At 40.5% G+C, this 51,162-nt stretch carries 43 protein-coding genes, 1 tRNA gene and 1 pseudogene (1 of these 45 cut by a window edge); 21 read left to right on the top strand and 24 right to left on the bottom strand.

Going from position 1 to position 51,162, the window contains the following annotated elements; translation table 11 throughout:
- Positions 1–359 precede the first annotated feature (359 nt).
- From L6C30_RS06540 to L6C30_RS06530, 3 genes are all read left to right on the top strand, one after another.
- Entirely contained in the window at positions 360–1,004 is a 645-nt protein-coding gene (locus L6C30_RS06540; RefSeq protein ID WP_026438050.1) for an RluA family pseudouridine synthase, read from the top strand.
- Between the two features lie 146 nt (positions 1,005–1,150).
- Entirely contained in the window at positions 1,151–3,988 is a 2,838-nt protein-coding gene (gene rapA, locus L6C30_RS06535; RefSeq protein ID WP_236162630.1) for an RNA polymerase-associated protein RapA, read from the top strand.
- A 410-nt stretch (positions 3,989–4,398) separates the two neighbouring features.
- Complete coding sequence (locus L6C30_RS06530; protein WP_236162631.1) at positions 4,399–5,208, top strand: alpha/beta fold hydrolase; 810 nt, start codon at positions 4,399–4,401, stop codon at positions 5,206–5,208.
- A 77-nt stretch (positions 5,209–5,285) separates the two neighbouring features.
- Here the strand turns inward: L6C30_RS06530 and fabR are convergent, their stop codons facing one another.
- Positions 5,286–5,966 carry an HTH-type transcriptional repressor FabR gene (gene fabR / locus L6C30_RS06525; RefSeq protein WP_236162632.1) on the bottom strand — a complete coding sequence of 227 codons (681 nt, stop codon included), beginning with the start codon at positions 5,964–5,966 and terminating at the stop codon, positions 5,286–5,288.
- A gap of 154 nt (positions 5,967–6,120) precedes the next feature.
- On the opposite strand from fabR, the gene L6C30_RS06520 reads away from it, so the two are divergent.
- Both L6C30_RS06520 and L6C30_RS06515 read left to right on the top strand, forming a co-directional pair.
- Positions 6,121–7,191 carry a ferredoxin reductase gene (locus tag L6C30_RS06520; protein WP_236162633.1) on the top strand — a complete coding sequence of 357 codons (1,071 nt, stop codon included), beginning with the start codon at positions 6,121–6,123 and terminating at the stop codon, positions 7,189–7,191.
- Positions 7,192–7,204: 13 nt separating this feature from the next.
- Entirely contained in the window at positions 7,205–8,299 is a 1,095-nt protein-coding gene (locus tag L6C30_RS06515) for an acyl-CoA desaturase (RefSeq protein ID WP_019836700.1), read from the top strand.
- A gap of 122 nt (positions 8,300–8,421) precedes the next feature.
- Here the strand turns inward: L6C30_RS06515 and L6C30_RS06510 are convergent, their stop codons facing one another.
- Both L6C30_RS06510 and L6C30_RS06505 read right to left on the bottom strand, forming a co-directional pair.
- Positions 8,422–9,069 (bottom strand): HAD family hydrolase, encoded by a 648-nt coding sequence (locus L6C30_RS06510; RefSeq protein WP_019836701.1) that lies wholly within the window; start codon positions 9,067–9,069, stop codon positions 8,422–8,424.
- Positions 9,036–10,241 (bottom strand): DUF1615 family protein, encoded by a 1,206-nt coding sequence (locus L6C30_RS06505; RefSeq protein WP_019836702.1) that lies wholly within the window; start codon positions 10,239–10,241, stop codon positions 9,036–9,038. Before L6C30_RS06505 ends, L6C30_RS06510 begins: the two co-directional genes overlap by 34 nt.
- An 83-nt stretch (positions 10,242–10,324) precedes the next feature.
- Between L6C30_RS06505 and dusB the strand changes: the two genes are divergently transcribed.
- Positions 10,325–11,350 (top strand): tRNA dihydrouridine synthase DusB, encoded by a 1,026-nt coding sequence (dusB, locus tag L6C30_RS06500; RefSeq protein ID WP_019836703.1) that lies wholly within the window; start codon positions 10,325–10,327, stop codon positions 11,348–11,350.
- Positions 11,351–11,434: 84 nt separating this feature from the next.
- Here the strand turns inward: dusB and L6C30_RS06495 are convergent, their stop codons facing one another.
- Complete coding sequence (locus L6C30_RS06495) at positions 11,435–12,481, bottom strand: nitronate monooxygenase family protein (RefSeq protein WP_236162634.1); 1,047 nt, start codon at positions 12,479–12,481, stop codon at positions 11,435–11,437.
- Between the two features lie 159 nt (positions 12,482–12,640).
- On the opposite strand from L6C30_RS06495, the gene L6C30_RS06490 reads away from it, so the two are divergent.
- Entirely contained in the window at positions 12,641–13,156 is a 516-nt protein-coding gene (locus L6C30_RS06490) for a hypothetical protein (RefSeq protein ID WP_026438052.1), read from the top strand.
- 90 nt (positions 13,157–13,246) lie between these two features.
- Here the strand turns inward: L6C30_RS06490 and L6C30_RS06485 are convergent, their stop codons facing one another.
- A complete protein-coding gene (locus L6C30_RS06485; protein ID WP_019836706.1) occupies positions 13,247–13,591 on the bottom strand; it encodes a hypothetical protein in 345 nt (114 codons plus the stop codon).
- 249 nt (positions 13,592–13,840) lie between these two features.
- Positions 13,841–14,191 (bottom strand): annotated as a pseudogene (locus L6C30_RS06480) (transposase); the annotation flags it as partial.
- A gap of 143 nt (positions 14,192–14,334) precedes the next feature.
- Here L6C30_RS06480 and L6C30_RS06475 point away from each other — a divergent pair.
- On the top strand, positions 14,335–14,556 hold the full coding sequence (locus tag L6C30_RS06475; RefSeq protein ID WP_236162635.1) for a DUF1653 domain-containing protein: 222 nt from the start codon (positions 14,335–14,337) through the stop codon (positions 14,554–14,556).
- A 90-nt stretch (positions 14,557–14,646) separates the two neighbouring features.
- Here the strand turns inward: L6C30_RS06475 and L6C30_RS06470 are convergent, their stop codons facing one another.
- Both L6C30_RS06470 and ahpC read right to left on the bottom strand, forming a co-directional pair.
- Positions 14,647–14,853, bottom strand: coding sequence for a hypothetical protein (locus L6C30_RS06470; protein WP_004973053.1), 207 nt, complete (start codon positions 14,851–14,853; stop codon positions 14,647–14,649).
- A gap of 294 nt (positions 14,854–15,147) precedes the next feature.
- Entirely contained in the window at positions 15,148–15,711 is a 564-nt protein-coding gene (gene ahpC, locus L6C30_RS06465; protein WP_019838019.1) for an alkyl hydroperoxide reductase subunit C, read from the bottom strand.
- A gap of 376 nt (positions 15,712–16,087) precedes the next feature.
- Here ahpC and L6C30_RS06460 point away from each other — a divergent pair, with 376 nt between their 5' ends.
- The 12 genes from L6C30_RS06460 (at position 16,088) to L6C30_RS06405 (ending at position 29,218) form a co-directional block, all read left to right on the top strand.
- Entirely contained in the window at positions 16,088–20,047 is a 3,960-nt protein-coding gene (locus L6C30_RS06460; RefSeq protein WP_236162636.1) for a DUF3418 domain-containing protein, read from the top strand.
- Positions 20,048–20,077: 30 nt separating this feature from the next.
- Positions 20,078–21,190 carry a beta-ketoacyl-ACP synthase III gene (locus L6C30_RS06455; protein ID WP_070152098.1) on the top strand — a complete coding sequence of 371 codons (1,113 nt, stop codon included), beginning with the start codon at positions 20,078–20,080 and terminating at the stop codon, positions 21,188–21,190.
- Between the two features lie 209 nt (positions 21,191–21,399).
- Positions 21,400–22,821, top strand: coding sequence for a cysteine--tRNA ligase (gene cysS / locus L6C30_RS06450; RefSeq protein WP_236162637.1), 1,422 nt, complete (start codon positions 21,400–21,402; stop codon positions 22,819–22,821).
- A gap of 65 nt (positions 22,822–22,886) precedes the next feature.
- Positions 22,887–22,962, top strand: a tRNA-Gly gene (locus L6C30_RS06445).
- A gap of 419 nt (positions 22,963–23,381) precedes the next feature.
- Complete coding sequence (locus tag L6C30_RS06440) at positions 23,382–24,359, top strand: KpsF/GutQ family sugar-phosphate isomerase (RefSeq protein ID WP_236162638.1); 978 nt, start codon at positions 23,382–23,384, stop codon at positions 24,357–24,359.
- A gap of 3 nt (positions 24,360–24,362) precedes the next feature.
- A complete protein-coding gene (locus tag L6C30_RS06435) occupies positions 24,363–24,902 on the top strand; it encodes an HAD family hydrolase (protein WP_019838015.1) in 540 nt (179 codons plus the stop codon).
- A gap of 40 nt (positions 24,903–24,942) precedes the next feature.
- A complete protein-coding gene (gene lptC, locus L6C30_RS06430; protein WP_070152092.1) occupies positions 24,943–25,485 on the top strand; it encodes an LPS export ABC transporter periplasmic protein LptC in 543 nt (180 codons plus the stop codon).
- On the top strand, positions 25,475–26,041 hold the full coding sequence (lptA, locus tag L6C30_RS06425; RefSeq protein WP_236162639.1) for a lipopolysaccharide transport periplasmic protein LptA: 567 nt from the start codon (positions 25,475–25,477) through the stop codon (positions 26,039–26,041). The genes lptC and lptA overlap by 11 nt, the downstream gene beginning before the upstream one ends.
- An 8-nt stretch (positions 26,042–26,049) precedes the next feature.
- Positions 26,050–26,808, top strand: coding sequence for an LPS export ABC transporter ATP-binding protein (gene lptB, locus L6C30_RS06420; RefSeq protein WP_236162660.1), 759 nt, complete (start codon positions 26,050–26,052; stop codon positions 26,806–26,808).
- A 222-nt stretch (positions 26,809–27,030) separates the two neighbouring features.
- Positions 27,031–27,630 carry a YigZ family protein gene (locus tag L6C30_RS06415; protein WP_070152083.1) on the top strand — a complete coding sequence of 200 codons (600 nt, stop codon included), beginning with the start codon at positions 27,031–27,033 and terminating at the stop codon, positions 27,628–27,630.
- The gene (locus tag L6C30_RS06410) at positions 27,623–28,249 is read left to right on the top strand and encodes an acyltransferase (protein WP_236162640.1); all 627 of its coding nucleotides are present in this window, start codon (positions 27,623–27,625) and stop codon (positions 28,247–28,249) included. The genes L6C30_RS06415 and L6C30_RS06410 overlap by 8 nt, the downstream gene beginning before the upstream one ends.
- 126 nt (positions 28,250–28,375) lie before the next feature.
- Positions 28,376–29,218, top strand: coding sequence for a universal stress protein (locus L6C30_RS06405; RefSeq protein WP_236162641.1), 843 nt, complete (start codon positions 28,376–28,378; stop codon positions 29,216–29,218).
- Positions 29,219–29,393: 175 nt separating this feature from the next.
- Here L6C30_RS06405 and L6C30_RS06400 read toward each other — a convergent pair whose 3' ends face one another.
- The 4 genes from L6C30_RS06400 to mutS all read right to left on the bottom strand — a co-directional run bounded on the left by L6C30_RS06400 (position 29,394) and on the right by mutS (position 34,261).
- A complete protein-coding gene (locus tag L6C30_RS06400; RefSeq protein WP_236162642.1) occupies positions 29,394–30,059 on the bottom strand; it encodes an O-methyltransferase in 666 nt (221 codons plus the stop codon).
- A gap of 163 nt (positions 30,060–30,222) precedes the next feature.
- Positions 30,223–30,942, bottom strand: coding sequence for a D-Ala-D-Ala carboxypeptidase family metallohydrolase (locus L6C30_RS06395; RefSeq protein WP_236162643.1), 720 nt, complete (start codon positions 30,940–30,942; stop codon positions 30,223–30,225).
- A 142-nt stretch (positions 30,943–31,084) separates the two neighbouring features.
- On the bottom strand, positions 31,085–31,408 hold the full coding sequence (gene fdxA, locus L6C30_RS06390) for a ferredoxin FdxA (protein ID WP_070152070.1): 324 nt from the start codon (positions 31,406–31,408) through the stop codon (positions 31,085–31,087).
- A gap of 213 nt (positions 31,409–31,621) precedes the next feature.
- Positions 31,622–34,261: a DNA mismatch repair protein MutS gene (gene mutS / locus L6C30_RS06385; protein WP_230245100.1), complete on the bottom strand. Its 2,640-nt coding sequence runs from the start codon at positions 34,259–34,261 to the stop codon at positions 31,622–31,624.
- Positions 34,262–34,973: 712 nt separating this feature from the next.
- Here mutS and L6C30_RS06380 point away from each other — a divergent pair.
- Entirely contained in the window at positions 34,974–35,153 is a 180-nt protein-coding gene (locus L6C30_RS06380) for a hypothetical protein (RefSeq protein ID WP_019838006.1), read from the top strand.
- A gap of 280 nt (positions 35,154–35,433) precedes the next feature.
- On the opposite strand, the gene L6C30_RS06375 is transcribed toward L6C30_RS06380, so the two are convergent.
- From L6C30_RS06375 to L6C30_RS06320, 12 genes are all read right to left on the bottom strand, one after another.
- Positions 35,434–37,428 carry a triacylglycerol lipase gene (locus tag L6C30_RS06375; RefSeq protein ID WP_236162644.1) on the bottom strand — a complete coding sequence of 665 codons (1,995 nt, stop codon included), beginning with the start codon at positions 37,426–37,428 and terminating at the stop codon, positions 35,434–35,436.
- A gap of 128 nt (positions 37,429–37,556) precedes the next feature.
- Positions 37,557–38,459, bottom strand: coding sequence for an ABUW_2363 family tetratricopeptide repeat lipoprotein (locus L6C30_RS06370; protein WP_070152063.1), 903 nt, complete (start codon positions 38,457–38,459; stop codon positions 37,557–37,559).
- 141 nt (positions 38,460–38,600) lie between these two features.
- Positions 38,601–39,410, bottom strand: a complete 810-nt coding sequence (cysE, locus tag L6C30_RS06365; RefSeq protein ID WP_019838001.1) for a serine O-acetyltransferase — start codon at positions 39,408–39,410, stop codon at positions 38,601–38,603.
- On the bottom strand, positions 39,403–40,251 hold the full coding sequence (locus L6C30_RS06360; RefSeq protein ID WP_070152059.1) for an RNA methyltransferase: 849 nt from the start codon (positions 40,249–40,251) through the stop codon (positions 39,403–39,405). Before L6C30_RS06360 ends, cysE begins: the two co-directional genes overlap by 8 nt.
- Before the next feature lie 28 nt (positions 40,252–40,279).
- Entirely contained in the window at positions 40,280–43,843 is a 3,564-nt protein-coding gene (gene dnaE / locus L6C30_RS06355) for a DNA polymerase III subunit alpha (RefSeq protein ID WP_236162645.1), read from the bottom strand.
- Positions 43,844–44,087: 244 nt separating this feature from the next.
- A complete protein-coding gene (locus L6C30_RS06350; protein WP_230245096.1) occupies positions 44,088–44,783 on the bottom strand; it encodes a methionine ABC transporter permease in 696 nt (231 codons plus the stop codon).
- Positions 44,780–45,805: a methionine ABC transporter ATP-binding protein gene (locus L6C30_RS06345; RefSeq protein ID WP_230245095.1), complete on the bottom strand. Its 1,026-nt coding sequence runs from the start codon at positions 45,803–45,805 to the stop codon at positions 44,780–44,782. Before L6C30_RS06345 ends, L6C30_RS06350 begins: the two co-directional genes overlap by 4 nt.
- Positions 45,806–45,879: 74 nt before the next feature.
- Complete coding sequence (locus tag L6C30_RS06340; protein WP_230245094.1) at positions 45,880–46,752, bottom strand: MetQ/NlpA family ABC transporter substrate-binding protein; 873 nt, start codon at positions 46,750–46,752, stop codon at positions 45,880–45,882.
- A gap of 507 nt (positions 46,753–47,259) precedes the next feature.
- Positions 47,260–48,543 carry a phosphoribosylamine--glycine ligase gene (purD, locus tag L6C30_RS06335; RefSeq protein WP_236162646.1) on the bottom strand — a complete coding sequence of 428 codons (1,284 nt, stop codon included), beginning with the start codon at positions 48,541–48,543 and terminating at the stop codon, positions 47,260–47,262.
- 168 nt (positions 48,544–48,711) lie between these two features.
- The gene (gene purH, locus L6C30_RS06330; protein ID WP_019837994.1) at positions 48,712–50,286 is read right to left on the bottom strand and encodes a bifunctional phosphoribosylaminoimidazolecarboxamide formyltransferase/IMP cyclohydrolase; all 1,575 of its coding nucleotides are present in this window, start codon (positions 50,284–50,286) and stop codon (positions 48,712–48,714) included.
- 92 nt (positions 50,287–50,378) lie between these two features.
- Positions 50,379–50,648 carry a DNA-binding transcriptional regulator Fis gene (gene fis, locus L6C30_RS06325; RefSeq protein WP_001086304.1) on the bottom strand — a complete coding sequence of 90 codons (270 nt, stop codon included), beginning with the start codon at positions 50,646–50,648 and terminating at the stop codon, positions 50,379–50,381.
- A gap of 390 nt (positions 50,649–51,038) precedes the next feature.
- Positions 51,039–51,162, bottom strand: the 3' end of a protein-coding gene (locus L6C30_RS06320; RefSeq protein ID WP_230245092.1) for a DUF3426 domain-containing protein. Its footprint extends 731 nt past the window's final position; the window shows 124 of its 855 coding nt (coding positions 732–855); its start codon lies off the right edge, out of view — the gene reads right to left on this strand; its stop codon occupies positions 51,039–51,041.

Genomic DNA, 51,162 nt, shown 5'->3' with positions numbered 1-51,162 from the left:
TGCTGAAAAGGTTGCCGACACATAAAGTGACTCAGATTGAAGAATTGCTACCACACCGCTGGAAACCTGAACCGAATTAAAAAATAGGCATGGGGTTCAGCGGACGCTTACTATTTTTCTATCTAAATTTAAAAAATATATTAAAAACAGTGTTTTAAAAAATATTTATGCAGCAAAGCCTCTTGCATGCTATAAAACCCACATTTCTAAAAGCAGACTGATTTAAAATTCAGCGTATTACTTGTTTCAGCAAAGCAAATCGGGAAATTCATCTGGTATTCGCAAATTTTGCATTGTAATTCTGTGTCAGGCTTTTTATTATTGCCGCCTTATTTTCACGATCAAGCCTGGAATTGAAATTGAGTAATTTTCTAAGCGAACACCTGATTCATCGTGACGATGAGTTTATGGTAATCCATAAACCCGCTGGCATACTCACTGTTCCAGGTAAAACAGCAGATTTGCAAGATTGTGTAATCAGTCGTCTGGTTAAAATTGAACCACGCACTTTGCTGATTCATCGTTTAGATCGTGATACTTCGGGTATTTTAGTATTCGCACTCACGAAATGGGCACAAAAGCAAATTTCGCGTCAGTTTCAAGAACGCCAAACCGATAAAACCTATCAGGCATTGGTGGCAGGGCAACTGCAAGGTGAAGGCACTGTAGATGTGCCAGTGGTCTACGATCCTGCACATCCTCCATTACACATTGCCGATGCAACCCATAACAAACCTGCGTTAACGCATTGGCGCGCATTGGAACAGTTTGAATTGCAGGGGCAAATCGTGACTCGTGTGCAACTGACGCCGATTACTGGTCGTTCGCATCAACTGCGAGTACACATGCAATATTTAGGTCATCCAATTATTGGTGATACTTTGTATGCCACGCCCGAACAGCAACAACTCATGCCTCGTTTGTGTTTACATGCAGCAGAATTAAGTTTTCTGCATCCACAAACTGAGCAACGTGTACAGTTTACTTGCCCAGTCCCATTTTAAGCGAAAAAGATTACGCAAAGCCTGTGCTTTAGGCTCTCTTTTTAGTGCGCTTTATGTCAAAATATATTGCTATACGCCCTGAATTTTTGCTCAAATACTCAGCTGGTTTTGCGCAAAAATTTATACGCCCTAACTTCTAAATAAAGGTGGAAAAATTGCAGCAGTTTGCTATTGGTCAACGTTGGTTATCAGACACAGAAACGGAATTAGGACTTGGTGTTCTGATTGATGTAGATGAGCGATCGGTCAGCATTTTATTCCCTAAAAGTGATGAAACCCGTGTCTATGCACGCAATAACGCACCTTTATCGCGTATCATTTTTAATGTAAATGATGAAGTTCAAGACCAAGAAGGCAATGTGTGGACGGTTGAATCGGTCGAAGACCGTCATGGCGTATTGCGTTATAACGTAGTGCGTCGTTTGCAAGATGGCAGTGAAGAAAAGAAATCACTGAATGAAACCCGTATTGGTGCAAGTATCCAACTTTCAAAACCATTAGACCGCTTGCTTGCTAGCCAAATTGACTATAAAGAATGGTACGACTTGCGTATTGAAGCCTTGTTGATGCAAGCCAATATGCAAAGTAGCCCACTGCGCGGCTTGGTGGGTTCGCGTGTAGGTTTGATTCCACATCAACTTTATATTGCACATGAAGTCGGTAAGCGTTTTGCGCCACGTGTCTTATTGGCAGATGAAGTTGGTTTAGGTAAAACCATTGAAGCAGGTTTGATCATCCATCAGCAACTCAAAACAGGACGTGCGGAACGTATCCTGATTTTGGTACCTGATTCGCTGCAATATCAGTGGATGATTGAAATGCGTCGCCGTTTCAATCTGCAATTCTCTTTGTTTGATTTAACCCGTACGGCATCTATTAAAGAACACGATCCTGACCTGAATCCATTCTTGACCGAACAATGCATCATTGCTTCAGTCGATTTAATGATTGACCACGATGACTTACGCGAACAAGCCCTAGAAGCAGGTTTTGATTTGCTGGTGGTCGATGAAGCGCATCACTTAATGTGGAGCGAAGAAGAAGGTGGTAATGACCGTTATGATCTGGTCGAAGAATTAGCCGAACAAACCGCAGGGGTGTTATTGCTTACAGCAACGCCTGAGCAACTGGGTGTAGAAAGCCATTTTGCGCGTTTACGTTTACTCGATCCGCAGCGTTTTAGTTCACTAGACCGTTTCTTGGATGAAGAAGCGCAATATCAACATACGGCAAAAATTGCCGAAGTCTTAATGTCAGATGCCGCATTGGAAGAAAGCCATTTGGTTGCACTGGAAGGCTTGTTGGGACATCGCATTGAAGATAACCCAGAGCAGCGTTTCCGTGCCATCCACGAATTATTAGACCGTCATGGTACAGGGCGTATTTTGTTCCGTAATACCCGTGAAGCAATTCAAGGTTTCCCAGGTCGTGATTGTCAGCCTGCGCCGTTACCTGCGCCAGAAAACTGGTCTAAAGATGGTAAATTACGTGAACAAATGTGGCCAGAAGAAGCACAGCTCGATGGCAGTTGGATGGAAACTGACCCGCGTGTAATGTGGCTCATGGAGCGTTTACGTAGTGATTTAAAACACAAAAAAGTGCTTTTAATTGCGCGTAGCGGTCCTGTGGTAGAGGCTCTTGAAAATGCGCTCCGCCTACATGCAGGCATTCGTACCGCCATGTTCCATGAGGGCATGAGCTTGTTAGAACGTGATCAAGCGGCAGCATATTTCGCAGAAGATTCTTATGGTGCACAAATTTTATTGTGTTCGGAAATTGGTTCCGAAGGGCGTAACTTCCAGTTTGCATCAGACCTGATTTTGTTTGACTTACCTGCCAATCCCGACGTGTTAGAACAACGTATCGGTCGTTTAGACCGTATTGGTCAAGAAAACCGTATTCAAATTCATGTGCCGTATTTGGTGGGGACTGCGCAAGAGCGTATGTTCCGTTGGTATAACGAAGCACTCAATATTTTTAGCAATATTTCACCCACTGCACAAACCTTGCAGGAAAATTTTATTGTCGATTTAAAACACTGCTTACTTGCAGACTTAGGACAACAGTTTGACGATTTACTGGAAGCAGTCAGTGTGCAGCGTGAAGCTTTGGAAGCAGAACTTCAAGCGGGTCGAGATCGTTTGTTGGAATACAACTCTTGCCGTCCTGTGGTGGCGCAGGAAATTGTACAAGCTTTAGAAGATTACGATGACAATACTACGTTGCCTATGTTTATGAAGCGCTTTATGGCATCGACCAATATTGACTTCGATGAACAAAGCAATGGCACGGTGATTATTAAACCAACTGATCAAATGCAAGTGCAAGGTTTGACCTTAGACGAAGAAGGCATGACCGCGACTTTCTATCGGGATCAGGCACAAATTCGTGAAGATGCACAGTATTTGACCCTAGAACATCCATTCACAGAAAGCGTGATGGAAATGATCAATACACAAGGTTTTGGTAGCACCAACGTTGCGGTATTAAAATCTGCCGCTTTGCCACAAGGTTCAGTGTTACTGGAAGTTTGGTTTAAGGTGGATGTCATTGCACCGAAAGCGCTGAACTTACCGTCGAGCTTACCGCAGCAACTGATTCGTGTCTTGCTGAGCGAAAAAGGTCAAGATTTATCGCAAAAAATAGCACCCGAAATTTTAAAACCATATTTACATCATTTAGATGGTAACAGTTGCCGCCAAGTGGTGAAAGCACGTCGTGATGTGATTGAAACACGTTATAAACAGGCTTTGGAATTGGCTAAAACAGCATTGCCAGAACTTATACTACAAGCCAAAGACACGTATAATAAAAAATGGCAATATGAGATTGACCGTTTAAGCTATTTGAAACAATTTAACCCAAGTATTCGTGAAGATGAAATTACACGTTTACAGAAATTGCAAAAAGAAGGTGTGGCATTATTAGATGGTGCATCGGTCACGCCTGAAGCGATTCAGGTGATGGTGGTGGTAAAGCCATAAAAAGTGCATTCAATACAGGTGTCTAGTCGGTGTATTTGTATTGAGTCAGTTTTAATCAATCACTTTTTTTTAATATTTGGCATCTTCTAAATTGCATGGTTTAAGTTGGGTATTGCGCCTCATTTTTACGGAGCAATTTAGGGGTGCTTTTTTAATATCGCAATAAAAATTTTGTGCGAGATTTTTCACATAACAGACTTAAACAAATTAGTAATCAGTGCTTATGTGTCATTAAAATGACTCATAATTTATCTTTTTCAGCATTCTGGTCATTTGCAAAACTTAGTGGTATGCGTAGTTTAAGGGCTGTTGATCTTTTATTTATGATTGATGTGCCAAGTGTTGAATTTGTAAGCGCGTACGCATAGATCAAGTCACAGACCCGATATTCTTTTTTAAGCGTATTTTAAATGACTAAAGCTGCAATTCATTTTACCCATGCCAATGGTATTCCTTCTGCCAGTTATCAAAAGTTTTTTCAATGTTTTGAAGCAGATTATCATTTAAAGTCAATTCCACTGATTGGTATGCAAGCAGAATTTCCTGTGACCTATAAGTGGACCTATTTGATTCATCAAGTGATTCAGGACATTGAGCAGCAGTTTCCAAAGCAACAAGTGATTGGTTTAGGGCATTCTTTTGGTTCATTATTAACCCTGATGTGTGCCTATCAGCGTCCAGATTTATTTTCTCAATTGATTATTATGGATCCACCTTTTGTGATTGGATCGAAGTCGGCATTATTTGAAATTTTACAAAAATTTAAACTGAAATATGTAGATCAACTCACACCTGCCGCCGTGACCATGAAGCGTCGAGATCATTGGGCTAGCCATGCAGAAGCCTATCAAGCTTTGCGGCATAACCGTTTATTTAAAAATTTTGATGCACAATGTTTTGAAGATTATTTTGCTAGTGGCATACAAGTCGACGCACAAAGAGGTGGTGTGACATTAACAATTCCAAAACGGATAGAAGCTGAAATATTTAGAACCGTACCTGCATGGTGGTGGCACACACCACGCAAAGCCCCAGATGTACCTGTGCATTTAATTACAGCAAGGCACAGCCCATTTTATTTGCAAGGTTTACCGCAAGGCATGCAAAAAACTTATGGAATTGAGTTTAGTGTGCTCGAGGGAGGACACATGTTTCCTTTGGAAAATCCAGAAACCACAGCAACATATGTGCAGAAATTAATTCAAAAACAAAACGCTTAACAGCAAAGTCTAGCAATTAAATGCTTAAACGCGCGTGACCTGATTCAGGAAAATCGTCCGATTTATCCTGTGTTATGTTAACGAATTTTGGCATCATCCAAATGACGTGCACCTTCTAAAATCATACGAATCATAATCATGGTTTGTTCGGCAGTTTCTTTACGTGCTGCAGTGGGCATGTCTATGACTTTAGCGCCCATATTAAATACGAGTTGTGTAATGGCTTTAGCTGCAATGTCGGGATGTGCCAATTTACTGTTATTAAAACGTTCCAAACGAATTAAATCATCCTGTAATTCTTGCTGAAAATAATTCAACTGGCGCTCAACAGCAAGTTTATAAGAGGTTGAACCTGTATAACCTTCACGTAATAGCAGACTTAAATTGCCCTCATCGGTATCTAGTTGTTCAATAAATACCTCAACCGAACTGCGAATAATGCTGTTTTGTTTTGTTGCTTTTAAACGTGCTTCATGCAGAATTTGACGCAACACCACACCTGCACGATCAATCAGTTCAATCGCAAGTTCATCGATATCTTTAAAATGACGATAAAAACTGTTTGGTGCGATGCCTGCTTCACGTGCAACTTCACGCAAACTTAAAGATGCGATACTTTTTTGTGGGCCAATTAAATTTAATGCTGCCTGAAATAACTCTTGTTTTGTAATTGTGGCTTTACGCCCAACCGTACGCACGACAAGAGGCTCGCGAACCGTTTCTGATTCTGGAAAAGTCACATCATGCTTTGTTTTCATGGCAGGCTGAGTCATATTTTCAATAATTTATAAGCTTAGAGGCATTATAGCGGTTGCGCCAGTACTTGTGAAACGATTAGAAACAATACAGATGTATATACAAATATATATACATGTGTATAATAACTAAAATTTCATCGTGTGGTGCTGAATCATGCAGCTAACTGAAAAAAGAAAATCACCCTTATCCAGTATTGCAAACGCAGTACTAGATCCTTATGCAGCAAACTTCTGGTTGCAAAAAATTAATCCATTATGGTCGGTGAATCAATCACTTGGCAAAATTGTGAAAAAAGATACTGCCGCACAAGGTGTGGTGAGTTTAACTTTGCAATTCAATAATAAATTCCAAGTTGGTGCAGCAGGGCAGCATCATCCTGTTTATGTGACCATTCGAGGCGTGCGTTATGAGCGAACCTATAGTTTGACTCAGCTTGATACACAACACGTTTTGTTGACAGTGAAAAAAGTTGATCAGGGCAAAGTCAGCACTTGGTTGGTTGAGCAAGCTAAAGTTGGCGATATTTTGGAGTTAGGTACGCCTTATGGTGATATGCAATTGCCTGTACAAGTTCAGCCTTTAATTCTATTGGCAGCGGGTAGTGGTATCACACCGATGTATAGTTTGCTACAGGATATGGCGAAATCTGGTCGTCTTGGGAGCACTCCAGTAATTTTAATGTATTGGGTAAAAACCTTTACAGACGCAGCATTTAAAGCACAATTTGAAGCTTGGGCACAGCAATATCCAAACTTTAAATTTCAAGTGTTTTATACCCAAGAGCCGAGTGTGGCACACAGCCGTTTAAATAACGAACATCTTCAGCGCCTGACAGAGATTGAAAAAAGTGCTGTATTTGCTTGTGGTCCATCGGGTTTTACCACCCAAGTTGAACAAATATTTACACAGGCGGCTTTACTTAAAACAGAAGCCTTTAGCATGAGCCCAGTTTTGGGAGATGATGTTGGCTTGGTACAAGTGACTTTAACCAAGTCTAAAAAGATAGTGACCATTCCAAAAGGTAAATCTATTTTAGAAAGCTTAGAGCAGCAAAATATTAAACCACAATACGGCTGCCGCATGGGTATTTGCCATAAATGCGTATGCAACAAGGCCGAAGGTGCAACTAAAAACTTGGTTGATGGGGTTCAAAATAGCGAACCGAATAACCAATTGAAAATATGCGTCAATTCAGCACAAACCGATTTAATTATTGATTTATAAATGAGTTACGATTATGAATATGCCAGTAAAAATAGAATATTTTCACAATCCTAAAAACCGTGAACTCACACAATTTGAATTAGATGAGCTTGCACGTGAATTAGACGCAATCAAACAAGAAGTTTTGGATGATATTGGCGAAAAAGATGCCAAATACATCCGCCGTATTTATTCAACGATTCGTTATAGCTCAATCGCAGGTCGTACATTATTGTTCGCAGGTTGGTTCCCGCCAGCATGGGTGTTGGGTACAGGTTTGTTAGGTTTTGCCAAAATCATGGAAAACATGGAATTGGGGCATAACGTCATGCACGGTCAATATGACTGGATGAATGATCCTAAATTTAACGGTGCAAGCTATGAGTGGGATACAGTAGGGACGTCGGACAACTGGCGTCAAACCCATAATTTTAAGCACCATACTTATACCAATATTAAAGGTATGGATGATGATATTGGTTATGGTTTAGTACGTTTGTTCCCCGAACAGCGTTGGAGATCGGGCTATTTATTGCAACCTTTATACAGTATTCCGTTCTGCTTATTGTTCCAATGGGGTGTCGCAATTCAGAATTTAGAAATCGGTAAAATTTTGAATGGTCGCAAAAGCAAAGCCCAAGCTAAAAAAGAATGGCAACCTATGCAGAAGAAAATCGGAAAACAATTGTTTAAAGATTATGTGTTTTTTCCATTAATAGCAGGTCCTGCGGCTTTACCTGTGTTTACAGGTAATTTGGTTGCGAATGGGATTCGTAATATTTGGACATTCAGTATAATTTTCTGCGGTCACTTTACTAAGGATGTAGAAGTATTTCCAAAGTCTGTAATGCAAAATGAAAGTCGTGGTCACTGGTATATGCGTCAAATTCGTGGTTCATCGAATTTGACAGGTTCTGAAGCATTCCACATTTTGACAGGGCATTTAAGCCACCAAATTGAACACCATTTATACCCGGATATTCCAGCACGTCGCTATCGTAAAATGGCACCTAAAGTTCAAGCGGTGTGTGAAAAATATGGCTTAAACTATAACAATGCGAGCTTAGTCAAACAGTACGGTAGTGTGCTTAAACGTATTGTGAAATATGCTTTTCCGTTTAAGAAGTAAACAGTGTTATTCTCTTTAAAGACGTCGTTATTGTGGTGAATTAATCTAATCACAAATAAATATAGAGATGTCACTTAAAAAACCTACAATTTATTGTGGGTTTTTTATTTCACTCATCAAAATCAAGCCCGTTTTTTACAAGCCACAATTTCTGGTAATGAATGATCTACACCCACCATATAAGAATAAGTCGCCAAACTCAGCATGGCTTCATCTTCATCACTATTGCCATAAGCATAAATAGCTGCATAATCTTTTAAATTGTATTGTTCTAAAATCCGTATTTTCTTTTGTTCCTGACTGCAATCAGGTGTTGAATATCGCCCTGTAAATTGCTGCTTTTCAATTGCTGTTTCAGTACAAATCAAAGCGACATTTAACTGCTGACAAATATACTGTAAATAAATATCCACACTTGCAGAAACAACCACCACTTCATCTCCATTGAATTGATGCTGCTTTAATTGTTGTAATAGTTGTGGGTTAAGATCATGTATTAAATCTACTGCGTAGCGCTGTGCAAGTGCTAATATTTCAGCTGTATTTGCATCTTTAAACATAGCATTAAACAATTTAGGGCGCATGGAATGTGCAGGATAGACTTTTAAATAGTAAGCCTGAATCCAAGGCAAGATTTTAAGTCCTTGCTTAAAAATATGCCGCTTAGATAAAGCATAGAAAATAAACCCTGTAAAACTGTCTTTGCTGCACAGGGTTCCATCAAAATCAAATAGGGCTAGATTTTTATATTTTTGGCTTTTTGCATGCATGTTTTATAACGTCCATTGACTCGCGTAGCAAACCAATTGGTGTTGTAATCTCGACTCAGTTTAGGCCCTGAAATGACCACTTGCGGCATCATGGCATAAAATGGCTCTTTGCCCGTTTGCGCTTTATAGAGTTTTGTGACCGCCAAATAAGTTGCAGTGTCTTCAAATTTCTTTTCTTTTTCTTTTTTTAGGTCTGCACGAATTTGTCGTGGGGTGACTAAAATATTATGTTTGGAAAAAACGGAAATTAATTCACGTTCAGATTCACTCTTTGCATTACGCACGCTACCATCTTTAGTGTAAAGCAGCAAATCACCATCTAAATCTAATTCTGCTTCGGTTAAATCATTCAGCATACTTTGGAATGCTGCATTGCGGCTCGAATACATGCCAGAGTTATAATCAGCAAAGCGGTATAGCGGTTGATCGTAATCGGCAGGATACATCATTAAACGATGAATCCCGTAATATAATCCGCCATATTGAGTGTATAGATCGCTGCGTAACTCTGCGATGTTACCGCTTTGGCGTTTATGCTCTTTGGCATAGCTAATATGTACTTGCATCGAGCCTAAAGTAGTAATTGGATTAAGTTTTTCGCCAATATTTTGTCCAAACAGTTTGGCAGCACCTGTTAGCGCAGACACATGATAATGTTTGGCCATATAGTCAAAAATTTCACGATACAATTCATCTAATTCACGTTCGGTTTTTACCCGACGCATTTGGCTTAAATAGTTATCTTCAGGGCTTGGGTGGTTTTTTAGTACATCCTGAAAATAGCCTGCGACCGTACCGCCAATGGCGTCGCCCAATTTATCTTTAAACTTCTCATCCAAACGGTCTTGTACTTCTTTAACTGCTTTTTCGCCCAAGCCATAAACTTGAGGGTCAGCTACAAAGTTGGACTCCTGATCAACCACGGCAATAATGGTGCACATATTTTCTTTGGTTTGTGGAATACCTAATTGCTCTGAAATATCGTAAATATCTTTTGCCCAAGAACTACGCTCACTGACCCGATTCGGAATAAGTTTACGGATTTGTTCTGCTTCAAGGGTTGGCTCATTGTCCTTAGACCACCAAGCGCTATCTCCACATGCAGCCAAGCTGAGTGATAAAACCAGCACGCTGAAGGATTTCATCAAAGAATTGAATACAGTGTCTTTCATAGATAAGGGAAACTCGTTCCAAAAGGATGAGCCCAAAGGGCAGATGCAGTATACTATGCCAATCGTTAAAGTTAAGAATATATATGTATATTGGTCCCTATCAACTGTCAAATAATTTGATCGTTGCCCCTATGGCTGGCGTCACAGATAGACCGTTTCGTTCCCTGTGCAAGTACTTTGGTGCAGGGCATGCGGTCAGTGAAATGATGACTTCTGATAAAACTTTGCGCCTGAGTAAAAAGAGTCTATATCGTGCCAATTTTGATGGGGAGCTTGCACCAATTTCCGCACAAATTGCTGGTTCAGACCCGCATGATTTAGCGGAAGCCGCACGTTATCAAGTCGCTAATGGAGCGCAAATTGTTGACATTAACATGGGATGTCCTGCTAAAAAAGTCTGCAATAAACTGGCAGGTTCAGCATTATTGCAAGATGAAGATTTGGTGGCGCGCATTTTAGATACCGTGGTTGGCGCGGTAGATGTGCCTGTCACACTCAAAACCCGTTTAGGTTTTTTGAATGGGCAAGAAAATATTTTACGAGTTGCCAAACGCGCAGAACAAGCAGGCATTGCGGCCTTAGCATTACATGGCCGTACCCGCGAAGATATGTATTTAAACACAGCGCGCTATTCACTGATTAAAGAAGTGAAAAGCATGCTCAATATTCCTGTAATTGCCAATGGTGATATTGATAGTCCTGAAAAAGCCAAATACGTCTTGGACTTTACAGGGGCAGATGCAATTATGATTGGGCGTGCAGCACAGGGACGTCCGTGGATTTTTCGGGAAATCGCACATTATTTAGCAACGGGTGAGCTGTTAGCAGCACCGAGCATTGCAGAAGTTCAAAAAGTATTACTCGGACATTTAGCTGAGCTGTATGAGTTCTATGGCGAATATTCAGGTTGTCGTATTTCACGTAAACATATTGCGTGGTACACCAAAGGTTTACATTCCAGTAACGAATTCCGTCAAAATATGTATCGAGTGGAAACCACAGCAGAACAATATAAAGTAGTAGAAGATTACTTTAATCAGTTACTTGCGCATGGTGAAATTATGAGTGATGTGCAGGTTGAAACCTTGAACTTGTTAGACACAAAGTAATCGCATACAAATATATGCTTTAGCTTGTTTGGAACTAAATAAAAACTCAACTGTGATACACAGTTGAGTTTTCTGTACGTAAACTTAGCGTGCGTGAATCATTTCCAAAACCAACTGATTAATTAAATCTGCTGCTTCTAGTTCACGAATCTGACTCACATTACTACCAGCCCAAAACGGAGCATAACCTTGCTCGCCTTGCGTAACGGCTGCTGCATGCAGCTGTTTTGCAAGATCATAGCTATATGGATAGGTGGGCACAGTTAAACGATCTGGCGTATCTATCTGTGTATGCCAATGATTAATTAAACCACGGGCAGGGCGTCCAGAAATACTGTCTGTCATTTGAGTAATGTTTTGCTGAAATAAAGCTTGTCGATAAGCGGGATTGGCGTTCGAGCTTTTACATTGTACAAAAGCTGTACCCATTTGTACTGCAGAGGCGCCCAAGTTCAGCATTGACTGTGCTTGCTGACCATTCATAATGCCACCGGCTGCAACTACTGGCGAGGTACAATGCTTACGAATCAGTTGTACTAAATCACTGGTTTTAATTGCACTATCAAAAGATTGGTTAAAAATACCTCTGTGTCCACCTGCTTCGATGCCTTGCGCAATAATAATATCAATTCCAGCTGCTTCAATCGCCTGGGCTTCGGCTAAGTTGGTTGCTGAAACCATGGTAATGATCCCTGCATCTTTTAAAGCCTGAATTTGATGTGCATGTGGAATCCCGAAGTGAAAACTGACCGCTTGCGGTTTAGTTTCTAGTACAAGATTTAAATATCCATCATGATCTTTAAAACTTGGATAAATACAATTCAGTTGCCTTGGTGCAGTTACGCCATATCGTTCAAACATTGGCTCAAAATATGCAATCCATGCTTGTGCAGCGACTTCATCTAATGGGCTTGTTTCATGGCAGAAGAAATTGGTTTGAAATGGAAAATTGGTCAACTCTTGAGTCCATAAAATTTGCTCACGTGCAGCATCGACCGTGTTTGCACCTAAACCAAGTGAGCCCAAACCACCTTGATTAGAAACCTCGGCTGCAAGTTCGGGAGTAGAAACACCAGCCATTGGAGCAAGAAAAATAGGATGCTTTATATTCAGTTGTTCTAATAAGGTCATATTATTTACTCCATGTTTTTATCTACTTTGCCCAACTCTAGATTAATTGGCAAATCATATACGTCATTTCCTTATGAAATATTAAGATGAGCAATATCATAAAATTTGCAGATGCTTTCAGGCATAATAATCTGGATGTATGAATTGATGAGTAAATTAATGAAGTCTTTCGTTTATAGTAGTTTTCTTGTAGTGTGTGGATTAATTGCGTGTAGCAATCCACAGGAAACTCAAGAAAATATTGATCCAAAGCAATATCAGGTTGAGGATGCAGCAGCATTGCAGCAACGTATAGATGCTTTAAATGCCAAATTGGCGCAAGACTTCAAACAATTTAAGCAAGTGGAAAGCATCGCATTTGCACATCAATTCCCTTTAGATGTGAAAAATTTACAAACTTTAAATCAGCATTTGGTCGCCAGTACCGCCTTAAAGCCGACTAAAATTGCCTATTGCGATATGATGAATGGTTATTTTGCTGAGTTATATCGCTTAGGACATTACAATCTAGATTTACTTAAAGATGTAAAGTTAGCGCGTGCAGAGCAGGAAAATTTGGTTGCAAATTTTGCCAATGCCGAATCTTATTATGATTTTATTTTGAATCGTTACACCAGTTACCGCCAAGTACAACAGACTATGGGTTATGGTTGTAATTTAAAAGCTGCATTGTAATTTCGGTAGGATTTGGGTGTATTGTTTAAATTGTGTTAAATAAAAAAACTCCTGAGACATCCTCAGGAGTTTTTGTTTTACACAATTAAATTATTGTTGTGCTTTTTCTTTCACGTTTGCAGCACCTTGTTCAACTGCACCTGCAGTAGCAGCAGTTGCATCTTTAGTGGCTTGTACAGTCGCATCAGCTGCATTTTCTGTCGCAGTTGCAACATTGTGTGCGGCGTTTTCAGTTGCTTGCGCTGCATTTTCTACAGCTGTTGCTGTAGCAGCAGCAGCTTCATGAGTTGCATCTTCAGCATCATGTGCAGCTTGAGCAGCAGCGTTTTCTAAGTGTTCACCCGTAGTTGCCCCTGTTTCTGGTGCTTTTTCTTTTGCACAACCTACAAGTGCTACAGTAGCAGCAAGACCTAAAGCAATAAGTAGTTTATTCATTATCATGTGTCCTTTATTTACATCCACTTAAGATGGGATAATGCGAATATAACCAAAAAAAAATCAATTGGATGCTAAAAATTGTTCAAATAATGTAATGGATTTATTAAGCAATCATTGCATTTTGAGTACTTATAGCGAGATTTGACTTTTTTGAACACAAACCTAATATGAAGATTTTATTATATTTTTTTTATTAAAATTTAAAAAAACCTTCAAAACCAGTTTCTTGAAAAATGTGGATCAACAAAGCACATTGCTAGTGTTTTGGTCGCTGATCTTAATATCAAGATGCTTTTTTCTTCTACAAAGCGTGGTGTAATCTGGCCCTGTCCAACTTAATCCGCAAAATTTAATAAGACCTTTTACAAAGCCAATGACCATAGGTAAAGACAGAAGGAATAAGGATTTATTCATTTAAGCAGTATTGGATGGCTGCATCGGAATAGGTGTGATTTCGTCCTTGTTTACCTTTTTCTGAAGCATATTATTTCCTAGCGGGATGAACCAAATGATAATATTCCCTCCGCAATGAATGAGAGCTAGGTTATATGAATACCCATGGGTTGTAGGGTAAATTTTAGGTGGAGGATTATTCATTCAAAAAAATATACTGAGGAATAAGCTTCTTAGAGATGGGTTTGTGCAACAAAACTAATTTTTAGTAAGATGTATCACGTTAAATATTAACTTTATGATGGCAAATAGATTTTAATTTAACTTTTAAATGCAATGTGGAGAATTTGATGCTTAAAAAAGGGATTTATCAACATTATAAAGGGCAGTTGTATCAAGTACTGCATGTGGCAACACACAGTGAAACTCAAGAGAAATTGGTGGTTTATCAATGCTTATATGGCGACTATTCTATTTGGGTCAGACCACTTGATATGTTCAAAGAGCATATTACTTTGGATGACGACCGTGAACAGGAACGCTTTAAATTGATTCAGGAAGTGCATTAAATATTTGAAGCCATTTACCTATTTAAAATGATCCAATCTATTTTTAGATTGGATCGTTCAATGTGGATGCTCAAAGTTTTATAAGATCAATTATTGAATGGAAATACGGTTAAAGCTTAAATCGTATGCTAAATATTTACTCACAAAAGCTGCTTTATCACTGCGTCTTAATAAGTTGTCATAAATAAATTGTGGTACAGGATGGAATAAATCCCCAGAGCCATTTTCGTAAAATATTTTTAAATAACGTGAAGATGCACTGTATGTCCAGGATGTCACGGCAAGTGTTTTACCCATAAGCAACTCCTTTATTTTTTATATTATTTTTCACAGAATAATTCTGCTTATTTTCAACATAAGTGAAGTAATTACTAAAAAGTATTACAGAATTGTAAATCTAAGATTTATTGGATTTTATGCGTGTTTTTTGAACAGAAATACAAAAGATAAATAGAAGCGTGTTGCAGAAGCTATTTTTATCTTCAGTGATATCAAAGGAGAGTGACAGATTCATGAACGTTGCTTTCATTGTGAATGCATAAAAAAACCACGCAAGGAATGCGTGGTTTTTTGAATTGTCTAATCTAAAACTTAGATTTTACCTACTAGATCGATAGATGGCGCTAAAGTTGCATCACCTTCTTTCCATTTAGCTGGGCATACTTCACCTGGGTGAGCGTGAACGTATTGAGCTGCTTTAACTTTACGAAGAAGTTCTTGAGCATCACGACCAATACCGCCAGCATTGATTTCGATGATTTGGATTTTGCCTTCTGGATCAATAACGAAAGTACCACGGTCAGCAAGACCATCAGCTTCAATTAATACTTCAAAGTTTTTAGAAAGAGTCCAAGTTGGATCGCCAACCATTACATATTGGATTTTTTTGATTTCTTCTGAAGAATCGTGCCAAGCTTTGTGCGTGAAGTGAGTGTCAGTTGAAACTGCATAGATTTCAACGCCTAATTTTTGGAATTCTGCGTAGTTGTCTGCAAGGTCACCAAGCTCGGTTGGGCAAACGAAAGTGAAGTCCGCAGGGTAGAAGAATACTACAGACCATTTGCCTTTAAGGTCAGCTTCAGTTACTTCAATGAATTGACCGTTGTGGTATGCATTTGCTTTAAATGGTTTAACTTCAGTATTAATTAAGCTCATCATTGTCTCCATGATTAAGGTTTGTATTTCGTTGGCAATAGAGTATCTAATTTTGTTTTATTGCTGAAATGGTATTTTTACATCACTAGCATCGGAAAAACAAATGAGTATGTAAAAAGTGTACCGTTTTCATCACAGTATTACTGAGCCTTGATTAGGCCTCAAAATGATGATCATTGCATGACAACCTATTTTTTCAGGTATCAATAAAGCACAGCTCAGCAATTCGTGAACATCCATCAATATGGGGGTGATATTTTGAAATTCAAGGGGGCATTGTCAACTTTTTAAATACGCATTTTAAATCGCTGTTCTTTCTCTCTATGGCATTAAAGCGTAAAATACGCTTTTGTGTTTTGGTTAGGAAGCGTATTCTGTGCAGAGTCATTTAAATGTAGACCACCTCGTTTTGGCGCGTGATCGTCATCGTTTAAATCGACTACGAAAAGGCAAAGCTGCTAATCCTAAGCAATACCTGGAATTATTCGAAAAATCCAATTTAAAAGTGTTGGAGCGTGCGCAGCGCATTCCTAATATTAAGTTAAATCAAGATTTACCCGTCACTCAATCTGCCGAGCAGTTGATTGCTGCAATTCAGCAACATCAGGTCATTATTGTAGCAGGTGAAACAGGTTCAGGAAAAACCACACAGTTACCCCAAATTGCCATGTTGGCAGGCCGTGGTTTAACGGGGTTAATTGGTCATACTCAGCCACGACGTCTTGCTGCGCGTAGTGTATCACAGCGTATTGCTGAAGAAGTTGGCGAAAAGTTGGGAGAGTCCATCAGCTTTAAAGTTCGCTTTAATGAACAGGGTTCGCAAGATTCAATCGTTCGTTTAATGACCGATGGTATTTTGTTAGCAGAGCTTGCCAATGACCGTTATTTAAATAAATACGACACCATTATTATAGATGAAGCTCATGAGCGTTCTTTAAATATTGACTTCATTATGGGGTATTTAAAGCAACTCTTGCCGCGTCGCCCTGATCTAAAAGTCATCATCACCTCTGCAACTTTAGATGTGCAGCGTTTCAGCAATTACTTTAATGGTGCCCCTATTTTTGAGGTTGAAGGTCGCAGCTATCCTGTCGAAGTGCGTTATCGTCCAATTTCAGAATTAAGCATTGGCGGGAGTGATGATGATGAATTTGATGACTTTGAAGAAAACTTGCCACGCGCAGTGGTGCAAGCGGTAGAAGAATGTTTCGCTGATGCACAGGAAAAAGGTCATCCCGAACATGCCGATATTCTTATTTTTGCTAGTACCGAACAGGAAATCCGGGAACTGCAAGAAACCTTACATAAGCACGGACCACGTCATACTGAAATTTTGCCGTTATATGCGCGTTTGGCTTTGGCGGAACAACAAAAAATCTTTAATCCTTCAGGTGGTGGACGTCGCATTATTATTGCCACTAACGTTGCTGAAACAGCACTTACTGTACCCAATATTCGCTATGTGATTGATAGCGGTTTTGCACGTATTTCACGTTATAACTACCGCTCACGGGTGCAGCGTTTACCAATTGAAGCAGTTTCTCAAGCAGCAGCGAATCAGCGTAAAGGACGTTGTGGTCGTATTGCACCAGGCGTCTGTATTCGACTGTATTCCGAAGAAGATTTTTTAAGTCGCCCAAAGTTTACTGAACCTGAAATCAAACGCACCAACTTGGCATCGGTCATTTTACAAATGCAAAGTTTGGGCTTGGGCTCGCTCGAAGATTTTGACTTTATTGAGCCGCCAGATCATCGTTTGGTCAATGATGGTCGTAAGCTGTTGATTGAACTGGGTGCGATGATCGATAAGGGCAAAGCTCCTCTTTTAGAAAGAATGAATAGCTCTGCTACGCAAGAGGGAGATTCAAACCCGAATATTTCCGCTAAATCCACTTCTAATAAAGACGAGCTTCAAGGCAGTAGTTTAACCAAAATTGGTCAGCAAATGGCAAAAATGCCGATTGATCCACGACTGGCACGCATGATTTTAGGCGGTGCGCATTTTGGGGTATTAAATGAAGTCTTGATTATTGTAGCGGCATTAGCCGTACAAGACCCGCGCGAACGTCCGGCAGACAAACAAATGCAAGCCGATCAAAAACATGCTTTGTTCCGTGAAGCAGATTCCGACTTTTTATTTTATTTAAAGTTATGGGAAACTCTACACGAAAACAGTGACGGTATGAGTGAAAACAAACGTCGTACTTTTGCCCGCCAGCATTTTTTAAGTTGGCTACGTTTACGTGAATGGAAGAAAACTCATGAACAATTGGTGGATTTGGCGCGTGGCTTAAAATTGTCTTTTAACGAAAAAAAAGCCAGTTATGAAAATCTGCATCGGGCGTTATTAACAGGTTTGCTCTCTTTTATTGCCAATAAAACCGATGAGCGCAATGTCTTTATGGCGGTGCGCCAACAAAAAGCGCGTATTTTCCCTGCATCGACTTTGCATAAAACCAATACCCCGTGGGTTATGGCATTTGAGATGGTAGAAACGTCGCAAGTGTATCTGCGCACCTTAGCAAAAATTGAACCTGAATGGATTTTATTGGCCGCACGTGATTTGCTGAAGCATCATTATTTTGAACCACATTGGTCTAAAAAAGCAGGTGTGGTGAATGCCTATGATCAGATTTCGCTGTTTGGTTTGATTATCGAGCCGAAACGTCCTGTAAATTACGAAAAGGTCGATCAGCAAGCCGCACATGAAATTTTCTTGCGCGATGCGTTAACCACAGGCAACTTGGGTATTGCGCCTCCATTTTTAAAACATAACCTGCTCAAACTAGAAGAAGTTGAACGGGTTGAAGATAAATTACGTCGGCGTGATTTGGTGGTCGATGAAGAAACCATTTATCAATTTTATGCGGCCAAAGTACCAGCAGAAGTGGCAAGCCGCCGTGCCTTTGAAGATTGGCGTGCGACAGTAGAGCCGCAAAATCCACGTTATTTATTTGTGGAAGATGATGCGCTTTGGCTAAATGATCGTCCGACCACGCAGCAATTTCCTGACTATTTGCGTAATGGTGAGCTGCGCTTGGCGGTCAGTTACCGTTTTGACCCAAGCCATGATGAAGATGGTGCAACCGTTAAAATTCCAGTGCAAGCGTTGGCACAGGTTGATGAAAATATCTGGTCGTGGGGCATTCCAGGCTGGCGTGAAAATTTAATTGAAGCCTTGCTCAAAACTTTGCCTAAAGATAAGCGCCGTCATTTGGTGCCTATTCCAGACACAGCCCGAAAATTGCGACAACGTGTTGATGCGGTAAATTTACGTGAGCATATTTTTAGCTTTTTGGCATTTCAATTACGTGCTGAGCACATCAGCGAAAAAGACTTTAGCTTTGAGCGGGTAGATGCGTATTTATTGCCGTTCATTAAAGTGCTAGATGAAAAAGGGCGGGTGATTGAACAAGGTCGTGATTTATCTGAATTAAAAGCGCGTTGCCGTACCGAAACGCATAGTCCAGTAAAACAGTTACACGGCGAATTCCAAACCTTCCCTGAACGATTTGTATTTGAAGCCTCGCAAAAAGTCACGGGCGTAGTGGTTAAGCAATATCAGGCGTTGGTACCAAGTAAAGCGTTTGCAGAACTTTCACAAAAAGATGAATCGGGTGTGGTGATTCAAACCTTTAATGATCAGAGCGAGGCGATTCGTCAGCACCGTGAAGGGGTGATTCGCTTGCTGTATGTGCAATTGGGTGATTTATCACGCCAATTGAAAAAACAAATTGATAAACCATTGGCTTTGGCGTATTCGCCTTTGGGTGATAAAGCTCAACTTGAGCAAATGTTGATTTATGCAACCTTGCAAAGCATTATTTGTGACTTACCAGTCAACTTGGAAGAGTTTCAAAAGTTGCAGCTTGAGGTAAAAAAGACTTTCCTCAGTCATGGTCAAGCCACGCTGCGTATCTTTAATGAAATTTATATTGCATGGCAAGACATCCGCCGTCAGCTTCTTATGCTTGATGAAGCAGTTTTTGCTAAAAATATGGATGATATAGAAGATCAGCTGGACTTAATGCATCTGGCAGACTTTGTGTATAGCAAGCCTGTAGAGGTGTGGAGCGAATATCCGCGCTATTTGAAAGCGTTGTTATTACGTTTAGACCGCTTACCCAACAACTTGCAAAGAGACAATGCTGCTATCGCCCAAATTGACCCTTGGATGGACAAATTGTTTAAATACAAACAAGATGCCCGACTCAAGGAATTGTACTTTATGGTAGAAGAATTACGCATTTCGCTCTTCTCTCAACCCATGAAAACCAAAATGCCAATTTCTGCAACTCGGCTGCAAAAAGTATGGGAACAGCTTGGAATCAGTTAAGATATAAGTAATTTCTAGAAGGAGTTTTACATGGGCATTCGCATTACAGGTACTGGTCTTTATCATCCAGAAGATGTTATTACCAATGAAGAATTGGTCGAAAGTTTAAATGCTTATGTGGAACAGTATAATCAGCTCAATGCTGACAAAATTGCGGCAGGTGAGCTTGAAGAACGTCGTGGCTCTAGTGCTGATTTTATTGAAAAAGCCTCTGGGGTAAAACGTCGTTATGTGTCAGAAAAAACAGGTATTCTGGATATTAACCGTTTACGTCCAAATTTACGTGAACGTGGCGATGACGAAATTTCGCTACAAGCGGAATGGGGCGTAATTGCTGCAAAACAAGCCATGCAAAATGCAGGTGTGTCTGCAGAAGATATTGATGTGGTCATTTTATCTTGCTCAAACTTGCAGCGTGCTTATCCTGCAGTGGCGATTGAAATTCAAACTGCGCTCGGTATTCAGGGTTATGCCTATGACATGAACGTAGCATGTTCTGCTGCGACTTTTGGTATTAAGCAAGCGCATGATGTGATTAAAGCAGGCGCACGTCGTGTGTTATTGGTAAATGTCGAAATTACATCAGGGCATAACGATTACCGCTCACGTGACTGCCACTTTATTTTTGGTGATGTTGCAACCGCTTCAATTTTAGAAGAGACAGATACCAAAGCAGGTTTTGAAATTTTAGATATGAACCTGTTTACCCAGTTCTCTAACAATATTCGCAATAACTTCGGTTTCTTAAACCTAAGTGAAAATGCAGATATTGACGATAAACGCTTCCATCAAGATGGTCGTAAAGTATTTAAAGAGGTTTGCCCGTTAGTCGCTAAAATGATCACTGCGCAACTGGAAAAGAATCAAATTGCGCCAACCGAGGTGAAGCGTTTCTGGTTGCACCAAGCCAATGCCAGTATGAACGAACTGATTTTGAAATTGGTGGTCGGCAAAGAAGCAGCACAACCTGGTTTGGTGCCTATTATTTTAGATGAGTTCGCCAATACCTCATCGGCAGGGGTAATTATTGCCTTACACCGTACTGCACATGAAGTCGAGAATGGTGAATATGGTGTCTTGTGTTCATTTGGCGCAGGTTATTCAGTGGGCGCGATTTTGGTCCAAAAACGTGATGCTGCATAAGTTTTGCAAAATCGCATAAGATCAGCAAACACCTAAGTAAAGGTATTAAAAGTTCCTTCTCCTTCGGGAGAAGGCTTGGATGAAGGAATGGATCATCTGCATATTCTCTTCACACAGACTCATGAATAATAAAAACATCGAAAAACTTTATGAAAAATAATGCTTAGGTTAAGATGAAGCATCTTTTAATAGACCTATTTTGAAAACCTATGCAACCATTTGTTCTATACAACTCAGAGCAACGAAAAAAAGTTGAATTTGTTCCGCGTAAAGAAGGACATATCGACATGTATGTCTGTGGTATGACGGTTTATGATTACTGTCATATAGGACATGCGCGGGTTATGGTTGCATTTGACTACATCATTCGCTTTTTACGCAGTCAAGGTTGGAATGTGAAATATGTACGCAATATTACTGACATTGACGACAAAATTATTAAACGCGCCAATGAAAATGGCGAGAGTATTCAAGCTTTAACAGATCGTTTTATTCAAGCCATGAATGAAGATGCGGCAAGCTTAGGTTGCGTTGAACCTGATGCTGCACCACGTGCTACTGAATATATTGATCAAATGCAAAATATGATTGGTAATTTGGTCAATAAAGGCACGGCCTATCCTGCAAGTAATGGCGATGTTTATTTTCAGGTCGAAAAATTTGACAAATATGGTCGTCTTTCAGGCCGCAAGCTAGAAGACATGCAGGCAGGCGCGTCTGAGCGGGTTGATGTTGAAGTCGATAAAAAGCATCCATTTGACTTTGTTTTGTGGAAACATGCCAAAGAAAATGAACCATCGTGGGCTTCGCCGTGGGGCAATGGACGTCCAGGTTGGCACATTGAATGCTCTGCCATGTCTACTTGCTGCTTGGGCAATCATTTTGATATTCATGGTGGTGGTTCAGACTTGATGTTTCCGCACCATGAAAATGAAATTGCTCAGTCTGAAGCATCGACAGGTGAACAATATGTAAATTATTGGATGCACGTTGGCTTTATTAATGTCGATGGCGAAAAAATGTCAAAGTCATTGGGTAACTTCTTCACCATTCGTGATGTGATGGAAAAGTTCCATCCTGAAGTGATCCGTTACTTTATCGTTTCTTCGCATTATCGTAGCCCTGTAAACTTCTCAGATGTGGCACTCAAAGAAGCTAAAACTGCTTTATCACGTTTCTATCACTCATTTAAGGCTTATCAACAAGCGTATGGTACGCAAACGGTTGAGCAGTTAGATGAGGCATTGGTTGCGCGTTTTAATACTGCAATGCGTGATGACTTTAATACCGCCGAAGCAATTGCAGTGCTGTTTGAAGTCAATAGAGAGCTAAACCGTGCGGTAAAAGAGCAGCAGGCAGATCAGGCAGCAGTGTATTACTCGACCTTGCGTCATTTGACCAATATTTTAGGTTTGGTACAGCATGATGTCGATGAATTCTTGAAGTCTGATATTGGTCAGGATGCTTTGGGTCTATCTGAACAAGCCATTGCAGACCTGATTCAGCAACGTCAGGATGCGAAAAAAGCCAAAGACTTCGCACGTGCCGATGAAATTCGTCAATCTTTGCTCGATCAAGGTGTAGTCTTGGAAGATACTCGTCAAGGTACGGTGTGGCGTCGTGCTGATTAATTGAGCGTTTGGAGGTATAGAGAGTTGACAGTTGTATGAAATTCTCTATAATTCACTTCCATATTGCGGGAATAGCTCAGTTGGTAGAGCACAACCTTGCCAAGGTTGGGGTCGCGAGTTCGAGTCTCGTTTCCCGCTCCAAAATTTTTTAAAAACGCTTATCAAAAGATAAGCGTTTTTTTATGCCTGTTAGTTATAGCTAACTTGCAGCCAGCTTTATAAATGGGTTTGATCTATAAATTTTGGAGTGTTCGTATCGAAATATACTTGTGAAGTGACTCTATCTACACCTTTGAATGAATAAAAATAAATCACCTAAGCTTAAAACTTGGTTGGTTTTCGCTTGAAACAAGTGTCAAAAAGCGAGTTAGCTAAAACAGCATACAATTGAACAAGTATTTACGAATTATCCCGAATAAGCTAAAACAAAAAACACACGCAGAATCAAAGTGTAGAATTGCATAGATATGCTAAAATTGCGAAAATTAAATGTACTTCAATAAATCGCCTTATTGAGGTATAGAAAACACTCAATTTAAGTTGGACGTTGAATGCCAAACATGTCAAATACCATTGATTTCCAATCTGTTGCCTTAGACACTTTAAGAATAGAAGAACTAGCATTACAAGTCTTGGCCACGCAAATTGATCAGCGTTTTAGCCGTGCCTGCGAAATTATGTTGCATTGTAAAGGGCGTGTTGTGGTCACAGGTATGGGCAAATCAGGTCATATTGGTCGTAAAATGGCTGCGACTTTTGCCTCTACAGGTACGCCATCTTTCTTTATGCATCCGGGTGAAGCAGGGCATGGGGACTTGGGGATGTTGGTACGCGGTGATGTTTTAATTGCTATCTCCAATTCAGGCAAAAGTGATGAAATTATGATGTTGATGCCACTCATCAAACATCTAGAAGTTCCACTGATCACCATTAGCGGTGATGATCGTGGTCCAATGCCACAAAATGCCGATGTCGCTTTGACGTTGGGTAATATTCAGGAAGCTTGTCCACTTGGCTTAGCACCCACCTCAAGCACTACAGCAACCTTAGCACTAGGCGATGCGCTCGCGGTGGCGTTACTCGATGCACGCGGATTTACTGCCGATGATTTTGCTCGCTCACATCCTGCGGGAGCTTTAGGTAAGCGTTTGTTATTGCATGTGAAACATTTAATGCATACAGGTACAGAATTACCTAAAGTTGCACCAGATACACCCATGAATAAAGTGTTATACGAAATTTCAAACAAGCGTCTAGGTTTAACCACAATTGTCGATGAAAATGATGTCTTGTTGGGCATTTTCACCGATGGTGACTTACGTCGTTTAATTGATAAGCAACAGGGCTTTGATGTGAATTTACAAGTTGGGCAAGTGATGACGCAACATCCTGCAACGATTTCACAAGAAGCACGTGCAGTTGAAGCCTTAGAACAATTACGAGACCGTAAAATCAATCAATTTGTAGTGGTGGATGATGCTAATAAAGTCATTGGTGTGATCAGTATGCATGACTTGATTCAAGCAGGGGTAAACTAAACAATGGCATCTTATATTTTATTAGAGCAAGCACGTCATATTGAAGCTTTGGTTTTAGATGTCGATGGAATTCTAAGTGATGGTTTTGTGACCTTAACCAACAGCGGGGATGAAATTAAATCATTCGATATTCGAGATGGTTTAGGCATGAAACTGGTACAACAAGCAGGCGTTAAAGTCATTATCATCACAGGGCGTAAAAGTCATATTGTAGAAAAACGCATGTCTGATTTAGGTGTAGATTTGGTCTACCAAGGACGTGAAGATAAAGGCACTGCATTGCAGGAAGCCTGCGACAAGTTGGGTTTATCACCAGCAGACTGTCTCTATATGGGTGATGACTGGCCTGATCTTTCTGCATTTTCGATTGCAGGTATGAAAGTCACAGTGCCAAATGGACATATTGAAGTGCGTCGTCGTGCCGATTTAGTCACTCAGGCCATGGGTGGGCGCGGTGCGGTACGTGAAATCTGCGATATGATTTTAACTGCAAAAGGTGTGTACCAAAGCTTACTTGAAAAATATCTCAGCATCCCTCATTAATTAAATCATATATTCAAAGGTTTGAGTTACAGCCCCACTTATGGATACTAAAGTTTTATATGTTACTGCGATTGCAATTGCAGCTGTAAGTGGTGGTTATTACTATTACAGCGGTAAAGGCAAGAAACTGGAAACTGACGCTGCCCGCTCTATGACTTATACGGCAGAGCAAATTCATCTCACCCAAACAGATGAGCAGGGCAATTTATATGTGCGTGCACAAATTGATCGTTTAGAGCAAGACATGCAACAAAAAACCTCTAAGCTGGAAAACTTAAATGCATCTATGTATAAAGCGGGTGCGGTGGACGCCACTTTTTTCGCCAAACAGGCTCAAGGTTTTAATGACAATGAAAAGGTTATGTTGTCAGATCAAGTGCTGGCAACCAAGTTACTCGCTCAAGGCAAACTGACGCTTGAAACAGTCGAGTTAAATGTGTTTCCTAAAACACGTGAAATCAGTACCGACAAACAAGTTACTGTTCAATCTCCACAGGCTGATTTTATCAGTCAGGGTTTAAAAGCCAATTTAAATGACGGGCAATACGAATTTTTTAATATTCGAGGAAAGTATGAACCATAAATCTAAGCTTACAGCTCCTAAAGCGTTGATAAAACAAGCAGCACTTGTGGGCTTGGCCGTGCTTTCATCGGCAGGTGCATGGGCAATTCCGTCAGACCGCAGTCAGCCTATTACTTTATTGGCAGACCGTGCGACCTTTAGTGAACGTACTGGCGTCACCACGTATACAGGTAATGTGGTGATTGAGCAGGGCACCATGAAACTTCAGGCAGATTCGATTGTTGCTAATCTGAACAGTAAAAAAGAAATTAGTGTCATTACGGCAACGGGTAGACCTGCACAATTTCAGCAAAAAACCGATCCTGCTAAAGGTCTAGCAAAAGGCCAAGCACAAAAGATTGTTTACAATGCAGAAACAGGCATTATTACCTTATCGGGTGGTGCACTTTTAGAACAAGATGGTGCTAGTATTCGTGGTAATACATTGCGCTATAGCATGAACAAAGGTGATGTTGAAGCAATTGGTACACCAAATAAAACAGGTTCGGATGCGGGGCGTGTAAAAATTGTCATTCCACCCTCAAGCTCAAAATCATTTCCAGGAGCGCGTAATTAATGGATCAAATGAGCGCAACACAGGACAGCATACAGCGTGATCCGCAAATGCTATGTATTAAGCATTTAGCCAAAAACTACAATAAACGCTGGGTGGTAAAAGACGTTTCGTTTCAAATGAAAAGTGGTGAAATTGTCGGATTACTTGGGCCGAATGGTGCGGGTAAAACTACCAGTTTTTACATGGTTGTAGGCTTGGTGCGCATGGATAAAGGGGAAATTCATTTAGATCAATTGGATTTATCAGACCTTGCCATGCATGAACGTGCGCGTAAGGGGATTGGTTATTTACCGCAAGAAGCCTCTATTTTCAGAAAGTTGACCATCTCTGAAAATATCATGGCTATTTTAGAAACACGCAAAGATTTAAATAAACAGCAACGTCAGCAGCGTTTGGCAGAATTGCTAGCAGATTTTAAAATTACGCATATTAAAGATTCATTAGGGATGAGCGTGTCGGGTGGTGAACGCCGTCGCGCAGAAATTGCCCGTGCTTTAGCAGCTGACCCTAAATTTATGTTGTTAGATGAGCCTTTTGCAGGGGTTGATCCAATTTCTGTCGGTGATATTAAAGATATCATTCGCACCTTAAAAGATCGTAATATTGGCGTATTAATTACCGACCATAATGTCCGTGAAACTTTAGCCATTTGTGAACGTGCTTATATTGTTAGTGAAGGTTCGGTCATTGCCGAAGGTACACCGCAAGAAATTCTTGAAAATGAAATTGTACGTGAAGTCTATTTGGGAGAAGACTTTTTTGTTTAAAGCTTGAATGTTCTGATCGTGATTGGTTTGTACAAGCTTGTGGTAAAAGTTGCAGAACAGAAAGTTGTGTAAATATTTATTTAACCTTCTATCCTCAAAGGTATAGAAGGTTTTTTCATAGTAGTTATCAGTCTAAATACGCTATAACTCTAAATACGTTCTCACGCTCAACACGTTATAATTATCAAGTTTTCATTGAACTGGTTGATTGATTGGAGTGTTATGCTATTTACCATTGCTTCGCCCATCATTTTTGAAGAAGAAATTAAAAAAAGTCGATTTCAGGCAATTGCCGTGCCTGTAGATAATGAGCAAGCGGTAAAAACGTTTTTGGAACAACAGCGTGATCCATCTACCACACATCAATGTTGGGCATGGAAAATTGGGCATCAATTACGTTTTAATGACGATGGCGAACCGTCAGGTACGGCAGGACGTCCTATTTTAGCCACAATTGAAGGCAATGAGTTGACCAATGTTTTGGTCTTAGTAAATCGCTGGTATGGCGGTATTAAACTAGGTACAGGCGGTCTGGTACGTGCCTATGGGGGATGTGCAGGGCAATGCTTGGCTCTGGCAGAAAAAATAGAACTGATTCAGAAAAAAACCGTACAATTTGCCTGTCATTTTAATGAGTGGGCAATTTTACAATACGAGCTGAATAGTCAGCAGATTGAGTACAGCGAAGACTACACCGCCGAAGGCGTGTTAGTAAAGGCATTTATGCAAGTCCATCAAATAGAACCTTTAACATTAAAATTACAAGATATTAGCCGAGGGCGTGAAAAACTCAAAATCCTTGAGGATGATCAAGATGACTGAAGCAAATTCACCTGACCCATTGCTGAAATACCGTGAGCAGCATAAACACCGTTTAAACTACATGCCGTGGTTATATTGGTCATTAAAACCTAAACATCGTGCATGGGCAGAAGCTTGGCAGCAGGAATATCAAGCTTATTTAACGGCAATGGAAACGGTGAAGATTGGCAAAAACTGTTTTATTTCCCCTTTGGCACATATTTTTGCAGAGCCAGGACGTCAAATCAGGATTGGCGATAATACCTTTATTGCCGCCGATTGCACTTTGCATGGCCCTTTGGAAATTGGAAATGAAGTCGCGATTAATCATCATTGTATTTTAGATGGTGGCAGAGTTGGAATTAAACTCCATGATCAGGTGCGTATCGCAGCTTATTGTCATTTATATGCGTTTGATCATGGCATGGCTTTAGATCAGCCGATTTATCAGCAAGCAGTGCGTTCCCAAGGCATTGAAATTGGAAAGGATGTTTGGTTAGGTGCGCATGTTGGTGTTAAAGATGGGGTGAAGATTGCGGCGCACGCAGTCGTTGGGATGAATAGCATGGTCACTAAAGATGTTCAGGAGCGGGAAATTGTGGCGGGAAATCCTGCCAAACTGATTCGTTATCGTGAATAAGTACGATCCAGCAAGGCTAAATCTTTAAACTTCATTACATTTTTTCATGTCACTGCAACACGAGTTGTGTTAAGTTAAAAATAACAACTAAAAAATAGCCTGCAAAAGGCAGTAAGAGAGGCAACAATGAAACGTGTAATAGCTTGTATTGATTCTTCGCCTTGTATTAATGCGCTTGCTGAAGCTGCTGCGTGGATTGCAACACAAACTCAACGTGAATTGGTGTTATTACAAGTTTTAGATTATTACCCCGCTAGTTATCATTTAGGGGAAATTAGTGGTGTAATTGGCTTTGAAAGTAATGCGATGTTACTCAAAGAATTAGCCGAGTTGGAACAAAAACAAAGTGAATTAGCACTCGACTATAGCAACAATTTATTGCAGCACATTTCCAATATGATTCAGGAAAAATATGAAATTGTACCTACTCAAATTCAAGAAAAAGGCGATTTTCTAGAACAAAGCTTCAGTGTGTTGAATGAAGACGATATTGTGGTGATTGGACGCGTGGGCGAAAAATCTGCTGAACGGAACAAGGCTTTAGGGAGTAATGTTGAAAACTTTATTCGTGGTGCAAATTGTACCGTGATGACTGTGGGAGAGCATTATAAAGCACCAACCCGCTTTATTTTTGCTTATGAATATTCCCCAACTTGTATCAAAATGATGAAGCGAATTGCACAAAGTGATTTGCTTAAATTACTGCAATGTCATTTGCTTTATGTGGGCGATCATCCTGAACTTTTAAATGAACCTGCAGATTTTTTAACAGCAGCGGGTTTAGATGTGGTGGTTGAATATCGTTATGGTGATGTAGCTGAAAATATTTTAGATTATCAACGTGAACATGGTATCCAGTTGATTGTACTGGGGGCATTTAGCCACAGTAAAATTCATCAATTTTTCTTAGGAAGCATCACCACTAATATTTTCCGTAATTCAACTGTTCCTTTATTGGTGGCAAAGTAATAATCCTAAATGTGTCAAAATATCATTTTATAGATAGTTTAGATGAACTTCCAATGGCTAGCTGACTGTCTATTGTTATCCGCATATATTGTGGATAACTGTATGGACAGTATATGTAAAATTATAATAAATAAAGTAAAATTGCGTCAGGTTGTTTTTTAACCTTGTGTGGACTTTATTTTACAATCGCTAAAGCAAAGCCATCATGTCCTTTACTGCCTACGGTTTGTAGTGCTGTACACGATAAAATTCGTGGATGATTTTGCATGGCTTTGAACATATCCCGAATCCCTTCAATGCTTGGTTTGTGATTGTCGGGATTTAAAATTTCACCTGCTCGAATGACATTGTCTAAAAAGATAATTGTGCCAGAGCGCGAAAGTTTAAGACTAAGCTCCAAATATTCAGGATAGCTTTGTTTGTCGGCATCAATAAAAATAAAATCAAAAGCTTCAGTATCTTCTGGTAGGGCTTTTAGAATATCTGCAGCACGACCAACTTTTAATTCAACCTTTTGTTTTAATTGCGCGCGGTCAATATTTTCCTGTCCCAAAGCGGCATGGGTATCACGTCCTTCAATCGTGAGTATATAACCATCTTCAGGCAGTGCGCGTGCCAGCCACATTGTGCTATAAGCTGCGAATGTGCCCAATTCCAACACACGTTTGCTTTGATTCATTTGAATGAGCATTTGTAGCAACATGCCCTGATTTGCCGCAACTGCAAGGTGATCTGGAAAACCTTTGGCATCGGTATTTTCTAAAGTTTGCGTCAAAATTGGGTCTTCGGGAATTAAATGTGATTCGATATAGTGATCGATATCCGTCCACATTTGTTGCATAGCGTGCTCACCTTTGTTGCGATGTCTGCATTGTAAACTTTTCTGCTCAGAGTGCAATTTATTCACGGAATGGAGGCATGGCAATAATGTGTAGATAATTTATTTCGCAATAAAAAAAGAGGTCAATTTGACCTCTTTAAGAATTCATTTTAATGAGAGCAAATTAGAAATTACACATAGATGAATGACGGCTTAAATCTGGTCCCCAAGTTCGATAACCCTGTGTATCAATATGAATTTGTCCTGAAGCGTATAGACCTAAGCCCATGTTTAAACTTTGACCATGTTGGTGCCAAAACTGACATAATCTGTATTTGGTGCTTTCAATATAGGCAAAGTCTTCGGCATTCGGGAATTCTGGCCCAATTCTAAAATCAATGGCTGAGTTAAATAAGTGACGTGAAGAATTTGCTCCACCTGCACATTGATTCAGGGGTAAATCTCGATAGACAGAAGTAACTTCAAAGTCGGTTAAAACTTTAGAAGCGACTAAATATTTAAATACACGCAGGGTAGGCACCTGATTTTGCCACAATTCACGACTTGGAATCATAAACTGCGAACGTCCACAGCGTTGCCAGTCACGTGCGGTACGCATTAATTCAAAACTTGGAATAATATTGCCCACACCATTTTGTTCTAAGAAGCGTTCATATTCACGAACTTGGCGTAAATTGTCACTCACTGCCACCCATGCATTATAAGAATAAGGCACAATTTTAGGTGCTACCTGACGTTCGTAGGTGATTTTTTCTTGAGGAATGAAAATTCGTTTTCCATCGGGCGTGGTAATCGTTGTTGTTCTGTTTGGGGTTGAGCTACAAGCCACCAAGAGCATGGGAACAATGCTGAACGAAAACAGCGCCTTGAAAAATTTCTTCATTAGGCAAATCAGATATTTATTTAAAGTGTCCGTATTCTAATCGAAAATGCGGGTAAAAATTTGAGAATATTGCAATCAAATGTGTGTTTTAGGTATAAAAAAAGATCAGCACAGGGCTGATCTTTTTCACAACAAGATCAATTTACTTTTCTAAGTATTGTAATTTGTCTGGTTTGCCATTCCATTCTTCGCGGTCAGCAGGTTGATCACCAATTTGTGTAATGTTTGGCCAAGTCTGTGAAAGTTCGGCATTTAGTTCGATAAATATTTCCTGACCTTCGGGTAACTCATCTTCAGAGAAAATAGCGTTGGCAGGACACTCGGGTTCACATAATGCACAGTCGATACATTCGTCTGGATTAATCACAAGGAAGTTCGGACCTTCGTAGAAGCAGTCTACAGGACAAACTTCAACGCAGTCTTGATATTTACATTTAATACAGTTTTCAGTGACAACAAATGTCATGGCGACGGCTACCTAACAATATGGTTCTAATTGAGAATAGTCTATTTTAGGCAAAAATCACCACAACTAACAATCGCTTTTACTGATATTTGATATAGACAGTGCTGCTAAATTTGATAAAAGGGGGATAAAACCATCAAAAAAACTTATAAATGAAAAAGACTCTCAATTAAGAGTCTTTGTTTGGTAAAAATATTGTAGAAATAACAGCGGCTAAGCGTTCAATTGTTCCTTTAAAGCATACAATTGTTCTAGCGCTTGTCGTGGCGTTAAATTATCGACATCTATACTGCGTAATAACTCTAAAGCCGCAGATGGCTTTTCTACTTCGATTACACGTTCAATCACTTCAGGTTCAGATGAGCTTGTTGTAGGTGCAAATAGGTCATCTTGAACGGCTAAATTGACATTTTTGTGCTGCTGTTTTTCCAAAATTCTTAAGCGGTTTTGTGCTTCTTTAATGACGTTGGCTGGAATGCCTGCCAGTTTTGCCACTTGCAAACCGTGACTTTGGCTGGCTGGGCCTTGTTGTACTTTGTGCAAGAGAATCAGGTTGCCATTCATTTCTTTGGCGGTCACGTGGTAGTTATCCACCCCTGATTCTTTGCTTAATTCGGTCAATTCAAAATAATGCGTTGCAAATAGACATAAACATTTGATGCGTTTGCTTAAATCCAACACACATGCCCACGCCAAAGATAAGCCATCGTAGGTACTGGTTCCGCGTCCAACTTCATCCATCAGCACTAAAGACTGTGATGTTGCATGGTGTAAAATTTGTGAAGTTTCAGTCATTTCTACCATAAAGGTCGATTTACCTGTTGATAAATCATCGGCAGAACCAATGCGGGTAAATACGCGATCAATAGGGCCTAATACGGCAGTTTGGGCAGGCACATAACTGCCACAATAGCCCAGTAGGGCAATCAGTGCAGTTTGACGCATATACGTGGATTTACCACCCATGTTCGGTCCAGTAATAATTGCCAAACGATGATTGTAGTCGAGTAAAGTATCGTTTGGTGTAAATGCAGTTTTGCTTAAAGCTTCCACAACAGGATGACGTCCTGCTGTAATTTTAATTCCAATTTCAGGGCTGTATTCAGGGCGCGCCCAATTGCGTAAACGTGCTTGATGGGCAAAGTTAGCCAACAAATCAATTTGTGCAATCGCGCTGCTCATCATTTGTAATTGAGCGATGTCTTGGCGTAATTCATCCAATAACATTTCGAACAGCATTTTTTCACGTGCTAAAGCACGGGACTCGCTAGACAAGACTTTATCTTCAAAACTTTTTAGCTCTGGAGTGATGTAGCGTTCTGCATTTTTTAAAGTTTGACGACGAATATAGTGTTCAGGTGCTTGCTCAGCCTGGGCGCGAGTGAGTTCAATGTAGTAGCCACTGACACGGTTGTAGCCAATTTTTAAAGTTGGGATACCGCTTTCTTGGCGTTCTTTGATTTCTAAATCAATCAGGAATTGCCCTGCATGATCACGTATTTTACGGAGTTCATCGAGTTCACTGTCAAAACCTTCTGCAATGACATTACCATCACGCAATAGTACAGGTGGATTTTCTACAATTGCCTGCATTAGCCGTTGATGTAGCCCGTGAAAATCGCCGAGTTCTTCATTCAAACTTTGAATGAGTGTGGATTGCAGCGTAGAAACAATGGGCTGTAAGGCATGACGTAAATAGGGAATTTGCGCACAAGCTTGACGCAGTTGCACTAAATCACGTGGGCGCGCGCTCCCGAGCGCGACACGGCTTAACACACGCTCAATATCACTAATTTCTTTAAGCACCAAACGCACAGGAGATTCATGATAACCTTGTATGAGTGTTTGAATTGCATCTAGTCTTGCATCTAACAATACCGTATCACGCAAAGGTTGCATCAAGGTACGACTCAGTAATCGGCTACCCATGGCAGTTTGGCAATCGTTGATGAGTTGGAATAAAGAAGTCCCGTGTTCAAATAATGGTTCGACTAATTCCAAATTACGTCGGGTTACAGGATCAAGCGCAATAAAATCGCTGCTTTGTTCTAATTGAATACTGCGAATATGCGGCAAAGCCGTTTTTTGGGTTTCTTTGGCATAGTGAATTAACGCTGCCGCTGCGGCTTTGGCTAAGGGTAAATGATCAATTCCAAAACCTGAAAGTGTCGATACAGCAAATTGATCACAAAGCGTTTTTTGCGCATTGTTTAGGTTGAAATCGACATTCGGACGTTTGGTCACAGGACAGTTAAGCTGCTTTTTAACCTGTTCGATGATATTTGGATCGACAATATCTTCATCGACCACAATTTCGCTCGGCATTAAACGCGAAAGTTCAATCGTGAGTTGTTCAGGCAAATATTCCATTTGCTGAACTTTAAAAATCCCTGCACTTAAATCTAGTAATGCGATACCAATTTGGTTTTGTTGTAAGCATAACGAAACCAAATTGGAAGATTGATGACTGTTGAGCAAGGCATCATCGGTGAGCGTGCCTGGGGTGATAATCCGTACCACTCCGCGTTCTACAGGCCCTTTACCTGTTACCTCGCCAATTTGTTCACAAATTACCACGGTTTCGCCCTTTTTTACTAAGCGAGCGAGATAGCCTTCGGCAGCATGATAGGGCACGCCCGCCATTGGAATAGGCTTGCCGCTGGTTTTACCTCGATGTGTGAGGGTAATGCCTAAAAGTTTGGAGGCTTTGTGAGCATCATCAAAAAACAATTCGTAGAAATCGCCCATGCGATAGAACATTAAAGAATGTGGATGCTCCATCTTCACTCTTAAATATTGCTGCATCATTGGAGTATGGGAAGATAGGTCAGCCATGATTTCTGTCATGTTCATGCAGTTGAAATCCTTTAATTTGAGGCGTAATTTAAATGTATCTCTGTGAATAGCTTATTTTACGGCATCTTGGTTAAATTAGTGAACCAGCATGTCATTGTTGCATGCTCTAAAAAGTGAGTAGAATGCAGAGCGGTTTGTGCTTTTATATGGATAATATTCAATTGATCGGGTGTGTTTGGTCGCACACAGCCAAAAAATCGCTCATAAACAGCAAGCCCACGGTTTCAAAAATAATATCGCATAGCTCAAAGAGTTTAGCCATTAAAATGTATGATTTGTAAGGTTATTTGCTAAATGTCTATCCATAAAACACTTACCAATTTTAATTGGTTTCGGTTGCAAAATACTTGAAGGGTCAAGTGTAAAATCTGCAGGATAATAAAATTTGATGAATTTGCTTAGCAATTGTTTTCTAGTCATTCATTTAGGTAGGAGATGCTGTAATATTATGCTGTAGATTGTTTTATTTCTAGTTACAAGCCGTATTATGGAAAAACCTCAACTACTCCAAAGCAAGAGATGCTACGCGTATCCTATCAGGCAAATAAACAAGTGTATTAAGACCATACTTCAATATGCGCAATATTGACACCTCTAATGCAGCAGATCGTATTGCTTTGTTCAACTTTGCTTAAAAAATAATATCTTATTTAATTATAAAGTATATACTGTATTTATCACTTTTGTTCGTATGTTCAGAGGACGTAAAATGCCTGCAAGATTTTTTGGAATTTTTTTGGGTTTAATTGCAGCGGTATTAATTATTGGTGGAATATTTATCAATATGATCAGTGGTGAAGCTACTGTCGTTGAATACTGGATTTTATTATTGCTTCCATGTTTTGGTATTCCAATTTTGTCTGCAGTGTGCCTAAAAGAAATCGACTAAGCACAACAGTATAAGTTTATTTACAATGAAATTGATAGATGATTGATTTATCGTATTTGATTTTATGACTCAAAAACCCATGTGATCATGGGTTTTTGTTGTTCTGGCAAAACATTTGGTCTTGAATCTTTATTTGATTATTTGCCAAGCAGCGTTAAAGAATTTAAGGAGCTATTGACTAAGGATTATTTGTTGCAAGCACCGTTCTAATATTGCTGTGAAATTGTATGACTTAAAAAACCGAAGCCACTTAGACTTCGGTTATATTTGCTGTAACCAATTACGGTTTATACAGACCTAAATCTTGTAAATGTAATCTAAGAATACGTCGCAACTCCAATACGGCTTCTGGTGTTTCCTGAATTGAATGTCCGCCTTTAATAATTTTTTCTGAAACAGCACCATCTAAGTGCGCACTGTTGTAATGCACCACATCGTCACTCATTAATTGATAGTCTGTGCTGTCAGTATTATTGCCAATAATACTGTGATATTTAAATCCTTTTACAGGCAAAATATCTTCAGTTAATTCCGTAAATTTGGAATTTTTACTTAAATCACTTGGCCCATTTTGAATGACACTATGCCCAATTTCTTTAGTCAGATTTTTTAAATCGACCTCATGTTGCTGTAAGGTGTCAGCAAAGGCACTTAAAAATGCTGTCGGTAAGCGAATGATTTTACGTGCAGCTAGGGTAAACCAGCGGTCTGCAAACTCTGTACCTTTATGCGGCGCAGCCAAGAATATTGCACGGTTAAAATTGGTGATGGGTTTAAGGCGCAAACGTGCTTGCAGCAAAGGATCAGATTTAAAGCGTTCCAGACTTCGGTTTTTAAGCATTTGCATGGCAGGTTGAGTTAAGTCGCTATCGCTGACTAACAAACGCGCTAAAATACCGCCCATACTGTGTCCAATCACTACAGCATCTTTTTTGGCAGCAGCAGAAGCGCTAACCTGGTTAAAGCCTTGTTGAAGTAGCGCGTAAATTTGGAAACGGCTTTCTAAAATTGGCATATTAGTTGAGTAAAAGACCTGCCAAACTTGGAAGTTTTCTCGTAAAACAGGGTCGCCCATAATATCGTTGGTTAAGCGAATCCACGCTTCAGGACTACTGGCCAAACCATGAATGAGCACAATGACCTTCTTATTCGGATTATACGGTTCAAGTAAGTACAAATGCGGCATACTGAGTCGTTCTTCACGATCAATTAAGGACAAATATGCCGATTTACCTAAATTATTTTGCGCTAACCACAAGCCATAAGGAGCAGAAAAGTTTGCGGCAAGTGGGTATTGCTTGTGCGCAATTTGAGCGGACTCATATTTATACGGATCATAAGCTTTGAGCTTAAAATGGGGTCGATTTAAAATATCTTCAATAGAATTGGCACTATGCGGTTCTGCAGTGATGGTCGCGGCTAAATAACGTGCTTGATGAATGTTTGGATTTTTTCCTGCAGGATAATCATATTTTAGGGGATCAATAATATATTTGCTGTTGCTCAAATCATCGTTTGGATTTTCAGGTAGTACCACTAGAAATTCAGACCCAAAACCATCACGGCGGGTGACCGAGCGCAAACCCGAAAAGTTCAGGTTATAGGTTGACATCAATTGCTGAATTTTTTGCTGTTTCAGCTGTGGGTAGTAATCAAAATCAATATCGTAAATGCTGTTGCCAACACGAATTTGTTGTTGCAATTCATTGTGTTTATAGCGCAGCGCATAGCTGCTGACCAATTTGGCAATCGCTTGGTTATAAAAGTCCCGAATTTGGACTTGTCTGTTATCAAAAATACGGTCTTGTGGCGCACGTTTAGTTTTAAACATGTAGGCGTAACTATAACGAATACTTTGATCGAGCATGTGTAATTGCTGATCTAAACATTGTTCATAATTGGCCTGATTAATTTTTTGTTGTTCTTCCGATCTTTTACTGTTCAGAATACTGATTTTACAGGACGATGAATTTTTAAGTCCAATCGCTTTCGCTAAATATAATTCACTGGCGGTTGAGAGCAGTTGTTCATCCTGAATTTGTGGGATTTGTTTCAGAGCATCTACACATTCTTCAGGGTTTTCGGCACAAAGATTCGCCTCACGTCCTGTCATCGACAAGACATTTAAACTTGCTTCACTCAGTTTTTTGCGCGATAAAATACTATCGCGTTCATTGGCAATGCTGACTTTTAATGCCTGATTTTTAACACTCACCACCTGACAACCAGACAGCAATGTTGTACTGAGCAATGCAGCAATCACAATTTTATTCATGGAAAGTCTAGCTTAATTTTTAAGATTTTTTTCCATCATACGTTTTTTTAAAGCTTTTTCAATTGCGTCTTAAGTAAAATAGACCGTCGGAACGGTCTATTTTAGATTTATTTTGTATCGATCTTTAATCAAGTACGTGGCGCGATTACTTGCCAAACATTCCAACGACCTTGCTTTTCAATTTCAGCAATTAAACGGTCAGCCACTTCGGCTTCTTGCGGGTATTTGATTTTATAATTTTTCAAAGTTTGTACTGCATTTTTCTTTTGTTCCATGGCAATGTAGTTGTTTGCCGCAGACAAATAAGCTTCCTGCACACCTGCTTTCATGGCTTTGTCTAAATAAGGAATCGCTTCACGATGACCACCCCCTTCAGACAGACCAAAACCAAACCAGAAATTCGCTTCAGCATCTTCCTGATTTATTTTTAAAATACGCTGTGCATAGTTAAGTGAGCGTGTGGTGTAAATAGAGCCTAAGTCTAGGTTACGCGCCATAACACTGGCTTTAAATGCTCGCATCAAAATATCAAAAGAGGCATTTTCATTGGCTGCTAAAGTGTCTAGTTGTTGAGTCACTTCTTTGAGCTTCGCCTCAAAACCTCGACGTTCTTGACGTTCGCTAAAACGTGGCGGATAGTGACGAGCTTTGCCTTCGACCAGTTGTAAGAAGTCATCAATTTCAGTGATATCGATTTCGTTGTCACCAGCCAAAACCGCAAATTTCAAGCTACGGGAATTGTTATTGAGCGTAGGTACAATCAATTTGTTTTGATCTAAGGTAATGCTCTTGCTTGGATCATTTGGATTTGTGACTACCATTTTAGTCACAGGCTGTGCTGCTGCTTTCTGTAGGTTAATTTCAAATGGTGGGGGGGCATCATAATTAAATGGATTTAAGGCATAGAATGGTGCGCTTAATTCTGGTTCGGTAAATACGATAGGTTTGACTGCTTCTTGTTTTGGTGGTGCAACACAGGCGCTAACGAGCGTTGCAGCTAAAATACTGAGTGCCAAAGGCTTAAGGGTCATGGTGTTCTTCCATTCAATTTATTTTAAAAGTGAGAGGTGACTGTGTCGAATTAAAATATTGCATGTCGGTCAGTCTAAGAAATCTGTTCCGAACATGCAATACAAAGGATGGGGCTTTGTTACACAGTGATACGAACTTTTTTAAGTGTCCGTTGAGTTGTATTGCATTTCACATTCACGTCTAACATCTTCAATTATTTTTAATTCTTCAGCGCTATAAGCATGTGCGTGTTGTTGTTGGTTTTTAAAGCTTGGGTCAAGTAAAGATAAACGCTGACACAACAAATTCATACGTTTTTCATTTTGTTCTAAACGATCTAATAACACACGCATACCATCTAAAATCGGGTCGGACTGATTTTGTGTTGCCGCATAAGGTTGGAAACCTATACTGGCGGCATAATCACGACGACGTGTCTCCTGATCATCGGCAGGTTTATTTTTCATGATAAAGCGCGCAGGGTTGCCTACAGCAGTTGCACCTTCCGGAACTTCTTTGGTCACCACCGCATTAGAGCCAACTTTGGCATTTTTATGTACGGTAAATGGACCTAGAATTTTCGCGCCTGCACCGACCACCACGCCATCTTCCAAAGTTGGATGACGTTTGCCTTTATTCCACGTGGTACCGCCTAAAGTCACGCCATGATATAAGGTAACATCATCGCCAATTTCAGCAGTTTCACCAATCACTACGCCCATACCATGGTCAATAAAAAAGCGACGACCAATTTTTGCACCAGGATGAATTTCAATACCTGTTGCAAAACGGCTAAATGACGAGAGTAGACGAGCTGATCCTTTACAGTCTTTGTTCCATAATTCATGCGCCACGCGATGCATCAGTAATGCGTGAATTCCTGGATAAGTCGTTAAGACTTCGAGCGTATTTCGAGCAGCAGGATCGCGCGCGAAGACAGCTTGAATGTCTTCTTTGAGCTGTTTAAGCATTAGTTTGATCCTCGTCGAGTGTTGATGTAGATTTTTTCCATGAACCGTTATTCATTGCTTGTACGCGGCTAAAAATACCGCGTAGTAAATGGTATTCCATACGATCTAATTGTATACGTCCAAAAAGCCGACGCAAGCGCAAAGGCAATAATCGTGGATTTTTTGGGTCCATAAATTCAATTTCTGCCAGCATTTTTTCTAAATGTGGGTAGAACTGTTGCATTTGCGCGTGGTTGACCAACGGTTCATCCCATTGCATCGCTTCAGAATCTGTCACTTGCATAGTCGCTTCGGGATCGGCAACTTTTCCGACAATATCGATGGCAGCCATACGCATTTCATAGCAAATCACTTGAATGGCTTGAGCAACATTCAATACACCATATTCCTCATTGACAGGAATCGTCACGTGATAATTCGCCAACGCCAGTTCTTCATTGGTTAAGCCACGATCCTCACGTCCGAAAATAATTGCAATATTTTGCCCATGCAGCGTCACAGCATTTAAAGATTTTTTTGCTGCAGGACGTGCATCTAAGAGTGGCCAAGGAATAGTGCGAGTACGCGCACTAGTACCAAAGACCAAATGGCAGTCGGCAATGGCATCTTCGAGCTGCTCAACCACTTCGATCTGTTCAATTAAATCGGTTGCACCTGCTGCCAAAGCATCAATATCTGGGTGTGGGTAGGTTTTTGGAGCAACCAAAACCAATTTATTTAGCCCCATGGTTTTCATAGCGCGTAAGGCACTGCCAATGTTGGCAGGCAGGGTGGTATTTACCATGACAATACGCACGTGGGAGAGGTGTGCGGCAACAGTTGCATTGTCGGTTTGACTCATAACAAATCCAGATGGGTTAAGTTTTTAATTAAGAGTATTGATCAACTTCGGTATGGTATAAATCCATGGCATCGTCCATGCTCATATCAGCCGGTGGTTGTGCAATCGTTGCAGGTCTCGCCACATCGATAGCTTTCGCAGCTTTAGATTTTACTTGATATTCAATATGCACGCTTTCTTTACCAAAATAGTCACGCAGTTTGACTAAGGCTTCATCTAAGGGTGCGATTTTCCACTGAATACCCAAATGTAATTCTGCAGTGGCATAAGCATAGTCAAGGTGCAATAACACAGGAATATGCGTGCATAAATCTACATTACAATAAGGTAGCAACATATTTTGTAAGTCTTGACTCAGGGTCTTGCTTAAATGTTCCGCATGCAAGTGAATTTGAATGCTATTGGCACGTTTTTGGCGAATTTCGTTCAGGCTAAATGCTTTTGTTAAGCGTCCCATCGGGCGATCAAAACCTTCGCGTTCGTAAATTTCACCTTCAATCACCACCACTTTTTCAGTTTGTACAATATCTTTAAAGCGTTGGAAGCGTTCATGGTTGGCAGACACTTCAATACGTGCCGTACCATCATCCAAAGTGACTACCATACGATTGGGGAAGTTGGCCACATCCACCACTAAGCCTGCAAAGACGGTGGTCACACCACGACGAGTTGGTGTCAATTCATTAATTTTACTTGGAATAAAGGCTTTTAATTCATTGCGATAAACATCAATCGGGTGACCAGTGAGATAAAGTCCAAGCGTGTCTTTTTCACCTTTGAGTCTGACTTCATCTGACCATGGTTTCACAGGTTTAGCTGGCTTACGCTGTACTTCCTCAACCTCACCAAATAAATCCATGATGCCCGTTTCACGGTTGGAACGTGCTTGTTCCGCCGCTTGTACCGCTTCTGGCAATTGCGCCATTAAGCTGGAGCGTTCGATGCCTAAACAGTCTAATGCACCCGCACGAATTAAAGCTTCAAGGGTTCGTTTGTTGATTTTTTTCAAATCAATACGATGACAGAAGTCAAATAAATCGCGGTATGGGCCTTCTTTTTGGCGTGAATCAATCACCGATTGCATGGCTTGTTCGCCCACGCCTTTAATTGCACCAAGTCCATAAACAATAGTGCGCTCATCGCTGGCGTGGAAATGGTACAAAGACATATTGACCGATGGTGGTAAAACTTCCAGATCATTGTGGCGACAGTCATCAATTAGGAACACCACATTGTCAGTGTTTTGCATTTCCGATGACATGACCGCTGCCAAGAATTCGGCAGGGTAATGTGCTTTCAGCCATGCCGTTTGATAGGCAACGAGGGCATAGGCAGCTGCGTGAGATTTGTTAAAACCGTAGCCTGCGAACTTTTCCATATAGTCAAAAATATGGTTGGCTGTGGCGGCATCAATGTCTTTTTTTGCAGCACCTTCAATAAAGATTTGGCGCTGTTTTACCATTTCTTCAGGTTTTTTCTTACCCATAGCACGACGCAGTAAATCTGCGCCACCAAGGGTATAGCCTGCACAATACTGTGCCGCCTGCATGACCTGTTCCTGATAAACCATAATGCCGTAGGTTGGCTCAAGCACACCTTCTAGCAAAGGATGCAGATACTCAAACTCGCCACCGTGCATACGGTGAATAAAGTCTGGAATTAGATCCATTGGGCCGGGACGATACAACGACACGAAGGCAATAATTTCTTCAAATTTGCTTGGCCGAGCTTCTTTGAGCATCTTTTTCATGCCCACGGATTCAAATTGGAATACCGCTGTGGTGTTTGCATTGGCAAAGACTAAATAGGCGTCTTTATCGTCCAGTGGAATATGGGCAATATCTAGCGGTGTATCTGCTTGGATGCGTTTATTGATATTTTGTACTGCATCCTCAATAACCGTCAGGTTACGTAAACCTAAGAAGTCAAATTTGACCAAACCTGCCGATTCAACATCGTCTTTATCGTATTGTGCAACACGGGCGGTTCCATCGGCATCACACATGACTGCAGAAAAGTCAGTGATTTTGGTTGGTGCAATGACCACACCACCTGCGTGTTTACCTGTGTTTCGGGTAATGCCTTCTAGTTTTAAAGCCATTTCCCAAATTTCTGAAGCATCATCATAGTCAGGGTTAGATGGATTGGTCACCACATCTTTCAGCTGTGGTTCTGCTTCAATCGATTCTTCTAGACTGAGTCCTAAAGGTTTAGTTGGAATCAGTTTAGAAATACGGTCTGCCAAACCATAAGATTTGCCTAAAACTCGCGCGACATCTCGAATTGCACCTTTGGCGGCCATAGTACCGAAAGTGGCAATTTGTGATACTGCGTCACGTCCATAGGTACGTGCCACATAGTCAATCACTTTATCGCGCCCTGCAATACAGAAATCGACGTCAAAGTCGGGCATGGATACACGTTCTGGGTTTAGGAAACGTTCAAAGAGTAGTTCATAACGCAGTGGGTCTAAGTCGGTAATTTTTAAGCTATAAGCGACCAATGAACCTGCACCCGAACCACGACCCGGCCCAACAGGTACGCCATTATTTTTGGACCATTGAATAAAGTCCATGACGATGAGGAAGTAGCCCGGGAAGCCCATCGAGTTAATAATATTAATTTCGTATTCAATTCGCTCATCATAAGGTTTGCGAATTTCAGCCCAGTCTTCATCACGCTGTGCAACAGGATAAAGTACATTTAGACGTTCTTCCAAACCTTGCTTGGACAAGTGTGCAAAGTAGGTATCAATGGTGTGTCCTTCTGGAAATGGATAATCTGGAAGGAAGTATTTACCCAATTGCAGCGTGACATTACAGCGTTTGGCAATGTGATAGCTGTTTTCAATGGCACTTGGAATGTCAGAAAACAGTGCCGTCATTTCTTCGGCGGTTTTAAAATATTGCTCAGGACTGTAAGTTTTTGGACGACGGTTGTCCCCTAAGACATAACCATCGGCGATGCAGACGCGCGCTTCGTGTGCTTCATAATCTTCACGGCGAATAAAATGCACATCGTTATGTGCTACCACGCCAATATTATATTTTTTAGCTAATTTAACTGCTTCAGCAATAAAGGTATCTTCATCAGGGCGATCTGTGCGGGTCAGGGCTAAATAAACCCGATTGCCAAATTTTTCAATCCATTCTTCCAGCAAAGGTTCGGCTTTTTGCGGATTGGAGGTGATCAGCATTTTGCCGACATCACTTTGAATACCGAGTAACAGAATCAGGTCATCGGCTTGTTCTAAAATCCATGCTTTATTGACGCAAGGGATATTGAGTTGCTGACCTTCAATATAGCCACGCGACACCAATTCGGTCAGATTGCGCCAGCCGTGATTGTTCATCGACAATAAAGTCACACGATGATCGGCATCATTTAAACGCAGCACTGAACCTAAAATCGGTTTGATGCCTTGCCCCAAACATTTGCCATAAAACTTTACGGCAGCGTGCAGGTTAGAGAGATCGGTCAATGCCAAAGCAGGCATTTCTTCATTGACTGCAGCTTTAATCAAGTCAGGTACGCGTACAATCGACTCGGTAATCGAAAATTCTGTATGTATACCTAAATGAACAAAGCGCATGAATCAGTCCCTTAAAAAATCACGGGTTAGTTTAGCATGCTCTGCTCAAGACAAAACATGCTGCAAAGTTTTTCCTACGGTTTTCGATGATCTTGACCGTATATCAAAATTTCAGTTTTTTGGATGTTGATATGGCGTGAATCACGTATGCATGGAGAAGGAGTGTGGTTTTAACCCCTTACACACTCATACGAGTAGCAAGGAGTTAAATGGTGAATCTATTTCTGATGTGTAGATGAAAGATTTATCTGAGTTTAGATAACCAATCGCCTAAACTTTGCACCAATTGCACTAAAATTAATAAGACCACCACGGTTAGCATCACGACACTACTATCAAAGCGTTGATAACCATAAGAAATAGCAAGGTCACCAATGCCGCCTGCACCGACTGCGCCTGCCATAGCAGTTGCGCCAATTAAGCTAATGGTGGCTGTGGTTAGGTTCAAAATGAGTGAGCTACGTGCTTCAGGTAAAATAAATTTGAAGATAATCTGTAAGGGTGTAGCACCCATTGCCTGTGCAGATTCGACAATTCCTTCATTGACTTCAAGCAGTGAAGTTTCTACCAAACGACCAATATACGGGCCGACATAAATGGTCAGTGGAACAATGGCTGCCCAAGTTCCGATGGATGTACCCACTAACAATTTAGTCAGCGGAATCACCGCAATCAATAAAATAATAAAGGGTAGGGAGCGTAGTGCGTTTACAATGGGATTGAGGCCATGATAAATCACACGGTTAGGTAAAATTCCTGTTGGACGAGTGACCAAAAGGGTAATGCCCTGAATAAAGCCCCAGATACAACCAAACAACATGGCAAAGAACACCATGTGAAAAGTTTCTTGTAGGGCAGTAACAAACTGGTCAATAGATAAAGAGCTCTTCCAGAAAGACGCGGTTACCGAGGTCAGCCACTGTACAATTAAATCTCTCATGCTTGTACTCCTGACTGTTCAACTTCAACGCCATTGGCTTGCAGAAATTCAAGTGCTTGTTGAATGACGCTTGCATCACCGAGCAATTGTATAAACATTTGCCCAATCACAGCGCCATCAATTTCGGTCATATTGGCAAATAAAATATTCAGGCTGATATCAAACTGTTTAATGACGGCTTGAATTACGGTTTCCTGAGCCGATTTACCTAAAAATTTCAGACAATAAATACTGTGTTGATTCTGATTTTCCAGATTATTTAAAATATTGATAGGTAATTGTTGCTGCAACACAGTTTGAATAAAGCTTTTGGTGGTCGGATGTTGCGGTTGACTAAATATTTCTAGGGTTGAACCTGTTTCAATCACTTTGCCTTGTTCCATCACCGCGACATAATCACAAACCGATTCAATCACATCCATTTCATGTGTGACCATTACAATGGTAATGCCTTGTTCACGGTTAATTTTTTTCAGTAATTCCAGTACAGATTTGGTGGTTTGCGGGTCAAGTGCCGAAGTCGCTTCATCGCAAAGTAAAATTTTAGGATGATTGGCGAGTGCACGCGCAATACCGACACGTTGTTTTTGTCCACCTGAAAGTTCATCAGGGTAAGCGTCTTTTTTATGTTTTAAATCAATAAACTCAAGTAATTCATTTAAACGCTTTTCGCGTTCGGCTTTGCTCCAGCCGAGAAGTTTCATCGGCATTTCAATATTGGCGGCCACAGTTTTAGTCTGCAATAAATTGAAGTGCTGAAAAATCATCCCAATATGGGCACGTTCATGACGCAATTCTCGAGCATTGAGTGCAGTAAAATCTTTTTGATGAATGATGACTTGCCCAGCATTTGGACGCTCCAACAAATTGATCAAGCGGATTAAGGTACTTTTACCTGCACCACTATAGCCAATAATGCCAAAAATACTGCCTGTTGGAATTTGTAGGTTAATTTGATCCAACGCACGCAGTGTTTGACCTTTGAGCTGATAGTGCTTTGAAATGTTTTTAAATTCAATCATATCGTCAAGAAATGTCCATAAATGAAAAAACAGGCAAAGTTCGCTTTGCCTGTTTTGTTTAACGCATTATATTACTATTTTGCTGCTTCAGTGAAATAGCTGACAGGTTTATTTACCGCAACTTTTGTTCCGCCAAAGTGCTGATCAATATATTGCTTCACTGCTTCGGTATGATACAACGCACCTACTTTTTGCAAGATTGGGTCATTTTGACGATCTGCAGCAGTAGCCAGAATGTTGATATTCATTTTTGTGCTTTGGTCAATTGGCTCGTAATAAATTGAATCTTTCAGTACGTTTAAACCACCTTCCATTGCAAGGGTGTTGCCCAAAACAATTGCATCGACTTCATCTTTGACACGTACAGCCGTTGCCATTTGAATCGGTTTGATTTGAATTTGCTTGGCATTTTCTACGATGTCTGCAGGCGTACCTTGAACATTGTCAAAACCATCTTTCAGTTTAACCAAACCAGCCGATTGAAGTAATAACAACGCACGTGATTCATTGGCACCATCATTTGGAATAGCAATCGTTGCGCCCGTTTTGAACTCATCCAACTTTTTCACTTTGCTTGAGTAAATACCCATTGGCTCTAAGTAAGTTGTTGCGACCGGTGCAATTTGATCTTTATTGTTGGCATTAAACGCAACCATATAAGCATAAGATTGGAATGCGTTAAGATCAATTTCTTTATTTGCTACCGCTGTGTTCATTGACACGTAATCGGTGAAGTTTTTCACCTCAAGTTGAATACCTGCTGCTTTGGTTTCAGGTAAGTCGGCAATAAAACGCCAAATATCTGCATCTGAACCAGTTGATGCCATAGTGACAGTGTGTAGAGCAGAAGAATCTTTTTGTGCCGCGTCAGTCGCAGGCGCTTCTTGTTTGCCACAGCCAGCCAAGCCAACTGAAAGACCAAGTACAAGACCAAGGAGCTTTTTCATGAATATATCCCGAGCAAGTTTAAGCCGTGCCTAAAGTTGCCAATGATTGAGAAAGATTAAATCAGCAAGATGGATGGAATCGCATGATGAAGATTTTGCATGTTTCCCAAATACGTTGTAGGTATTGTTTGAGTATTGAAAAAAGTCTGCATGCAGCTCAATCAATAATTTTGAGATGGATGGGCATTTCACTTTTTTCAAAAGATGCACCATCATAACAATAAAAAATAATTCTATATAGTGCTGCGTATGTTATGCATATCACTGTTTTTACAACAGAAAGTGAATAAGTCAAAATAAGTTCTTATAAATAAATATATTCTGTAAATATTATAGATTTGATCAAGTGTTTAAATATTTGAGTGCTTTAGAATTTATTTTGCAATATAAATATGAAAAAATAGCAATCTGGCGTTATCTAGGTTAACTCATTCATTGATGCAATAAAAAAGCTCGTACTGTGACGAGCTTTTTGATGGTCTTAAATTTTTAGACTAAACAAAAAACTTAAGCATTTTCACGCGCAATGGCACGATAGCCAATATCTTTACGATATTGCACACCATCAAAGGTAACTTTTTCACACAGTTCAAGGGCTCTAGCTTGCGCTTCGCCAATAGTATTACCGAGCGCAGTTACACACAGTACACGACCACCATTGGTCACAATCTCACCATCGGCATTGCTTGCTGTACCTGCATGGAATACTTTCGCATCTGCCATTTGTGTCTCTAAACCAGAAATCACATCACCTTTGCCTGAAGTTTCAGGGTAACCCGCAGTCGCTAATACAATCCCGACAGTTTTGCGTTCATCCCAGTCTGCTTCGGCAGGTAAGTTGCCTGCAATACCTGCTTCAACTAAATCTACCAAAGATGACTTTAAGCGCATCATAATTGGCTGCGTTTCAGGGTCACCAAAACGGCAGTTAAACTCGATCACTTTTGGTTGACCTTTGTCGTCAATCATTAAGCCAGCGTATAAGAAACCTGTATAAACATGACCGTCTTTTTTCATACCTTCAACTGTAGGACGCATCACTTCATTCATGGTTTTTTCAAATACGTCTGCAGTCACGACAGGGGCAGGAGAGTATGCACCCATACCGCCAGTGTTTGGACCTTGGTCGCCTTCAAAAATACGCTTGTGGTCTTGTGAAGTTGCCATAGGAAGGATGTTGTCGCCATCAATCATACAAATGAAAGAAGCTTCTTCACCTGCAAGGAATTCTTCAATAACTACACGCGAACCTGCATCACCAAATTTGTTTCCTGCCAACATGTCATCAATGGCATCGAATGCTTCCTGATTTGTCATCGCCACGATCACGCCTTTACCTGCAGCAAGACCGTCCGCCTTGATCACGATTGGCGCGCCATTTTTCTCAACAAATGCTTTTGCAGCATCAACTTCAGTGAATACGTCATAGAATGCAGTAGGAATGTTGTGGCGTTTTAAGAAGTGCTTGGCAAAGGCTTTAGAACCTTCAAGCTGCGCAGCAAACTGGGTTGGGCCCCAAATTTTTAAACCCGCTTCACGGCAGGCATCGACCACACCATTGACCAATGGTGCTTCAGGGCCAACAATGATTAAATCAACAGCATTATTTTTGGCAAAGTCGATAATCGCAGGGTTATTTTGAATATCTAACGCTACGTTCTCGCATTTGTTTTCTGTTGCCGTACCTGCATTGCCGGGTGCAACAAAGACTTTAGCGACTTTGTCATCTTTTGCGATTTTCCATGCCAAAGCATGTTCACGACCGCCACTACCTAAAACTAAAATATTCATCTAAAAATCCCTCAAAGAATAAATCCCCATAGCGAAGCGTTGCTTTTCACACTAGAAAAGAAAGGGGATTGTGCATAAAACACAGTTCCCTTACGTGAAAAGTCCCCCTTTTTATTAAAGGGGGATTTCGGGGGATTATTAAATACGACTTCTAATTAATGAGTTTAATTAGTGACGGAAATGACGCATGCCAGTGAAGACCATTGCAATACCAGCTTCATCGGCTGCAGCAATCGTTTCTTCATCACGCATAGAACCACCCGGTTGAATAATGCATTTAATACCAGCCTTAGCAGCGTTATCAATACCATCACGGAATGGGAAGAACGCGTCAGATGCCATAACTGCACCCTCAACTACCAAACCTGCATGTTCTGCTTTAATAGCAGCAATACGAGCTGAGTTTACACGGCTCATCTGACCTGCGCCAACCCCAATAGTCTGACGGTTTTTTGCATAAACAATTGCGTTCGATTTTACGTATTTCGCAACTTTCCAAGCAAAGATCATATCGTCAATTTCTTGTTCAGTTGGTGCGCGTTTGGTCACAACTTTTAAGTCATCTTTACTGATCATACCCAAGTCTTGGTCTTGAACCAATAAACCGCCATTCACGCGCTTGTAATCCATTTGTGGAGCGCGTGCATCAATCGCAGGAAGCTCACCACATACCAATACACGTACGTTCTTCTTCGCGCCAGTCACTTCAAGCACGCCTTCAGCAATACTTGGTGCAATGATCACTTCAACGAATTGACGATCTACAATTGCTTGTGCAGTTGCAACGTCTAATTCACGGTTAAACGCAATGATGCCACCGAATGCAGATTCAGGGTCAGTTGCATAGGCAAGGTCATAAGCAGCCTGAATACCATCTAAAGATACGGCAACACCACATGGGTTAGCGTGTTTTACGATTACACAAGCAGGTTTTGCAAATGATTTCACACATTCAAGTGCGGCATCGGTATCTGCAATGTTGTTATAAGATAATTCTTTACCTTGAAGCTGCTTCGCAGTAGAAACAGAAGCTTCAGTTGCAGCAGGGTCTACATAGAATGCTGCAGATTGATGCGGGTTTTCGCCGTAACGTAAATCTTGCGCTTTGTTCAATTGAGTATTGAAAGTACGTGCAAACTTGTCAGCAGTACCTTCTTCTTTACCTACACGTGCACCTAAGTAAGAGGCAATCATACCGTCGTATTGTGCAGTGTGTTCAAAAGCTTTCACTGCTAAATCAAAACGAGTTTCGTATGACAATGCACCGCTGTTTTTCATTTCTGCAATAACAGTCGCGTAGTCAGAAGCATTTACTACAATACCAACAGAAGCATGGTTTTTTGCTGCAGCGCGAACCATAGTAGGGCCACCAATGTCGATGTTCTCAATCGCATCTGCAAGTGAACAATTTGGTTTTGCAACAGTCGCAGCAAATGGATAAAGGTTAACTACTACCAAGTCGATGGCATCAATATTGTGTTCTGCCATGACTGCTTCGTCTAGACCACGACGAGCCAAGATACCGCCATGAATTTTAGGGTGTAACGTTTTTACTCGACCATCCATCATTTCAGGGAAACCAGTATGCTCTGATACTTCTACGACAGCAATATTGTTATCTTTAAGCAACTTATAAGTACCACCAGTAGATAAAATTTCTACCCCAAGAGCAGCAAGTTCTTGTGCAAATTCAACAATTCCTGTTTTGTCAGAAACAGAGATTAAAGCGCGTTTAATAGTCATGATCTTCGTCACAGTTTTCAATTACAGAATAAAACAAACTAGCAAAATACAGATAAAAAAAATGCCTGCGGAGGCCGCAAGCATTTTATCACTTATTCACTCATTAAACCGTGAGCTTTTAACTTTTTACGTAAAGTTCCACGGTTTAGTCCAAGAATTTCAGCAGCGCGTGTTTGGTTACCGCGAGTGTATTCCAGAACAACAGATAAAAGAGGTTTCTCCATTTCTGCTAACACCATGTCATACACTTGTGAAGGCTGTTCACCTTGTAGTTGTGCAAAATAATGGCGAACTGCGCGATCTACGTGAATACGTAAAGCAACATCAGATTGTGCAGTAAAAATAGGAGATTTGCTATTCATGCGAATTAATCCGAAAATCAGATATCACTGGGATAAAGTGATATATCAATGTGGTCTATAAAATAAATGAACTCCGTTTTAGATCCTAAAACGGGAAGTTCTAAAACTGGAACATTTAGCTTGCCACAACTCTACACATTGGTCGAAATTTATGCGTAACAATACATTAATAATTGTTACAGACCAAAATCAAAACAAAAAAATCTACTGTGTACGCGATATATAAAAATAAAGCGCATTAGACAGATTAATATGTGTTGTGAATCTTGCGAGGAGTTTGTAGCACAAAGCTTTCGTGGCGCGTATGATACCATTGTATGAGAAAAAGTGAGCAATAAAACTGCAATTTTTTTTATTTTTTTTCGCTATTTTTTCACTTTTTTTGGGCAATTAAGGCTTGATAATTTCTAAAGTATAGTTATCGAAGTCGTTTCGTGACACTGGAACAACAATGTCAAACTTAAATGGTGTGTTTTGAGGAATGCGTTGAATGCGCGAAAGACTTTCGATCAAA

It is taken from the genome of Acinetobacter sp. KAM396 (assembly GCF_021602765.1).
Taxonomy (GTDB): Bacteria; Pseudomonadota; Gammaproteobacteria; order Pseudomonadales; family Moraxellaceae; genus Acinetobacter; species Acinetobacter towneri_A.
The sequence above is the reverse complement of the archived record's forward strand: the minus strand, read 5'-3'. Positions and strand labels throughout refer to the sequence as shown.

Bases quoted from the DNA above. Each gene is read 5' to 3' on its own strand.
- L6C30_RS06530 (WP_236162631.1), top strand. From the start codon at position 4,399: ATGACTAAAGCTGCAATTCATTTTACCCATGCCAATGGTATTCCTTCT.
- fabR (WP_236162632.1), bottom strand. From the start codon at position 5,966: ATGAAAACAAAGCATGATGTGACTTTTCCAGAATCAGAAACGGTTCGC.
- L6C30_RS06520 (WP_236162633.1), top strand. From the start codon at position 6,121: ATGCAGCTAACTGAAAAAAGAAAATCACCCTTATCCAGTATTGCAAAC.
- L6C30_RS06515 (WP_019836700.1), top strand. From the start codon at position 7,205: ATGAATATGCCAGTAAAAATAGAATATTTTCACAATCCTAAAAACCGT.
- L6C30_RS06510 (WP_019836701.1), bottom strand. From the start codon at position 9,069: ATGCATGCAAAAAGCCAAAAATATAAAAATCTAGCCCTATTTGATTTT.
- L6C30_RS06505 (WP_019836702.1), bottom strand. From the start codon at position 10,241: ATGAAAGACACTGTATTCAATTCTTTGATGAAATCCTTCAGCGTGCTG.
- dusB (WP_019836703.1), top strand. From the start codon at position 10,325: ATGTATATTGGTCCCTATCAACTGTCAAATAATTTGATCGTTGCCCCT.
- L6C30_RS06495 (WP_236162634.1), bottom strand. From the start codon at position 12,481: ATGACCTTATTAGAACAACTGAATATAAAGCATCCTATTTTTCTTGCT.
- L6C30_RS06490 (WP_026438052.1), top strand. From the start codon at position 12,641: ATGAAGTCTTTCGTTTATAGTAGTTTTCTTGTAGTGTGTGGATTAATT.
- L6C30_RS06485 (WP_019836706.1), bottom strand. From the start codon at position 13,591: ATGAATAAACTACTTATTGCTTTAGGTCTTGCTGCTACTGTAGCACTT.
- L6C30_RS06470 (WP_004973053.1), bottom strand. From the start codon at position 14,853: ATGGGTAAAACACTTGCCGTGACATCCTGGACATACAGTGCATCTTCA.
- ahpC (WP_019838019.1), bottom strand. From the start codon at position 15,711: ATGAGCTTAATTAATACTGAAGTTAAACCATTTAAAGCAAATGCATAC.
- L6C30_RS06455 (WP_070152098.1), top strand. From the start codon at position 20,078: ATGGGCATTCGCATTACAGGTACTGGTCTTTATCATCCAGAAGATGTT.
- cysS (WP_236162637.1), top strand. From the start codon at position 21,400: ATGCAACCATTTGTTCTATACAACTCAGAGCAACGAAAAAAAGTTGAA.
- L6C30_RS06440 (WP_236162638.1), top strand. From the start codon at position 23,382: ATGTCAAATACCATTGATTTCCAATCTGTTGCCTTAGACACTTTAAGA.
- L6C30_RS06435 (WP_019838015.1), top strand. From the start codon at position 24,363: ATGGCATCTTATATTTTATTAGAGCAAGCACGTCATATTGAAGCTTTG.
- lptC (WP_070152092.1), top strand. From the start codon at position 24,943: ATGGATACTAAAGTTTTATATGTTACTGCGATTGCAATTGCAGCTGTA.
- lptA (WP_236162639.1), top strand. From the start codon at position 25,475: ATGAACCATAAATCTAAGCTTACAGCTCCTAAAGCGTTGATAAAACAA.
- lptB (WP_236162660.1), top strand. From the start codon at position 26,050: ATGAGCGCAACACAGGACAGCATACAGCGTGATCCGCAAATGCTATGT.
- L6C30_RS06415 (WP_070152083.1), top strand. From the start codon at position 27,031: ATGCTATTTACCATTGCTTCGCCCATCATTTTTGAAGAAGAAATTAAA.
- L6C30_RS06410 (WP_236162640.1), top strand. From the start codon at position 27,623: ATGACTGAAGCAAATTCACCTGACCCATTGCTGAAATACCGTGAGCAG.
- L6C30_RS06405 (WP_236162641.1), top strand. From the start codon at position 28,376: ATGAAACGTGTAATAGCTTGTATTGATTCTTCGCCTTGTATTAATGCG.
- L6C30_RS06400 (WP_236162642.1), bottom strand. From the start codon at position 30,059: ATGCAACAAATGTGGACGGATATCGATCACTATATCGAATCACATTTA.
- L6C30_RS06395 (WP_236162643.1), bottom strand. From the start codon at position 30,942: ATGAAGAAATTTTTCAAGGCGCTGTTTTCGTTCAGCATTGTTCCCATG.
- fdxA (WP_070152070.1), bottom strand. From the start codon at position 31,408: ATGACATTTGTTGTCACTGAAAACTGTATTAAATGTAAATATCAAGAC.
- mutS (WP_230245100.1), bottom strand. From the start codon at position 34,261: ATGAACATGACAGAAATCATGGCTGACCTATCTTCCCATACTCCAATG.
- L6C30_RS06380 (WP_019838006.1), top strand. From the start codon at position 34,974: ATGCCTGCAAGATTTTTTGGAATTTTTTTGGGTTTAATTGCAGCGGTA.
- L6C30_RS06375 (WP_236162644.1), bottom strand. From the start codon at position 37,428: ATGAATAAAATTGTGATTGCTGCATTGCTCAGTACAACATTGCTGTCT.
- L6C30_RS06370 (WP_070152063.1), bottom strand. From the start codon at position 38,459: ATGACCCTTAAGCCTTTGGCACTCAGTATTTTAGCTGCAACGCTCGTT.
- cysE (WP_019838001.1), bottom strand. From the start codon at position 39,410: ATGCTTAAACAGCTCAAAGAAGACATTCAAGCTGTCTTCGCGCGCGAT.
- L6C30_RS06360 (WP_070152059.1), bottom strand. From the start codon at position 40,251: ATGAGTCAAACCGACAATGCAACTGTTGCCGCACACCTCTCCCACGTG.
- dnaE (WP_236162645.1), bottom strand. From the start codon at position 43,843: ATGCGCTTTGTTCATTTAGGTATACATACAGAATTTTCGATTACCGAG.
- L6C30_RS06350 (WP_230245096.1), bottom strand. From the start codon at position 44,783: ATGAGAGATTTAATTGTACAGTGGCTGACCTCGGTAACCGCGTCTTTC.
- L6C30_RS06345 (WP_230245095.1), bottom strand. From the start codon at position 45,805: ATGATTGAATTTAAAAACATTTCAAAGCACTATCAGCTCAAAGGTCAA.
- L6C30_RS06340 (WP_230245094.1), bottom strand. From the start codon at position 46,752: ATGAAAAAGCTCCTTGGTCTTGTACTTGGTCTTTCAGTTGGCTTGGCT.
- purD (WP_236162646.1), bottom strand. From the start codon at position 48,543: ATGAATATTTTAGTTTTAGGTAGTGGCGGTCGTGAACATGCTTTGGCA.
- purH (WP_019837994.1), bottom strand. From the start codon at position 50,286: ATGACTATTAAACGCGCTTTAATCTCTGTTTCTGACAAAACAGGAATT.
- fis (WP_001086304.1), bottom strand. From the start codon at position 50,648: ATGAATAGCAAATCTCCTATTTTTACTGCACAATCTGATGTTGCTTTA.